Source organism: Acinetobacter sp. YH12152, from assembly GCF_013418285.1.
GTDB classification, from domain to species: Bacteria; Pseudomonadota; Gammaproteobacteria; order Pseudomonadales; family Moraxellaceae; genus Acinetobacter; species Acinetobacter amyesii.
In genome coordinates, this window is record NZ_VPCH01000010.1 from 1 (window position 1) to 57,671 (window position 57,671).

The window sequence follows — 57,671 nt, forward strand, 5'->3', positions numbered from 1 at the left end:
GAATAATTCAAGTGAATTTGTTTGAAAGAAGAACTTTAAAAGCTTTATTTTCACCCGATAAAATACCCATAAAACAAGAGGAAGCTCAAATGAGCTTCCTCTTGTGAAAAATTGTGGGACAGCAGTGGACGTTCAGGTCTCCTTTTTTATGAGCAAAATTTATTTTTCTAATGCTGTAAGTACTGCATGACGTGTAGCGCTGTCTGTTTCGGCTGCTCAAGTGGAAACATGTGCCCACCTTCAACTACACTATAATCTATACCATAGGTTTTCTTCATTCCGTCAGGCAAACCTTGTTTATAAAAATGGCTGTTATCTGCCGTGATCAGGTGTACAGGCATTTGAGGGGCTTTTCGTGGAGTACGCCACCACCATGCAGGCACTGTACGGAAGATTTGCGCTTCCACGGCTTTTGGAATGCTGAGGGTCACGCCACCGCGTTTTTCATCAGCGCGAACACCTTGTGCAAAATAATCCTCAAAACATTGCGGATCAAAACTTTTAAATAAACGATTATTCCGTAGTGCCGTATAGGCTTCATCCAAATTTGGCCAATGGTCATTACGCTTCAATGTAATTGCCGCCGGGGTAAGTTTATCGACAGCTTTGAGCTTTAATTTTTGCATACCTTCAAAAATGGCAGACTTAGGACCGATTACGAAAGGTGGATCCATAATAATCAGTTGTGAAAACAAATCTGGACGTTTATAAGCCGCCATAAGGGTGACTAAAGAGCCAAAAGAATGCCCAAGCCCAATCACTTTTTGTTTTGGAAATTGGTGCTCGATATCTGCTATGACTTGATCGACCAAATATCGCCAATCTTTGGTGATCGGATAGCGCTCATCCATACCAATAAGCGGAATCACCTTCACATCAAATTGCGGTGCAAAGTAGGATAAAAACTTTCGATAACTTGCAGCAGGAATACCATTGGCATGGGTAAAATGGATCGCGCTTTTCATCTAAAACTCATCCAATCAACTGATGATGCCACATCATAAAGAGATCAATACGATTTAAACAGGACTCAATGAGTTTATCTAGATGACCTCAAAGTCAGTTTGCAGATTATTTTTGTGAACCGACCATTGATTGATTCGGTAAAAATGTTGCGCCACAAGTTGTTTTATCTCCAGCAACCACAACACCTCGCCCCTTTACCGTTGTACTTTGATCTGCCGCGATCGCAGCCACAGTCGAATTACATTTCGGGCAATAATGTTTCATGCCGTTTAAATGCACCGCAATACCATTAATCACAAATGAAGGTTCACATTCTGAAACCACACCACCGTGTGACGTTTTACTACCTAAAGTAATTAAGGATTTCATATTTTTATTTTCTTCTAACGAACCGCTGAAATTTGAAGCATTTTAACGGAACTGCCCTCAACTCGCCAGCATCGACGTATAAATTTAACCAAACCAAAACTTTACTTAACTAAATCATCAAAACACGACATTAAGACAGTTCGTGATCAATCATTTAAGTATGATGCTATCGCTATATGTCCGAATACATTTAATCATTTCACTTTCAGGATTCAATCGATATCAATAACGACAGTTTATGTCGCGATGCAGATTCTTTTACTAATCAAAGCATGTATATTGGGTATCGCAATGAGCATGAAGCGTAGCACCCTATTTTACAATTTCAGTATTTAACTGAGCTTCGAATCAGAAAATGGCGCTTTTCTACGCCATGATTAACTTTAGAACGTTCATAGACTGAACACATTATCCAAAACCATTTTTAGAAAATTTTAGATTCGAAACGTAGCACCATTTCATTTTATAGCGCAGATAAATAAAGCATAACCATTCTATTTTCAGGAGGTTTTATGATTTTAATAAATGACTTTGATTTAACCCAACCGCAAAAAGTCATCGTGTTAGACCATACACTAGATGAAACAACCCTATTAACAGAAATACTGGCCTTGTGTAAGACTGCAGACCCAGAGCTCATCGTGGCGGAAAGCAAAGAGGCTGATTTAGTTCTACGCTTATTACCTGAAATACATGATTATTGTGGTGCCATTGCCTTAAAACAGCCGCTATGTAATGACATCGACTTTGATTTACTTAGTGTTCATTATGTAACACGCAGCCAAGCAGAACGAAGTACGATCCAAATTCAGTTAGCAAAAAATCATCCTGACTATACAAAGCTTGATGGCATATTTTATATGTTGGATGAACATGAAGATTTTGATCAAGCTGTAGAATTGCTGAAGAATAGTTACTTTTTTTATGCCGATGTCGACAATTTAGATTAAAAATAAACAATACAAAACTTTGATTTAGCGTTAATCTGTCGTGATTAATTTTACAGTTATAATTTTAGCCATAAAAAAAGCACCCTAAGGTGCTTTTTTAAGATTCTTAACTTATGGCTTAACCACTACCATAATTTGAATCGCTTCTGGTGTAACCGCTAGACCATCAAGCAGTGTTAAACCTTCTTTTTGCAGTTTTTGTAAACGTGCAATTTCGTCTTCACGAATACTTGGGTTGAACTGCTTCAAATAAGTCAAACGGTCAATTTCATACTGCCATTTGCTACCATAGATTTCTTTGGCTTGTTGTTTAAAGCCCGGTAATGCGCCACGTGCAATTTCCAGCGCTTGCGTATAACGCTGTTCAATAACATCTCGACGCGCCTTAACTACTTGGCGGCAACTGTTACCATCAAGATGATGTAAATAAGGACGTAAAATTTCAGGTGCAATTTTTTGCGATAAATCCTGACCTTTTTCGCTCAGTAATACACGAACCAACTGTTGTGGCAAACTTGACGGCAAATTCAATGCTTTCGGTGCAACGACATCGACTTTAAACCACACTTCCATTAACACAGAACCTTGCGGTAAAGCGGCCGATTTCAATACAGCAACGTTGGTACTACCAAAGCCTTGCGTATTAATCATTTCCATCACACTTTCAGTGAATGGATGCTCAAGTGTTAGATACTGAGCATCTTCACGGATCTGTGCTTGGTCACGATAGAACGTCGCCGTCATACCTTCTTCGTCCAAAGTCAGACCTTGAACTTGCATTTGATCCGTTGGCTTGATGATCACAGTACCATTACTTTGCTCATCAAAATCAATGTTTGTAGACGCCATAAAGCGCTTCATGAACATTGGTAACGTAGTATTGTCGTCGTAGTCTTCAAGTGCAGTCACAATTTCTTGTGCCACGATTGGACGGCAAGAGTTGTACTCAAGTAAACGGTCACGACCTTCTTGAAGTTCAGCTTCAAGCGCTTCACGTTGCACACTTACGGCTTCGAGCAGATCTTCAAACTCTTGGCCTTTATCTGCCAACAAACAATCTTTCAGATTGACGATGAAGTTTTCTTGGAGAGTTTGCGCTGTCGGGGAGATATTACAGAAAATATTTAATGCTTCGTTATACCAACGGAACATACGCTCTTGAGCAGTACCAACCAGATAAGGCACATGAATTTGAATACGATTTTCTTGACCAATACGGTCTAAACGACCAATACGTTGTTCAAGTACGTCTGGGTTGGCAGGTAAGTCAAATAACACAAGGTCCGATGCAAACTGGAAGTTACGACCTTCAGAACCAATTTCTGAACAAAGTAAAATTTGCGCACCGTATGACTCTTCCGCAAAGTAAGCCGCTGCTTGGTCACGTTCTAATAAACTCATGCCTTCATGGAACATCGCTGTGCGAATACCCGCATGCAAACGAAGTACATTTTCTAAAGACTCAACCACTGGACCACTGCGTGCAATCAATAACACTTTTTTGTGTTTCAGGTCTGTACGCAGACGTTCCATCAACCACATCACACGTGGGTCAGTTTCCATCCACGAGCCATCAAGCTGCGCTTCTTCAGGCCACATTTGTTCACGTAGCTTGCCATCTTTAGACCAGTTTTCAGGTGCAGGTAATGGCGCAGGCTGACAGTCACGACCTGGGAAGCCTTGAATCGCTTCACGGGTATTACGGAATAAAATACGACCTGTACCATGACGGTCTAATAACTCATGAATAGCACGGAATCGTTGTTCTGGCTCGTCAGTAATTCGATGACCTAATAGGCTTTCAATCGCTGCCAAATGCCCTTCTTCGAGTGGCAGATCAGACATCAGCACTTCAGCAATTTTAGCTGTTTGGTGATACTGCTCTTCTTCATCTAAGAAACGATCAAGCGAACTAAAACGTTGTGGATCAAGTAGACGTAAACGAGCAAAGTGACTTTCCACACCTAATTGTTCAGGTGTTGCGGTTAATAACAAGACACCCGGAGTTTTTTCAGCAAGTTCTTCAACAAGGTCATAACGGTCATTGCCGCCTTCTTCTTCTGACCACATTAAATGATGGGCTTCATCGACCACGAGCAAATCAAAACCAGCTTCAAGCGCTTGTTCACGCAAGTCATCATGGTCGATCATCAAATCAACACTAGCAATAATGCATTGTTCAGTTAAGAATGGGTTGAGGTCTGGATCGTGTTCTTTAATCGAAGCTGTACGCGTCAAGTCAAATAATGAGAACTCAAGATTGAAACGACGACGCATTTCAATCATCCATTGATATTGCAATGAATCAGGTACTAAGACCAAGATACGTTCTGAACGACCCGTTTTGAGTTGCTGATGAATGATCAGACCGGCTTCGATGGTTTTACCTAAACCGACTTCGTCAGCAAGTAATACACGTGGGGCAAAACGCTTACCCACTTCATGCGCAATATACAGTTGGTGTGGAATGAGACCCACACGTGAACCCACTAGGCCACGTAAAGGGCTAGACTTCATATTGGCTTGAAGAAGCAATGCTTCGATACGCAGGTCATACCATTCTTTATAGTCTACTTGGCTTGCAAGTAAACGGTCTAATGGTTTTGCTAACTGAATACTTGCACCAATACGTGTTTCATTCAGTGCTTTACGTTCTTCTGTACCGTCGGCCAGTTTACGTACCGCGTTATAACGAACCACACCACCACGGTCTTCAAGAGATTCGACAATCCAAATTTGACCTTCTTGGTCTTGGACTTCGTCATTTACATTGAAAACAATACGAGATAAAGGTGCATTGTGACGGGCATAGACACGAGTTTCATCACTTTTTGGGAATAAAATGCTGACCGATCGCTCATCAACATCAATAAGAACACCTAAACCCAGTTCCGTTTCTGTATCTGATAACCAACGTTGACCAATAGCAAACTGCTGCAATTTTTCCACCTTTTTCTCAAGTTCGGTCTGAAAATATTATGCTCAAACTGTGAACGTTATTTGAGCAAAAATCTAGACCATAAAGCAATATATTTTGACATAAAGCCCACTAAATAGTGAGCAGAATTCTTAGGGATTTAAATGATTTTCCTAAAATGGTACAGGACAGTGAAATTCAACTGTTTGCTCAGTTTCAGGATGGTTAAAACTCAAGCGCTCAGCATGTAAACATAAGCGCGGCATCAGCTGCTGTTGCTCAGTTGTTGCATACAAAGTATCACCTACAATAGGATGACCTAAATATTGCATATGAACACGAAGCTGATGTGATCGACCGGTAATAGGCGTTAACACTACACGTGTTACGGCTTCCCCCTGAATCTCAAAATGTTCAGTGGCTTTCCAATGCGTAAGCGCAGGCTTATTGTGTGCAGGATCGGCAATATGCAGTGGCGGATGTTCTGGGTCATATATGACCGGTACATCGACAGTACCTTCACCTTCGAGCGTACCCGCAACCAATGCCTGATATGTTTTTGAAGTTTGACGTTCTTGGAACTGGCGTGAAATTCGATTTTGCCCTTGACGGGTTAATGCAAAAACCAAAATACCTGAGGTATCACGATCCAAACGATGGATGAGCAAGGTATTCGGTTCAATTTTTAATAATCGATTGATAACACAGTCTTGTAAATCTGCTGTTTTTCCCGGAACTGTGAGTAAACCTGCTGGTTTATGGATCACCATAAAGTCAGTGTCACGATGTATCAGGTGTTCGGTTAGAAAATTACTCAAAGTTCAATCCAGTTCTGATCTCGAAAAACAAGGCGGCAATAATAAAAAGCTTAGCCAACAATTACAATGCACAAAGGCATATTTCCCGACGTATTTTCCGATTTAGAACAAAAATAATTCCAATTGGCTTTGTTTAGTCTGTACTGAGCAATTTTTCTAGCAATGCTTTTAGACTTGCATCATCTAAAAAGTCTTCATAACGGATGTTAGCACCATTGGCACACCACAACCCAATTAAGCTGACCATGGCAACGGAATCTAGTCCATAACTGCGTAAATCCAATAAGGGATCTATTTCCAATGCCTCCATATCTAGCTGTTCTGCGATAGCCAATAATATGCCTTTGGCTGACAAGACGAATTCAGTTGGTGCTGACAGATTCCAAAGCCGCATCAAATTATAACTACTCATGTGATGAATCCCTTGGCCTGACATGGAGTCCACCCACTGAATATGCTGCTCCTGATTATTCATCGCAATCGCATCATCAACGATACAGATTTGCTCTGTTACGCTATATAGATGCGGCAAGATCTGTTTCAGCATAGGCGTGATTTGCCCTGCAAAGATGAGCTGCGGGTGTGTTGTTGCATATTCACCGAGCTGCGGCATGCCTTGAAGTAAATCATCACCATATAAATCGACAATAGGAATCTCTAAGGCTTTGGCTTTATTGGTCAGCTGGATAATATTTTCCATCAGCTGCGTATCCTGTATACCCTGCTGCATGCGTAGATTTTGCAGTCCTGCTAATACCAATACTGACTGTGTTGAAGACAGCTGCCATTTTGCTTGAGATGGTGAAAATTGGATTTTTTTAGGCATGGGATAAAGCATGGGAGGCTCTAAAAAATATTTAACGATTCTATGGATAGGCTTTGTTGCATAAATATGTAAGCATCTGATTTAAATAAATTTAATTTTGGATCAAAAAATAATCAAAACCTTTAAAATCATATAGTTATGAAATCTTTGTGCAACAAAGCCGATAAATTGCTAAAATTCAATTTAGTTAAACTAAAACAATCATCCTGCTTGCATCAAAAACTTCTCAATCGCCTGCTGTGCAATTTCTGCATCCTGAAATGACTTTACCCCAGACACGCCCATTGCACCCACCAATTGCCCTTCGTACATAATCGGCTCACCGCCTTCCAGCATGCCTGAAAAGGTATCCATGGTCAGAAAACCCATCTGACCACTTTTGATGATGTCTTCAAATAACTTTGAAGGACGACGGCTAATGGCTGAACATTTGGCTTTTTCTAAGCATAGATTTGCTGTCATTGGCGATGCACCATCCATTCGTTTCATCGCTAATAAATTGCCTGTATCATCCATTACCGCAATGCTGACATTAAAACCATTTTCTACTGCATAAGTATGTGCTGTGTTTAGTAAAAATTCTGCATCTGCTAAAGTTAAATAATGCTTGGTTTTCATTTAAAAATCCTTTTCTTAAAAAACTGAACTTATAACAACAAAAAAGCCCACAGCAGGCTGCGGGCTTTATTCTAAAGCAGAATTTACCGATTTAAATGAAAATTACTTCATTTCAGCAAAAACTTCTTTCGCCATTTCAATGGTAAATGCAATATCTTCATCGCTATGTGCGCTTGAGAAGAAACCGGCTTCAAATGCAGACGGTGCAAGATTAACACCACGTGTCAGCATGCCATGGAAGAAAGTGCGAAACGCATCTACATCACATTTCAAAATTGAATCAAAACCAGTGATTTCAGTTTGATCTGTAAAGTAAATACCAAACATTCCACCTACTTGCTGCGTAAAGAACGGAATGCCCGCCTCGTCTGCAGCAGCTTGTAAACCAGCAAGTAAGCCTGCCAATTTTTCAGTTAAGGTTTCATAAAAGCCTGGTTTACGCAAATGTTTAAACATCTCAATACCCGCACGCATTGCAAGTGGGTTGCCTGATAGTGTGCCTGCTTGATAAACCTTGCCAAGAGGTGCAATGCATTCCATCACTTCACGCTTGCCGCCAAATGCACCCACAGGCAGGCCAGCACCAATAATCTTGCCTAAAGTGGTCAAGTCAGGCGTTACACCGTAATGCGCTTGCGCACCGCCAAGACCGACACGGAAACCTGTCATTACTTCGTCAATGATGAAGACAGAACCATGTTCATCACATACATCGCGAATGGCTTGTAAGAAACCGTCAATTGGTTTCACCAAATTCATGTTGCCTGCAACTGGCTCGACAATTACACCAGCAATTTCTGAACCGAACTTAGCAAAGCATTCTTTCAGCATGGGAATATCGTTATATGGCAGGGTTAAAGTGTGTTTGGCAAAATCAGCAGGTACACCGGCCGAAGTTGCTTCGCCTTCACCTTTAGTTAAAAGACCAGAACCTGCTTTCACTAAAAGTGAGTCTGAGTGACCATGGTAGCAGCCTTCAAATTTTACAATCTTGTCACGCCCCGTATAACCACGAGCTAAACGGATAGCAGTCATCGTTGCTTCTGTCCCTGAGTTGGTCATACGCACCAGCTCAATAGACGGCATAATTTCGCAAATAATATCCGCCAATGTCGTTTCATGCACAGTTGGCGCACCAAAACTTAAACCATCAACAGCCGCTTCTTGAACTGCTTTGATAATGTCGGGCTGCGCATGACCTAAAATCATTGGGCCCCAAGAGCCGACATAGTCGACATAGCGTTTTCCGTCTACGTCATAGAGATATGCGCCTTGCGCTTTTTCGATAAATACCGGTGTACCGCCTACACCATTAAATGCGCGTACAGGAGAGTTTACGCCGCCAGGAATATGCTTGCTGGCTTGTTTAAATAATTGTTCTTGCTTAGCAGATAAGCTCATAAAAATTCTCTACTTATTCAATCTAAAAAATAAAATTAAGCTTGTTCAGCAAAAAGCTCAGACCATTCATAAACACGACTGCTTACAGCAGACATTGAACGACCTAATACATCACTAATCACAGCACAAAGATCAGCACCTGCTTCAATGACTTCTGCTGAATTTTCTACAGTTAAACCACCAATGGCACAAATAGGTACATTTAGTTTTGCTTTTGCTTGTTTTAGCGTTTCTAAGCCAATATTGCCTGCTTCAGGCTTAGTTTCAGTCGCAAAAATGGCGCCAAAAGCCACATAGTTTGCACCGTCTGCAATCGCCTGCTCAGCTAGTTCTAAAGAGTTATTACAGCTTCGACCGATCAAAACATTTTTAGGTAAGCGTGTTACAGCTTCAGCAATTGAACCGTCATCTTGCCCTAAATGTACACCCACACCATATTGAACTGCAGCTTCTAGATCGTCATTAATGACAAAAGGCACTTTGTATTGATTACACATATTTTTCATGTATTCAATTTCATAAGCCTGATCTTCCTTTGCCACTTTTTTACGGCGATATTGCAAAACAGCAACTTCATAAGTTGCCATCGCGCCTTCGAGTTTGGCTAAAAGCAATTCGATAGGATCATCATTGGTAATGAGGTATAAACCACGCATAGTTCAATCACAACTTAAAACTTTTGAATATTATAGCGATTAGGTCTATGAAATGTTGCTTGGGGCATAAAATTTTAATATTTTCCCGCTGTGAAAGTTATATTCCTTTTCACAAGACTGCTTATATAAATGTTTAATTGAATTGTCTGTAAAAAAATGGCAAAAAATACCTATTTTCAGGTATAGAACAAAACTGATACAAATTATCTAATAGCGAAACAGAAGAATACAAAAAACAGCGCATAAAAACAAAACACTTGATAAGAATAAAATATGCAACCTATTAGACTTTTTGGTGCTTGGTAAGAAACGTTTTGGGGAGCGTTCAGAGCATCAAAAAGTCTAGCCTATTTTTTTTTGTGAACATTTTTGTGGTTAAATCTTTCAAACAATAGACCTTTTCTAAGGCCATAAAAAAAGCCTAGAGAAGGTCACTCTAGGCTCGGAAAACTGGGGTTTATCGACTTTTCATCTTATAGACAGGAAGTAAATAAACAATATGAACATTATTAGACTAATCACTCTAATTTTGCAAGTCATTTACTCAAAAAAATCACACCTAGATCCATAAAAATTAAACGTTTGATTAATAAATAATTAACTATCAATCTTATCTAAATTACGGTCTTTTAAGCTTAAGTTCCCCTTCACAATATCAGACAGCATGCGCCAATCGGAAATAAAACTGTACAAAGGTTGCTTGAAACTTGCTGGCTTGTTTTTTTCAAAGAAAAAATGTCCGACCCATGCACAGGCATAGCCTGAAACCAGGCCATAAGCAAAATACTTCGGTTGTTTTTTTAAAATTGCTTTTGCGAAGAAATAGAGTCCTATACTGCTGCCTGTGGCATGTAAACGTCGACTCATGATATTTCGATGTTCAGTCAAATAAAATCGATAAAATTGCGAATAGTCACGAATAGGCAACTGAAATTCGGGCTTTAAATCTCGATTAAACTCGGGTTGTACTTGTGAATTCATTTTGTGCTCATCCTGAACTTATTTTAATCAACATAGCTTAAAACTCTCCCACTTTAAAGGCGTAAAATTTTATTTTGATACCATGAAAGTCGAACCATTGTGAATTATACAATTGATGGAATATCCATCTTTTAAAACTTTTCTTAGTCCAAAAGCAGAGTTTTCAAATCCGTCAAGTCTTACTTCTCAACTGTTTTTCGCTACAATCGATACGCGTTTAGCTCATAGAAAATGTACGCACATTTTAGTTTTTCATTTTTATAAAAATTTAAAGATCGCTTCATGCCAGATCATGAAGTTGTGACATCAGGACAGAAAACCATGGTTGAAGTTGAATTAAAGTTCCAGATTCCAGAAGCACGTCGAACTGCATTATTAAAAGCACTCGATCCAAAAAAATCGGAACAAATTCAACTTAAAGCTAAATATTTTGATACCCCAGATCGAAAAATGGCACAGCAGCATGCAGCCTTGCGTCAGCGTTTAGAAGGAACCCGCTGGATTCAAACCCTGAAAGCTGCAGGTAAAAGCCACATTGAACGGTTTGAACATAACTTAGATTTGGGTGAAGTTGAACAAGCTCCTGCTTTAGATTTATCGGTCTATGCCAATAAAGCTGAAGTTCAATCGGTTTTAAAAACCACTTTAGGCGATCAGCAAGATACGCTACAACTTCAGTTTGAAACAGACATTCTCAGAACTTATCGCGTCATAGAGTTTGAAGATGCCGAGATCGAAGTTAGCTTAGATGTCGGCTGTATCCGTAGCAACAATACAGAAACAGAGGTTCATGAAGTAGAATTTGAACTGAAAAGCGGCTCTATTCAATCGCTCCTTGCCTTTGGTTTTGAATGGGTTAAAAAGTACCATTTGTGGTTGGATGTTCGCAGTAAAGCCGAAATTGGCAACTTGTTGGCATTGAGTCAAACTGTGAGTCCAGCAGTTGAGGCTAAAGAATTTCAACTCAGTAAAAAAGATACTGCCGCAAAAAACTTACGACTTTTAATTGCTCAGGAAATGCAGCACCTTCTGCCTAATATTGCCGCAATTTCTGCAGGTGTTGCTCAGGCTGAGCACATTACACAAGCTCAGAAAGCACTCCATCATCTACAATTAACCATTTCACTGTTTAAAGATTGGAACAGTGATATCATTGAAAAATGGGCTGTGCAATTGGGCGCATTTAAACAGCAGTTTGAACAATTACACCATTTTGAGCATATGCAAAATACCTTGGGTGGCTTTTTACAAAACCCAACGACTTCAGAAAATTTAACCAAAGATATTTTGTATGCCAAAGAGAAGTTAGGCAATTTAGTCAAATCGACTCAAAATGTGCATCATTATCTTGAGCTTTTAATGTTTAGTTTGAAAGTCGATGAAGCGCCGCAGCAACATGATTTTAAATGGCATGCTCAAACCACCCTGCAAAACCAATATAAAGCCCTCCAAGACGCTTTAAATGATGCCGACATTAACAATTTTGAAAGCTTAGATGTACTTTCGCAGCGCATACAAGAGCTTAAATTTAGCTTCCCAATTTTGACGTCTATTTATGATGTAAAAAACTTGCAGAAATACAGTAAAGCGCTCAATGATGCACAAGTCTCAGCTCAGGAATACCAAGTCCTTTCCTCTTCTGCACAATATATTCAGCAAACAGAGCTGGAAGCTAGTGATTGGTTTGTACTCGGCTGGTTGACTGCTAAACAAGAGGTCTATGCAGATAAACTTTTAGAGGCGACCGAGCAATTCCTTGTGAGTCGAAAACTCATTAAATAAAACCTAAGGGAGATTCAATGCGTCTCCCTTTTTTATTTGCATCTCACATTGTCATATAGTTATTCATTTGTTGAACATTCATATTCAAAGTTAGCTATTTTCAATTCATCATTTCCTTAGTTTGACTCAGTTACATTGAAATATTTTGAGAACCTATTATTTTTGTTTTCTGGATAAAAACTTTTAAAATAAGCTATCTGAAAACTTAGATTCAGGGTGGTTTTATGTTGAATAGTCACATACCTGTAATTTATCCCCTATTTTCATTTTCACTTATTTTTATATTTTTCCCAATACTGAGTGCTTGTAGTGAACAACATAAGCCTGTGCAAAGCACCGAATTAAGGCGCACGGCATCCTTACAAGTCGAAAAGCCGCTTTCTCCAACTCAAAACTTTGATCAGACACGACGAACCTTTAAAGTCCTGCGCAATAATAATGAGGACTATGGTGATGAGTCTTACCAAATCAAAACCGATGCTGGCACACTGAGTATTTACAGCATGAACTTGAATCCGCAACAAGGTCAGCTACTATCTAGCGTCAAGTCTGGAGAATGTCTCACCCTATCGAGTCAAAGCGACAATTTAATTGCGGTTGACGGTTATATCAGTGTGATGGAATTGGGCGACATTAAAATTCATCCCTGCAAATAAACTTCAATATAGTATTTGCATATCAGTCATTCAAAAAAACTAAGAAAATTGCCTTAAGGCTACACTGCTATTGGGGGTTTAATTCATAATCCATACTGATTTAACCTTGTGCTAATAACCCCCATGATTTCATAGCATTACTCACCATGCGTTGTAATTGTGTCAAGGCCATACCATCACGTGCTTGTATCGTCATCCCTTGCAATAAGGTCATATAAAAATCAGTCAATTGCTCTGCATGAGCCAAACTTTCAATTTCCGAATTTTGCACGCCTATAGCGAGCCGATCCATAATTTTTGTTTTGGTATAGGCACGACGTTGTTTAAGTTGTTCCTGTACGGTTTGGTTCTGCTGTGAACAATTCATCGTTGCCACCACCACCATACAGCCTTTAGGTTTATTGGCTTGTACCAAGTGCTGAATACTGTCGTACAGGTAGAGCTCCATCGCAATTTTAGCAGTTTGACCTGCTTGTAGAATTTTTTCGGCAGGTTGAACTTCGTGTTCACTGTAGTATTCAATACATTTTTCAAAGAGCGCGGCTTTATCGCCAAACGTGCCATATAGGCTAGGTGCGGTGATATTCAAAGCTTGAGTCAAATCACTGATGGACGTTCCTTCATAGCCAAATTGCCAAAACAACATCATGGCTTTTTCCAAAGCTTGCTGTTCATTAAAACATTTAGGACGTCCACGCTTCTTGACCAAATAGGCTGAATTAGCGTGTAGATTTTCCTGCTTTGAATCATTCATCATAAGCTAACATTTATATTTTATAACGTTCACTAATAAAATAATTGACGCTCACAATTTAATCAAATAGTTTATTTTTATAACAGTCACTATTAAATTAAATAATTAAGGTGTAACGCTATGAATACGCATGCTACAGCTTTAAAACCAGATGAACCGTTGACGCAGCAGCCTGAAGAATCTCCCCCCAATCAAGGGAATTGGTTTGCAATCCTCACGGTTGCCATTACAGCTTTCGCACTAGTCACCAGTGAGTTTTTACCTATTGGTGTGTTAAATGCCATTGCTCATGATTTAAATATTAGTGTAGGTACCGCAGGTTGGGTGATTACCCTCCCTGGCATTATGGGTGCGATTGCAGCGCCCCTGCTTTCTGTTGCTGTGAAGCAACTTGACCGTCGTATCTTACTGATTGCTTTAACCGTGATTATGGTCATTTCTAATTTTATAACTGGCTTCGCAGAAAGCTTTGCGCTGTTGCTGTTTAGCCGTTTTCTACTGGGTATCGCTATCGGTGGATTTTGGGCAACAGCCATAGCCTTGAGTGGACGTGTCGCACCAAGTCATTTTGCCATAGCCAAAGCCACTGCGATCGTCATGGCAGGAGTTACCTTAGCGACGGTATTAGGTGTTCCATTAGGCACATGGCTAAGTGACTGGTTAGGTTGGCGTAGTGCGTTTCAAATCATTGCAGCGATTGGCATCGTCATTTTAGTTTTAGAAATCAAATTTCTCCCAAAACTTCCACCCACTTCGGCTATTCGATTTAGTGATTTACCTGCACTGATTCAACATGATAAAGCACGTAAAGGCCTGATTATTATTTTATTAATTGGTTTTGCTCATTTTTCTTCTTATAGCTATCTCGCCCCATTTTTTAAGAATCATGCAGGCTTTGATGCGACCACCATCAGTTCATTATTATTGATCTACGGTATAGCCGGTTTCTTTGGTAATTTATTTGCGGGTTATAGCAGTAACATCAATGTCCGCTATACCCTTGCTTTTGTTGCCTTCAGTTTTATCGTGGTATTTTTTAGCTTTCCACACTTTGCAGTTCATTTATTCGGTGCATATCTTTTAACCGCATTATGGGGTTTCGCCTTTGGGGCATTTCCTACAACGGCCAATATCTGGATGTTAGTACATGCCCCTGAAGCTGCTGAAAAAGGCATGCCACTGTTTATTGGTATTTTCCAACTCATGATCGCGTGTGGCTCACTGTTTGGCGGCTATATTGTTGATCATTTTAATGCCAATACCTTATTGTATTCAGTGATGATCTTTGTCGCATTTGCCATAGTGGCTATATTCACATTAGGGCGTGGATTAAATAACCCGAAGCTTCCTTGTACAGCAAACTAAGTACACGCTCTAACTGATATCGTCAAAACATTTGATTAACGATATTTCCCAAAGATTTTCCACGTATTGTTATCTGCTAAAGGGTCACTATAGCTATCGCTACGGGCTTTACGTGGTTTGTCACGGGCATCCACCAATTTAAACTCGTTTTCGACACTAAGTACAATGCCATTCACATAAAAACGAGTACGGGTATAATCACTTTGCCCATGTTGAAATACATAGGTTCTGAGGTCAATAAACTCACGGTGTCCGACCAAGGCTGCAGTGTCATCGCTGTCTAGCCAATGTCGCATCGCTTGAATTTGATCTGCTTCAAACTGCCCACATTTTTCAACCAAACTTGCAATACCACGAAAGGTTTTAGATTCTTTCGCACGTGTTTTGTTGATTCGAATACGATCCACATGAAAATAAAAAAGCGGCAGATTCAAATGACTCGGCAAATGGACTGCATCGAGGACTTCATCTTCCATAAAGGGCTGAAATAAGTCCTGAGCACGTTCAATTAAGCCAGTCCACTGCGCATAATATTCGGCTACTTCAGACGCTGTACCATAATAAATGGGCAGCCCTTCTACATTGGCTAAGGTTGAGGGCGGCCAAACATTTTGTCGAAGTAATCCAATATCACTTTTCAGACTTTGCACTGCGATTGCATCTTGCATGAAGCATTCCATTTTACTTAGGCTATTTTTTAGATTAAGTCAAAGGTTTAGTTTCTGCAAGGCTTTGCCTATAATACTGCATTAGATTTTTATGCTAGGACACATTCATGGTTCAAAAGATTGAAGCTACTGATGTAACCGAAGAAGAAGCGTTGAATGCAGCTTTCTTTGAACGTGCGGATGAATTTATTAAACAAGCCAATGAATTTTGTCGTGTTGAAAAGGGTTCTCAAGTCAAACCGGCAGAAATGCGCGGTCAAGTGAGCGCTGCCATGTTATTTGGTACCGCTCGTTTTAATACTTGGGTTGCTGCAAATGGCTTCAAAGATGGCAAAGAAATGCGTGATGCCAAAGATCAAGTGATGTCTTATATTCTTCAACAATTTCAAATGATGCTTGAAGATAATTATGATGAATATTGCGAACAGTTTGAAAACTATCTTCGCTTCCGTCATAACGAAGAATTCCATGCAAATAAGCATGATCACGACCACGATCATCAGCATTAATCAAAAGCCCTTCGGGGCTTTTTTTATACAACTTCTCTTTCACAAAGCTTTGATTTAATATTCAGTCATAACGTTGTATTTTCATCATTCAAACTATTTTCAGTACCTTGCGTATACGAAAATACAATGAAATATGCAAGAAATGGACATGGTTTTAAGGACAAGAATAGCAATGCAGACGCTCGATTTTGCCATCGTGGATTCACATATACATCAATGGGATCCGTACAATACCCCACATGCCGCTTCACTTGCCGTGAAATTATTGGGCAAACATCCCTACTTGCTCGACAAAATGATGCGCTTGGTTAAGCCGCAAGAGTTAATTGACACGGTTGGTTTGACCAAACATGTGACGACACCGTATTTGCCTGAAAATTATAAGCAAGATGCAGGACATTATCAGGTCGATCAAATCGTACATGTAGAAGCGAGCTGGCATGATCATAAAGGCAAAGGGGTGGTTGGTGAAACCAAGTTTATTGAATCCTTAGACTTTAATGCTCAAAAAATTAAACTTGGCGCCATAGTCGGCACTGCAGACCCATGTGACAGCAGTTTTAAGAAAATTCTTAAGATGCATAAACAAGCGTCCCCGCATTTTCGTGGCATACGAAAAATGGCAGCTGTACATGAAGACCCCAAAGTTCATGCATGGACCAATGAGCCGCATCTTTATACCAATAAAAAATTTATGAAAGGTTTTGAAGCCCTTGCTCAAATGAACTTAAGTTTTGATGCATGGGTTTATTCAGACCAGATTCGTGATTTAACCGCTTTAGCACGTGCTTTCCCTGAAACATCTATCGTGCTGGATCATTTTGGGACACCTGTCGGTGCCTTTGGCGCTGTTGGCTCACATACAGGCTTAACCCAAACTTCACGTGACAATATCTTGTTTCGTTGGAAAGATGATTTAGCTGAACTGGCAAGTTGCCCAAATGTTTATACCAAAATGTCTGGTTTATTCATGCCTGTGCTGGGTCATCAGTTTCATAAAGAACAACGCCTTGCATCCAAACAAGAGATTTTCGATTGCGCCTTCCCGCTTATTTCGCATGCTCTACAATGCTTTGGGAAATACCGTGTGATGTTTGGCTCTAACTTCCCGATGGATAGTGTGAGTGCATCCTTGGTGAATATTATTGACGCCTTTTCAGATGCGGTCGCGAGTTATGATCCTGATGCGCTGACTTTAGTCTTCCAACAAAATGCGCGTCAGTTCTACCGCCTATAAGTGCGTTAAGAAAATCTTGCTATCAAGCTATCCATTGCGGCTCAAAAAAAATCCTCCATCTGGAGGATTTTTTTATTCGGTTTATTTTTGAGTAGATTTTACAGCTTGACCATATTGGTCAGCCATCACCTCAACCAAACGCTCAGGTTGAATATATTTTGTGATGACAGCATCAACATCCGCTTTGGTCAAACTAGCAATGCGTTGATCACGCTTTTCACGATAGTTTAAATCACGACCTTTTTCTAACTGTGGAATCAACATACTATGAATGCGACGGTCATCTTCAAGTGCAGTTAAACGCTTTTTCAAAATACTGGCTTTGGCTGCTTCTACTTCCTGTTCCGTCACGCCATTTTTCAATAAGTTTTGCAAAACTTTATGAACAGACTGAGAAACTTGTGCTGATTTACCCGCAGTGTAGTTTGCATCAATACTCAGTACACCTGAATTCACCCATTCATCAAAATTAATGTCTGCACTAAAACCATAAACCAGTGCATTCTTTTCACGTAACTCTTGAGCTAAACGTGAAGACAACTGTGAATCACCAAGTATGTGGCGTAATACTTGTAGCGCAGGAGAATCGGTATGCTCTACACCTACAGGTAGAGTCATAATGGCTTGGTAACTACCAAACTCACGCTGTTCAGACAATGCATGCACTTTCTGTGCAGGATACGCTGTAAATGTAGACTCTAAGCGTTGATATGGCTCGCTGGTTTTCCAATCTGCAAATTCTTTTTTCAGAATTTTTTCTATTTGCTTGGTATCAAAATCACCTGTTACCGCAATTTGTGCATGCTGTGTTTTAAAGAATTTTTGATGTAACTGCTGCACTTGATCACGTGTAGCCGACTCAATTTGTTTTTTCGTAAGTTCCGGTTCGAAGTGATAACGAATATCCCCCGGTTGATAGATCTCGACAATACGCGACAGCGTCATTGCAGCAACGGTATCCGGCTCTGTATAAGGTCGATCTAAACTCGATAAACTTTGCGCTTTGATTAAATCAAATTGTGACTCTTCAAATGCTGGAGCTTTAATAACATCAATGACATATTGCAAAAATTCAGCAAACTTTTCTTTACGTGCAACCACTTGAATCATGAAGCCATTATCATTTGCACTGACCGTTGCACCACCACCGACATCAATAATTTTATCGGCAATTTGCTGCAAGCTTTGATCTTTAGATGCACGGAACATGAGATAAGCTGTCAAACCTAGCAACTCACCTTTATTCATTAAGCTTTGCGCTGTACCAAAATCCAATGCAATCGTAGCATAGGTCTTGTCGTCACGTGTTTTAGTTGGAAACAATGCATACTGAATGCCGTTTTTAAATTTAGCTCGCAGAATCTGTTTTTCTTTCTGATTTAAATATTGCTTAGACTCTGCAACATATTGCTTCACTTCAGCACGATAAACACTCGCATCTTTCAATGGCTCTTCTGCAGGCGCTTGCTGATCTAAAGTTTCAGCAGGTTTTGACGCAGCCTGTTGCTGTGCTTTCTTCTGGTCTTCAGGTGTTGGTAGAATATTTCCTGTGACACGGTATTCAGGCTTTAGAAAATCCTTATACACTTGATTCACGTCGCTTACACTCAGCTTTTGTACTTTATCTAAGTCTCTGAAATATTGAGACCAGTCCCCGTTATAAGCCACAGTATAAGAACTAAGACGCTCGCCAAGTGCTGTTGCGCTATTTTTGACATTGTCAGCCATATTTCGAGTCAGGCTTTTAACACGGTTTAGCTCGACGTCATTAAAGGCTTTATTCTGCTCTACACCTTGTGCCAGACTGGTTGCCACTTTGTTAGCATCATGACTTGGGCCATATATCGCCCCCATAAACACCAAATTAAAATCTTTATCTAACCATGTGGTGGATTGAACTGCAGTTGCTGTCCCTGTTTCCACCATGCTTTGATACAAATGCCCACTTGGCTGTAAGGTATACAAGGTTGGAGATACAGCCAAAGCAGTTTTAATCGGTTCGACTGCACCATTTAAATAAATATTAAATTTACCAAAGTCACTGCCCTTATGAACTGTAAATTCGCGTTGCTTTAATTTCGTTCCATCTAATTTAGGGACTTTGGCCTGTTCAGGAATTTGACGTGCGGCAATTGGGCTAAATTGTTGATCAATTTGTTTTAATACAGCCGCTTTATCAAACTTACCAGAAATCACCATCACTGCATTATTTGGCACATACCAACGGCGATAGAACTGGTTTAATTCGTTCATATTGATCGATTGAAGTTCTTTCAAATCACCAATCGGTAAACGACCTAAAGATTGATTACCATAGGCTTCTTTTAAAACTTGGTCGATTAAGACGGAAAATGGCTGATCTAAACGAATTTCACGTTCACGCTTAACGATATCAATTTCTGTTGGTACAAATTTTTCCTGAAGTACCAATTTGTCCATCCGTTCTGCTTCTAAATGCAAAACTTGATCGATTGAACTTTGTTCAGGACGAATCACATTGGTGTATTTCGTTGAATAATAATCCGTACTGGCATTGGTCATCAGCGTGAATTGGTCTAAGCGACGCTGAAATTCATCACCTTTGACATTTTCAGTGCCTTTAAAGGCCAAATGTTCGAGCAAATGTGCCAAACCACCTTTGCCCGCAGGGTCATTTAAAGAACCCGTGAAATACACCGTATTCATAAACACTTTGCTTTCTTTATCGTTTTGCGCCAAAACCACACGAAAACCGTTATCTAATTTATATTCTTCAATGGCTTGTTCAGTTTTAACCAATACAGGTTGAGCAAAAAGGCTTGTACTTAAACCTGCAAAAAAAAGTGAAAGCGTTAAATGTTTAATACGCATGTAATTCAAGTGTCCTTTATATTTAGCATCGATCAGCGTAGTGCTGTCGATCAGATTAGTTTTGATTTTATGCTGAGCTTTTCAGGATTAATAGTTACTTTTTATTAAATACATGCCGCAGAATGAGACAGCATGTATTTGATTTATGTTCAGATATAAATGTCAGACTGCATATACAAACACGCATAGCCTGAGATTTCTATACGGTCATTTTCAAGCATTTGACAGTGTAACTCACCACCACGACTCGATGCTTGATACGCCAAGATTTGAAGTTTTTCTAGACGTTCTGCCCAAATAGGCACGATTCCGGTATGAATAGAACCCGTAACAGGATCTTCATTGATGCCATTGCCCGGTGCAAAATAGCGTGAAATGCAGTCATATTGCTGGGCTGCCGCAGTGATTGCAACATCGGTAATCGTACCCGGTGCTGTAATTGCGGTTCGGATTTTGCCCAGTCGTTTTAAAATTTCAAAATTCGGTCGTTCGTCCAAAACTTGTTGAGCCGTTTCGTATTCCACGATATACGCCTGCGCATTCTGATAAACCTGCTTAAAAGGTTGACTCAACCCTAGACGTAGCTCTTCAGGATAATCGCTCACGACCTGTGCCCGACGCACAGGGAAATTCATCAGAATTTTTCCATCTTCAGCTTTATTTACGCTAAAAATACCGAGATTTTTGACATGAAATTGGATATTTTTTTCAGCCGTATAAAACTCAAAAAGTACATAACTACTGGCCAATGTCGCATGTCCACAAAAGTCCACTTCAGTGGTCGGTGTAAACCAACGAATTTCATAATTACTGCTGTCAATTTTTTTCACAAATGCAGTTTCAGACAGATTATTTTCCAAAGCAATCTGTTGCATCAAGTGTTCATCTAACCATTCATCCAACACCAAAACCGCCGCTGGGTTGCCTTTAAACAACACTTTGGTAAATGCGTCCACTTGATACATTTTCATTGATAGAACTCCTGATTTAGTGATTTATATTAAAGGCTTTTGAAAATATTTCATGCGTAATATGCTATGTGGCAACACTTTTTAATAAAACATCTAAGTTTTAGATGAACTTAAATATAGGCACAATTTTGAAAACGCATATTCACCCTGTTCCTTTAGAAAAATCATACCGACTTTTAAATCATGGGCCGACTGTGCTCGTCTCTGCTAAAGACCAAACCCATACTGGTGTCATGACTGCAGCATGGGCATGCGCCTTAGAGTTCAATCCTGCAAAAGTGACAGTAGTACTGGATAAATCAACTAAAACACGTGAAATTATTGAAAATTCAGGTTATTTCGCCTTACAAGTGCCAACACTGAAACAACTCAAACTGGTCTATGCACTTGGCATGATGAGCCAACGTGATGCGCCAGAAAAATTACGCCAATGTGGCGTGGAATTATTTCAATTTAATAACTCAGATATTCCTGTGGTTGAAGGTTGTGCTGCCTGGCTACTGTGCAAACTTATTCCTGAGCCGCACAATCAACAAGCGCACGATCTGTTTATTGGCGAAGTCATTGCTGCCTATGCAGACGACCGCGTCTTCCGTAACGGACATTGGTATTATCATGAAGTAGAAGATGAATGGAAAAGTCTGCACCATGTTGCTGGTGGGCATTTTTATACCATTGGTAATCCTGTATCTGTAGACGAGACACCAGACTAAAATAGTGCTATGAACTCTGTCGTTTATCTAGGGCTGAAAATCAATAATCATCCGTTTTGAGCATTTTCATGCTAACTTTAACTTAATTTTAAATATTGAATGAATGGATATGGCGTTTAAAATACATACATTGGATGTCAAAAATTCACTGCAAAATTATATTTGGCTGCTTGAACACACCGAAAGCCATGATGTCATTGCAGTAGATCCTACTGAAGCTGCCTTGGTCGAGCGCTATTGTCAGGAACATCAACTCAATCTTACGCAAATTTGGCTAACGCATTGGCATAAAGATCACGTCGGTGGCGTACCAGAACTTATTCAGGATAAAAACATTGCTGTTTACGGTCCCCGTGCAGAATTGAGCCGTATTCCATGGGTGAATTATCCTCTCGATCATAATGACCGTTTTGAATTTCATGGTCTTGAAGTTGAAATAACAGCAACGCCCGGCCACACCCTCGGTCATATCGTATATTTTATCGATGACATTCATACACTTTTCTGTGGCGACGTATTATTTGCTATGGGCTGTGGACGTGTATTTGAAGGTACTTTTCAACAAATGTACGATTCATTGAACCGTATTGCCGCATTCCCTGCAGAAACTCAAGTGTATTGTACTCACGAATACACCCTGTCGAATGCGCAGTTTGCGCGGCATGTTGAACCCGACAACCTTGCCATACAACAGCGTTTTGATGAGGTTGAATCCCTACGCATGCTTGGACAATGTACTTTGCCAAGCAGCATTGAATTAGAACTAGAAACCAATCCATTTTTACGCGCAGAAAGTGTTGAAGCGTTTCAGCGCTTAAGAGAACTCAAAGACAATTTTTAATTGGATTGCGAGTTATAAGCATTTTAGATTTCATCACAAATAAACTGTTTTATTTGTGATGAATGTTTCGGGTCGATTTATCATTTTATATTTATAAAATTTGATTGCTTGCAGCAAATTCGTCCAATTCAGCTTGAGTCACAACTCGAACCGCTTGCATTTCATCGATACGCACCATCAATAAGCCACCTAATGCAGGCTGATAACGTCGCGCACTGCCAAAAGGCGTATATGCCACTTTGGATTGCTCCGAAAAGACCAACCAATCTTCATGTCCAAGCATCACCGCAATAGGCGTCTGCCCCGCTTGTTGCATCTGTTCAATTTTTGCTTTGACATCGTGCTCAATGTTTTGCATGCATTCAATCTATTTATATCGATGGGACATAGTATAAAAGCATTTCGACAAATCTTGATGTGAAATAGCTTTGCGTGCTCACCTATCCAGTTAATTTGGCTGTGAACAAGTCTTTATTTGCAATCAATACTGCACACCTAATCCACTATACTTTCTAAGTTAAGTCATCGCTTATTTTGCACACAGCTTCTCTATAGGCATAGGATAGATTTTAAGCCAGCAGTTAAAACCCAAATTTTCAAAATACGTTATATTTACTTACATTAAGTTTAGATTGTTATAAAACAGCGAGTTAAATGAATTTATACAATTTATAAGCCGATAATCTGTTTATTTATCCATCAAAATTTCATATTTTAAATAAAAGTTTTCCATTTCCCCTTTAAAAAATATTTTGACACCCCTATTTAATATTTTAATGATTGATAAGGAGTTCGCTCGTGAAAAAAGTGGTTAAAGCAAAAAATTTAGTTGCCTTCCGTCTTTGGTTAGAAAAGTTAGGATATTCTGTTCGTACACTGGCAGATAATCGTGGATTTACATTCAGTTTTAAAAAAGAATATGGTCTAGTGACTGTAGATTTGTCTGGTAATGCTTTGGCCATGCAGCTCGGTGAAGAGTTTGAAGATCATCTAAAGGCGTAATCTTCTCTATAATTTATTCGAACGATTTGAAATAAATGATTTAATTCGAATCCGCATTTCTAAATTTGCCCGTATATGCGGGCTTTTTTTCACCTTTGTTTTACTGACTCATTTTTAACGAGATAAATTTCAGACAATAAAAAAGCAAGATTAGACATCTTGCTGTATCTCTTGGTTCATCATCTTTCATTAGATTTATTTCATTAGATTATGTTTTCAAAAAAACCACGTTTGAGACACTGATTTTTTCGAATTTCAAAAACAAAAAAGCAAGGTATAAAACCTTGCTTAATCTAATGGTGGGGACGGAGAGACTCGAACTCTCACACCTCGCGGCGCTGGAACCTAAATCCAGTGCGTCTACCAATTTCGCCACGTCCCCAACTCGGGTGCTGACAATGTCAGACTTTAATTTGTTTTAAAAACCTGTTTATTTGGCAACTTAATAAATTAAGTGGTGGGGACGGAGAGACTCGAACTCTCACACCTCGCGGCGCTGGAACCTAAATCCAGTGCGTCTACCAATTTCGCCACGTCCCCAACAGGGTTGCTGACAATGTCAGACTTTTTAAAACTTGGCAGAGGATCAAGGATTCGAACCTTGACGAACGGTTTTGGAGACCGTCATGCTACCATTACACCAATCCTCTGTGACCTTCATTACCAAACTCATGTTTAGTAATTCAGTGGTGGGGACGGAGAGACTCGAACTCTCACACCTCGCGGCGCTGGAACCTAAATCCAGTGCGTCTACCAATTTCGCCACGTCCCCGATGGCTGTGTATATTATAGAGATCACCCCTACATGACAAGCCTTTTTTATAAAAAAGCATCTTGTTTGTTTAAATAAAAAACAATAGTGCTTTTTTTGTATTTTTCTTAAGCAAATTCAGCAACTAAGTCGCTTTTTAAGCGATAAAAATCCACCAATCTGTCATTTTTTTGCTTCATCAACATGTGTTGCAATAGCTGAGTAAACCCTTGATATTGCATTGGCAGATCAAGCTTTAAGCGTTGGCAATGTAAATAGGCCCAATCTTCATAGTTTTTCGCCTCTAAACGCTGTGATGTCAGCCATTCCAAGAAAATAATCCCCAAAGCATAGATATCACTGTGCAAAGATTTCGCTTGTCCATGGAAAAGTTCTGGAGCCATATAACGTGGTGTCGCAGTTAAGGCATTTTGCTGATCAAAATCTAATGGTAGCGCTTGCTCAAAGTCGATGAGTCTGCACTGCCCTTGCCAATTCACAAAATGCTCTTGTTTTAAATCTGCATGTATCCAACCGTGCAAGCTTAATCGTTCAACCACATCGAGAGCTTGCCATAGCACCTGCCTCACCTGTTCGATGCTCAAACTCGATGCAGGCTGTAAGAACCAAGGCTCAGCATTGGGCAGTATTAATAGGCGATCAATAGGCTCTTGCTGAATACTGAGATGCGTCTCTTTTATCACTTGAAAAGGTAGCGTGATACTGTTTTGTGTAGACGCTTGATTGAATAGCTGGTACAGCTCAATTTCTCGACCAAAACTAGCTACATGTTCAGGGCTGCTGTCACTGACTTGCGCCTTGAGCCAATGACGTTGTTGGTTGAATTGAAATTGATATAGACGACGGCCAAAAACCAAACTTTTGGTTTTGGTTTTTGGCTCGCAAATGGTTTGCGCTAAATCTGTAGATTTAAACCGCAATAAATTCTGCATGTCGTTGACTGGGTTCATTTTGATAATTTAATAATTCCAAACAATGCTGAATGGTCTTACCGATACGGGCTTGCGTTTCGATTAATGAAATCTTCGGCCATGTGGCTCTTTCACCTTCACGTTGCAATACCTTAAACAGATAAGGTCGAGGATTTTGCAACATATAACTATAGTGTCTTAAGCCATATTTCCCCACAATATTGACATCACCATAGTAACGCTGATCCATCACGCCATAACCATGATCAAGCAAACGTCTAACAGGTGGAATACTTCCTGCGCGCTCACGGGCAAAATCCATAACCCCTTTACTAATCACCTTACCTTGACGACGAACGATCCGCTCAGGCCAACTCAACATGCTTTTACGAAAGCGTGCAGCATCATCCTGCATAAACGGCACAATATGCGGATTGACCTGACTGGCGATACTATAATTAATATTATACAAACGCGCCATTTTCTCCTGTGGGAAATCACTGCGCACACTACCATCTACCCAACGTGTTGCCGACATATATGGCGTAAATTGCCCGTCATAACGCTTACTGGTCAGTCGTACCGGTGGAAATAGAATGGGCACTGCACATGATGCCAGCACTGCACTCCATACCAACAAATCGGGTGAGGTATAGGCATTCATAATTCTTGCATCTTGTGATGCATCATAAGGCGCAACTGCCACATTGATATGCAGACCAGATTGCTTATAGGCTTCGAAAAAAGTTAAGTCACCTAAGTTTTCAACCAAAAACTTTTTCAGATATTTTACATCCGCCAAGCCGCCATTACCCTGCACTAACTCAGTCAATTTCCGAAAGTGAAATGCCTCACTAAAGAAGTTTTGTCCGTTTAATAAATTGGTAAATTCTGACGGTTTAGATACACCCAACATCCCTGTCATAATGGCGCCAGCACTGGAACCTGACAAAACTTTTGGCATGAGGTCTTGTTCCATCAGCGCTTTACACACACCGGTATGAAACAAGCCTAAAGTTGAACCGCCGGAAAACATCAATACAGGTTGTCCATAGGCTTTTTGGCTTTGTTCAAAGAATTCAATTTTTTGTGCAGCATTGAGACAAACGCATTCTTCGGATGCAATAAAGGCCAAACTTTGACTCACCTCATCAACATAGTCTTCAATAATTTTTTTGGTGCCGACGTAGGCTTCTGTAAACAGCAAGGGATGGGCAATATTGCCCACATCATAAGTTAAACCTTCACTTAAAATGTACATCAAATCTCGAGTACGTTTCTGAGCACGATATCGTCTCAGTAACCCTAAACGATGAGTAATAATTTCTGCATCAAAATACGGTGAACTATTATCGAATTTCCATTCTTGCGCACCCGATTCTTCATCTATTTTAAGTGCGATATCTTTCCATTCTTCATAACATTCAGCACGGTCGAGCTGACGCTTTAATTTTTTTATCCGATATGCCTGATGTGGATTAATACTTTTTGAAAACCCTGTAAACAACATGACTATCCCTCAGCACACTTTAAACTGTTCACTCAGCTAGATTTATAACAACTTTTTGGTTATTCGAATAGCGCTGATCTGCCAGAACAATCATTTAACTTTGACATATTTCAGCAATTATAACTGCATTATTGATGTACACTGCTGTCATATACTAACCAACAACAAGACACGACAAGCTGACTTATCATGGCTACAATTGATTTACCTGACAACATCCTTCAATCGCTATCTACTGTACTCTTACAACTACAGCACAGTTTGCCTGAGCTTAAACAAGCACCCGATTTTTCGAGTATCGCGTTTAAATGGCAAGATAAACAGCTTAAAGCCATTCAACAGCCCAAAGTCATGTATTTAGAAGATTTAAAAGGAATTGAACGTCAAAAAGAAAAAGTGATTCAAAACACTTTACAGTTTTTAAAAGGCTTACCTGCCAATGATGTTTTACTCACTGGCTCTCGTGGTACAGGTAAATCATCCATCGTCCGTGCTCTGCTCACCCATTATGCAGACCAAGGTTTACGTTTAATTGAAATTGAGCGTGATGATCTATCTGATTTACCAGAAATCCAAAATTTAATTAAAAATCGCCCTGAAAAATTTATCGTATATTGTGATGATTTGGCATTCAATGCTGAAGATGAAAACTATCGCAGTTTAAAAAGTGTTTTGGATGGTTCATTACAATCAGGTTCAAGTAATTTTATTATTTATGCTACCAGTAACCGTCGTCATTTATTGCCTGAATTCATGCATGAAAACACACCTGTAACCAAGGTAGATGTGCCTCAATATACTGAGCTCCATCCACAAGAAGCGATTGAAGAAAAAATATCTCTTTCTGACCGCTTTGGGATGTGGCTGTCTTTTTATCCAATGGATCAAAATTTATATTTAGAAATTGTTGAACATTATTTGGCTAAAGCCGAGATGCCATGGACAGATGAAGCGCGTGCTGAGGCACTACGTTGGTGTCAAGGTCGTGGGCAACGTTCAGGGCGTGCTGCTTATCAGTTTTCAAAGCATTGGATTGGCTCGCAGCGGCTGCAGCACCTATAAGGGTACGCTTTTGACACTTATATGACGCGCAAGATGCGGTACAAGAATCAATCTGCGTTTAAAAAATCAATATTTTTATCTGTAAAGCCCTGACATCATTTCAGGGCTTTACTTTTACGCTTAAACTTCAGGAGGCTGAAATCCCCCTGACAGTTCTGCCAGCAATGATGCGAATTGAATAGTGACTTTATCTGCATACGGCTTAGAAATAATCTGAATATTTACAGGAAGATTATCTTCAGATAGGCCAATTGGGGCACAAGTTGTTGGTAATCCCGAAACCGTCGCAGGCGCGATCCATTTAAATAAATCCAAATAAAACCGTTTTTGCCCATCCACATTCAAGCTGCGCATCACCATCGGTTCCTGATGATTGTGTTCAAAGGCTAAAGTAAAAATCGGCGGGCACAGAATCAAATCATAATCCGCAAAGATTTTTAAACATTCCTGTTTGAGATGCAGCGCCCGTTCATGTTCCGCAGCCCATTCGGCATGCGATAAATTGGCGCCGCGGGCATATGCATATAATTGCGCAGGCATTTTTACTTTCCCTTGCAGCAATTTGGTCCAAGGCGACAGCCATGACAAAGACATTTTCTGCAATTTTGAATCAGCGATCATCATCTGACTGACCAGCTTAGAGCTGTAACTTGCATATATCTCATCAAAATCCCAGCCCTGAGGACGGCCTGTATCGACCTGAATATTGGCTTGTTTTAACTTTAACAGCAGTTCTTCATACTTTTTCTTCATCCTTGAGTCAATTGGACAGGCGTCATCGTCTAGCCAAAACAGAACTTTAAATTCCTCAAGGCTTTGTTTCTCGCACTCTTTTAACTGAAAATCCCGGAACTCTCGAGCATCCGGCTGAACCAAAATATCCAGCATTAATTTTAAATCCCGCGCTGAACGCGCCATCGGCCCGATCACAGCCAAATCCGGCTCACTCAGCTCATCTGTTGTATTTAGAATATGCCCATTAAAACTGACCAAGCCGTATGTAGTTTTATGTCCATATACACCGCAAAAATGCGCAGGGGTTCGAATCGATCCACCTATATCACTGCCCAACTCCAATGCGCTAAAGCCCATCGCCAGTGAAGCCGCCGCTCCGCCCGATGAACCGCCGGCAGTTAAACTGACATTCCAGGGATTATTGCATGTCCCATAAATCTGGTTATAGGTTTGAATATCCGCGCACTTCAAGGGCACATTGGTTTTTGCAAATGCGATCGCGCCGGCATTTAATAATTTTTGCACCGCCGCAGCATGCTCTGAAGGCATATAGTCTCGAAATAGCGGATTGCCGTCTGTACATGGCATACCCCGGACCTTAAATGCATCTTTAATGGTCATTGGCAGCCCATGCAGCGCACCTAAGGGATGCTGTTCTCTAACCTCCAAATCCGCCTGATCTGCAGATTTTCGCGCCTGCTCAAAATCAAATGCCACACAGCTATTGATATTAGGGTTATATTGCTCAATGCGCTGAATTTGCGCCTCCAGCAAATCACGGCTGCTGCACTCTCCTTGCGCAATCGCCTGAACCAATGCCGTAGCATCTTGATAAATCCATTTATTCTGCATGATGTTCTCCTTGAATGGGCTGTGTTGATTTTGTGCGAAGTCAGTGCCATAGTGAAGATCAGCAATAGACAGATCATCTGTCATTTTCGGACATAAAAATAAAAAGGACGGTGTATGTTTTTACCATCTGTATTGGTTGAAACTTACTTAGATTATGCGCAGCAACATGGCGTGCATCTTGATGATTCAAGCATTGGCTTTCACCCTTTTGAGAATGTCAGCCGGATCGATTTAATTCAGTATCTCAAGTTAATCGACACCATTCGGACACAATTGCCCGAGCATGATATTGGTGCGGATATTGGCTGGCGCTTCAGCCCGCAATTATTTGACCCCTTGGGCACAGCCATTGTTTCAGCGCCAAATATACAGAGCGCTTTAGATACAGCCCACAGGTTTTGGGATCTGTTTGGCTTGGGCCTAGCGCTCAGCGTGCATGAACATTCAGATAATATTGAACTAGAAATTCAGTCGGTTTTTTGCATTGACCAAGCTTTGCAGCGCATCATTTTAAAATCCGCTGTCATTTGCCTATATAAAATACTGGTTCAATTGCTGCCGTATCATCAGGCAGATTTTATATTGTCTTTTAAAGATTCCCTGCAAACCGCGGATTTTTTAAACCGCAGAATCCAAATTCAGATGAATGCTGAGCGATGGCAAATTTCATTTCCGAAAGACCTAATGCATGAAGTGAATTTCTGCGCCAATGCGCTGCGCTTTGATCAAGCGATTGCGGAATGCGAATCCAGTTTAAAGCTTTCTCAAGCCGCTGATCTGCATTATTCACTGCATGAAACACTGAGCACTCTTGCTTCACAGCAGATGGTCTCAACTAAAACCATTTACCGCCGGATGCAGCAGAAAGGGCAAAATTTTCAGCAATTAAAACAGCGTAAGAAATATGCGGCTGCATTAAATCTGCTGAATAATCCTGAGATATCTATTGAGCAGATTGCAGAACAGCTAGGCTATACCAACCCCTCAAATTTCAGCCGCGCTTTCAATCGCTGGGCCAATATGTCACCTAGTCAATTCAGAGAAAAAAGCTTTAAGCCGGAAGAGTCTTAATCCGGCTGATTGCCGCATTAGGCTACGCATATAAAAAACGTATTTAAAATAAGCTTTGCAGGATCAGATAAAAAAAATCCGGCCTAAAGCCGGGATTTTTTAACAGTTCAGCTGAACACGATTTTTACGCTTCGTTTGGATTAGTCAACTCAGTCATCGGCCAACGCGGTGTAGTCGTAACAGACAAACCATCACGTTGACCCGCTTTAAGACGCTGATAACCAGCAAATGCAATCATTGCGCCATTATCTGTACACAGTGCAGGTTCTGCATAAAACACATTTGCACGGATTTTTGCCAAGTCAGCTTCTAAGCGCTCACGTAAACGCTTGTTTGCACTTACACCGCCGGCAATAACTAAACGTTTTAAACCAGTTTGTTTTAAGGCTTTAACTGATTTTTTCACCAATGTATCAACCAACGCTTCTTGGAAAGATGCAGCGATATCCGCCTCACGACCTTCGCCTTCAACTTTTTTCAATTGAACTGAAACGGCAGTTTTTAGCCCACTAAATGAAAAATCTAAACCTTGGTGTAGCATTGGGCGTGGAAATTCAAAGGCATTGATGTCGCCATTCATCGCCAATTTCGAAATATTTGGACCACCTGGGTATGGTAGCCCCATCATTTTAGCGACTTTATCGAATGCCTCACCTGCTGCATCATCAATCGACTCACCCAATAATTCATATTGACCAATTCCATAAGCAGCCATCAATTGAGTATGTCCGCCAGAGACTAAAAGTGCCACAAATGGAAATTCTGGTGGAGTTTTAGACAACAAAGGCGCCAACATATGACCTTCCATATGATGTACACCAATTGCAGGTTTATTCAGTGCAAATGCCAACGTACGACCAAACAATGCACCTGTCATTAATGCACCCATCAAGCCCGGCCCGCGAGTATATGCAATGGCATCAATTTCTGATTTATCAACTTTACTTTCTTCAAGCAGTTGTTTTAATAACGGAATTAACTTACGCACATGGTCACGTGAAGCTAATTCAGGTACCACACCACCATATTCTGCATGCAGTTTGATTTGGCTATACAATACTTGTCCGCGTAATCCTTGCTCACTATCGTAGAGTGCGAGCCCTGTTTCATCACACGAAGTTTCCAAGCCTAAAACGATCATTAAACTGCCTTTTGCCCATTTCAAAATATTGCGAAACCTATTATAGACTTGTGATATGAGATGTAAATGAGTAAAATACTGACCTTCACTTGTGATCAAGGGTAATTCGACCCGAGATCTTATCCATAACTTAATGAGGATTCTTCATGCCACAAGTTAAATTGAAAGAAGGCGAACCAGTAGACGTAGCTATCCGTCGTTTCAAACGTTCATGCGAAAAAGCAGGTGTTCTTGCTGACGTTCGTAAACGTGAATTCTACGAAAAACCAACTCAAGAACGTAAACGTAAAAAAGCTGCTGCTGTTAAACGCTACCAAAAGAAATTGGCTCGCGAATCAGTACGTACTACTCGCCTTTACTAAGATTAATTTGTGATTGATTGACTAACCTGGACAAGATAAATGACTACTTTAAAAAACCAAATAACTGAAGTTTTAAAAGCCGCTATGCGTGCTAAAGAAATGGATAAGTTAACGGTAATACGTAGTCTACAGGCAGCAATCAAGCAAATCGAAGTCGATGAGCGCATAGAGCTTGACGATAAGCAAGTTCTTGCGGTCATTGAAAAGCAAATCAAACAACGCAAAGAATCGGTTAAAGCCTTTTTAGGTGCAAACCGAGATGATTTAGCTAGTAAGGAACAAGCCGAGATTGAGGTGTTATCTCAATTTCTACCAGAAGCTATGACTGAGGAAGAACTTGATTCCATCATTGCGCAAACAATTACTGCGCAAGAAGCTACTAGCATGAAAGATATGGGTAAGGTGATGAACTCTCTACGTCCGCTCATAGCCGGACGTGCCGATCCTGCACAAGTTTCAGCTAAAATTAAAGCGAAACTCTCTTAATCTTTCATCTATATTGTTTGATTTGGTCTATTTAAGTACGCTAATGACTTAAATAGCCAAATTATCCAAATTCAAAAATAATTCAAATTCATTAATCAATTATTTTTTTCTTTATTATCTTACGATTTCATATTTACAAATATCTCGCCAACTTCCATCTACTGGATTTTGAATTGCAGCTTGTTCGATTTCAATCAATTTAAAATTTGCTCGTTCACATAGACGTCGCGCTTGCTTGTTTTCTGCATCTACAAAAGCGTTTAATTGCTGAAACCCTAGTTTATTCAATAATTGATCCACAAATAACTGCAAAGCTTCTGTCATGAAACCCTGCCCTTTAAATTCAACATTTCCCCAAAATCCAACGGCAGCTTGATTTTCCATCCAATTGATTTGATGAATATCCATGACACCTAAAAAGTTATGCGGCTGTTGCTCACGAATCACATAAACAAAATTTTCCTGATTTAATGCAGCCAACACTCTCGAATCACAAAATACCAATGAAGCATCTAAATTAGGTTCTTGTAAGAACCAAACCAAACTTGCAGGAAACATTCGTAAGGTTTCTATACTTTGACAAATAGCCTCATAAAGTGCTTTTGCATCGTGGCGCTGAATCAACTGAAGCGTGATTCTGCCATGACTCATATCAAAATCATCGAGTTTCATTTTTATTCAGTTTCTCGTAATGATTTAAAATGCTTATAAATTTATTTTTAATTTAGGGCACATTGCACATTATATTTTTTTAATAATTGCATCTCTTTTGATGCGATCACCTGCTGAATCACATCCTGCTTATTCATATTACGGTACTCACGATCTAAAAATGCGCGATTTTCGTCTGCAGCACGATAAAGATCATTCACATAAGTCTGAACAATACCGCAGTATTTCACTTGCTGGTCTGCTTTAAATCCCTGTTGCTGCGGGTCTAACTGACTAAAAAATTGGCGTACATCGGTTTTATATTTTTCGTTAATATCATTCACAGCGATCACATATTGCTCTGCGCTCGCTGCTGCAATATTCGTTGCTAAGCCCAACAGACAGGCCGCTAAAATTATATTTTTCATTTGTAAGTTCTTAATCATAAACATTTTACATCCAGCTAGTTTACACTGATTAATCTAAACCACTAAAACTACAATTTGCACTTTATAATCGACATAGATAAGTACATCACATTTGAAATCTTTATATTTTTAATTTCCGTTCATTTTGCATTTCGTCCACACGCTGCTTGATTTTCGCAGAAAGACTTTTCGAGTCTTTGGCGATGCGCTGCGCCTGTAGCAAAGATTTAATCGCGCGTTCTTCATCCCCACCCCAATACTCTACTTCAGCTCGATATCGCAGCACATTGACCGAACGGAAGCTTGCATCTTTGTCTGCATCAGCCATTTGCAACATCAGTCGCCAACCACTCAAGTCACGTGGATTTGCTTGTAAAAATCGCTGTAGAATCAGTTGTGCCTGGGCATATTCTTTGTTTCGAATCAAAGCCTCTGCATATTTATAATTTAATGCCCGATTTTCAGGCATGATGATTGCCGAACTTTTCACAGCGTTCACAGCATCGGCTGTTTTGTTTTGACCCAACAGCACATCGGTCTGTAAAATAGTAAAAAGTGCATGCGATGCATTTTGTTTTGCTGCTTCATTTAATAACTTTTGGGCAGCACTAAAGTCACCTTGTTTAATATGCAAGCTCACCAAAGCCAACTCAGCTGCATAATTCTTTTGCGCCACCATCGCATTTAATTGCAATTCGGTTGCCTGACCCGACAGTACTCGACTATACCAACGCAGAATTTCAAAATCTTGATCAACCAAACTGGTTTTAACTTGAGGCAACTGATTGGCGCGTAAGCGCGCTTCGCTCATACGCTCCGTGGTTAATGGATGCGTCAACCAAAAATCAGGCAGAAAGCTCACTCGACTCGTAGAACGATGCATCACTTCAAAGAAATCAGCCATGCTCTGCGGATTGTATCCAGCACGATACATATACTGCATCCCGATACGGTCTGCTTCACGTTCTTGGTTGCGGCTATAGGTTAATTGCTTATCCATCAAAGCGGCTTGTGAGCCCATCATTACAGCCGCACCGACATCACCATCTGCCTGTGAGGCCACTAAGGCTCCGACCAAAATACCGGCTAGTGACAATAAACCTTGCCCTTTAAAGGCTTCTTGTGAACGACTGTAATGACGTTGTGATACATGTGCAATTTCATGCGCCATCACCCCTGCCACTTCATCCATGTTGCGTGCTGAATTAATTAATCCCGCATTTAATGCAAATAAACCACCCGGTACAGCAAAAGCATTAATTTGTGGATCATTAATTAATAACAATCCGACCGGTTGATTAAGTTGAGTTTGGCTCAAAATATGCGTAAAGACAGATAAAAGACGATCTTCCATCCACGGATTTTCAGTCACAGGAAGTTGACGATGCACCTCACGATACACCTTCTCGCCAATGGCACGCTCTTTTTGTTGATCCAACAAGCCGACGCCACTACCTATTTCAGGCACAGAAAATTGTGGGGATGAACTAAAATCTACGGACTGCGTCTGCGCCAATGTCGAACAAAGCCCGAGACCACATGCCAGTAAAATCTTTTTCAAAGTCTATTCTCTAAATTTCATATTCGTACTTCATCGAATATAGCATTGAATTTTGGTGAATTATGGAGAAAACTGTTGTGATTGTTTATTCAAATTTTGGATTGACCACATAGCGTGGCGCGCACTCATGTACCAAAACATCCACTAGATTTTGATAAGCCAATTCCGCCATACGTTTACGAGTTGCCGCTGTTGCTGAACCCACATGGGGTAATGTCACGACATTGGCTAATGTAAATAATGGCGATTCTTGAAGTGGCTCTTGCTCATAAACATCTAAGCCTGCTGCAAAAATTTGACCACGACTTAATGCATCGATTAAAGCGGCTTCATCAATCACTGAACCGCGTGAAATATTGACCAATACCGCATGCGATTGCATCAAGGCCAACTCACGTTCACCAATTAAAGCTTTCGATTCTGCATTTAAATCCACTGCAACGACCACAAAGTCAGCACGTTGCAACAAATCATCCAAATCACAATATTGCGCTGATAACGATTCAGCCAATTCAATTTTTTCTCGGCGATTATGATAGAGTACATTCATATTAAAGCCGTAGCGAGCACGACGCCCAATCGCTGCGCCAATATGTCCTAAGCCAATAATACCAATAGTTTTAGCAAAGACATCCATACCAAATTGCTCAGGACCCACTGTACGCTTCCACTGCCCTTGTTTGGTCCATTGATCCAATACAGGCACTTTACGTGCTGCACTCATCAACAAAGTAAATGCTAAATCTGCTGTAGTTTCCGTCAATACATGCGGAGTATGGCTCAACCAAATATTTTTTTGATTTAAAAATGCTAAATCATAGTTGTCATAACCGACACTTACACTTGAGATGACTTTTAATTGTGACGTATGCGCTAAATTCGAAGCATTCAACAAACGTCCCGCACCGATCATGGCATCAGCATCTTTTGAATGCTCAAGAATTTGCTGATTCACATCGCCCAATTTAGGTCTAATTTGGAAAACTTTAAATTGCTGTTCTAAACGTTGAATTATTTCTTGATCTATTTGACTAAAAACCACTACTTTTTTTTGCATAAATTTTCCATTTACGTAATTTAAGTATTTTGTCCTGCCTTATTTTGCATAAATTGCCATAGGCGTTTTTTCAATAAAGGCTGTTCAATCATTTGCTGTAAAGATGCCAATGGATACACCTTCGCATGCTCTAAATGCGGAATATCGCCTAAGCAAATGACATTTTTATCCAAGCTCATCGCATCGATAAAACCCTGTACATAAGATGCTGCACCACGACCATCTTGCAAATTCACCCAACCAAAAGGCCACTGTAAGGCAAAAAAATCGGCACTGACTGCGCGCTGAATATTGCTCCACAAAACTTGCTGCTCTGCCGTTAATTCTGTGGCATCAATGACAATGACACAGTGCATTAAACAGATGGCTTCTAAGTTAAACGAAGGGATTTGAACAATTGGACGAACTTCAACAGGCTCAACAACCTTTAGTTCATCTTTAGGTGCTTCTACAGATTGATTTACAACAATATCAACGTTCTTTTTAAGCTCAGTCTGTGATGAAACAGGCGTTGGCTGAGGCTCATTTTTGAGTAGAATTTCAGAGACTATTTCAGGAGCCGCCTGATCTCGCCAAATATTTGAGCTAAATTGCTGACACGGAGCCGCCTGAGGAATCCATATATCAATTCCCATTGCCGCCATTATGCTTCGCTGATGCCCAATCATGCTTTCATTTTCACCTATTCAAGGCTTGTTATTCTAACGGGATTCATTGGTTTTTGCTGAACTTTTATAAAGCAATTAGACCACTCTATTTCTTTAAAGATTCTGTAGACTTGCTCAGACTACTTTTGACTTAAAATTAAACAATTTATTCATAAATCAAGCCGCTATAAACAATTATACAATCATCAAACTATTTTTCTTTTGCATTAGTTCAACTATCTCAGCTGATTCAAAGCCTATACGCCAATATAGTAGCTGCAAAACATCTAACTCATCTTGCGTGATAATTCGATCATTCCATAAACATATTTCTGCAACACCAAGGATGCTTAACCGCTCACGCAGCAATAATCCAGAAATATCATTTAGGATTTCAGCCAAGTCTATTGGCTCATCAGAAATATCGCGATAAAACTCTAGTTCTTCTTTCGTTAAGATTCGATTGAGGATTTTTTCACGCACTTCGAGTTGGTTATCACTGTTAATTTGTTGCACATGCAACAAGGCATCAATCAAACGCACAATACTCGGTTTTACATCTTCTAAAGATGTAGGTGTATGTGCAGGCAACAGATTTAACTCATATTTCACTGTTTCAAGTAGTAAGGCATCGAGCAAACCAATTTCACCATCTTCTTGAATAATTTTGGCCAGCTTGGTTAAGAACTGCCGTGAAATCGTCGCAGGCATAGTGCCAATATTTTTACATGCCTCATGAAAAATGGAGATATGCACACGACCATCAAGATTCAATAAGGCATCCACAATCGCACGACTCACTTCAGCTTCAGTCGGAATAAACTCTCGATACTGACGAATCATTAAAATAGCAACCATCACCTCACGCGAACCTGTTGCTGTTTGCAAGGCACGTTGGATTAATTCAGGTCTTTGCCAATTTTCACGAATCTCGGGGTTCAACGGTTTAATTGCATCTCGTATCGCAAAACTAATCGGTGACAAGCGCAGTAAAGGTAATGGTTGTGGCGAGTTCCATGGTGTTGCAACATCTGGACTAGCTTCTTCTAGTGAACGGAATAAATAAAATAGCGGCTGGTTTCGCAGTTTTTTTAAATTTTCCAGTTGCAGGTCATGAATGAGCGCCGGATTTAATTCAAAAATACGCTGTTCAATACTTGGGTGAATATTCATCCAGTTTTGCGGACTGAGTGAGTTTGCAAAACACATATGAGAAATCGATTCCGCATATTCACTATGAATTTGCGAACCTGAATGATGCACATAAATCCTTAATAAGGTTTGAATATTGGCATCATTTTGAATCAGACGTTTAGTTTTCTGGTCATTACGATAGGTTCGAGAACCCAAAGAGATATATTTAATAAAGCGGGAAATCAAAACACCCAAGCTTCCGATCAACCAAATGACCGCGCCAATCGCTACAAAGAGGGTTTCAAACTTATTGTCCCGTGCTTGTCCATTTTTATAGAAACCACGTTTTGCAATTTTACTGCCCCACTGACTAAAGGTCGTCAAACCGCTATATAAGATTTTCAAACGGGTATTTTCAGCAGCTTCCCCCGACAAGATCTTATTAAATTCATGGCTCAGCAAACCATACATTTCCATCTCATCTAGGGTTTGTAAGGCACCCCAGGTTAAAATGATCGATGTATCTCGAGGGCTAAAACCAGCGGTGAGCGCATTCACACCCACTTCATCAGGTAAGACATAAAGTGCGGGAGTATCGATTAGAAAGGTATCTGCCAGCTGCTCAGTCATACGCAGTGCAACACTTTCTTCAGGAATACTTTCAATGAGACTCAGACGTCGCGCACCTAACTGTTTTGCAAGTGAATAGCCGCCTAAGCGAAAGGTGTAAAAATCATAGAGAACTGAAACCAACATAATCAGCAGTACAGTAGCCACTAAAAATGGGCTAAGGACATGCCAATAGATAGACTGAGTGGAATCATAATAATCCACAATTAAACCGACAATTACATTAATAATTGCGACGGTCAAAAACACTGCCGCCATACACATGGTGACAGGCCAAAACATATTTTTGTTTTTTATAAAATCATAACCCACACGTCTCAATGTAATACCCTTAAGCTACATTGTCTTTTGTTTGCTCATCATAAATGAAAAAAGCGGGAAATTCCCGCTTTTTCAGTGTGTTTTCAGCAGATTATTCTTCGCGAACACCTGTTAAATCCACAGAAGCTGCATCAATGTTAACATCGATATAAGCTGGCTTTTCATTTTTTGCAGAGTCATTACGCTTACGCTCTAATGCTGCCAAATATTCAGCATCAATACCGCCTGCCACATATTTACCATCAAATACCGAGCAATCAAAGTCTTGTAACTCAGGGACTTTCTTGGTGCGTACTGCAGATTTCAGATCTTCCAAGTCTTGGAAAATCAAGCGATCAGCACCAATAATTTCACGGATTTCTTCAACGCTACGTTCTGACGCAATCAGTTCAGATTTGGCTGGCATATCGATACCGTACACGTTTGGATATTTCACCATCGGTGCAGCAGACGCAAAGAATACTTTTTTCGCACCCGCGTCACGCGCCATTTGAATGATTTCGTTACAAGTCGTACCACGTACAATCGAGTCATCGACCAATAGTACGTTTTTGCCTTGGAACTCTAGCTCTACAGGGTTTAGCTTTTGACGCACAGATTTCTTACGAAGTTGCTGACCCGGCATAATGAAGGTACGACCGATATAACGGTTCTTCATGAAGCCTTCACGGAATTTCACACCTAAGGTATTTGCAAGCTCGAGCGCAGAAGTACGTGAAGTATCAGGAATTGGGATCACGACATCGATATCGTGCTCATCACCCCATTCACGTAGAATTTTCTGAGCAAGTTTTTCGCCCATTTTCAAACGTGCTTTGTAAACTGAAATACCGTCAATGGTTGCGTCTGGACGCGCAAAATATACGTATTCAAAGATACAAGGACGATATTCAGGGGCTACTGCACACTGCTTGGTCGACATCACGCCATCAGCAGTAATATAAATTGCTTCACCCGGTGCAATATCACGCTCAACCTTAAAGCCGAGCGCTGTAATTGCGACAGATTCAGACGCAATGATATATTCCATACCATTTTCAGTCTCACGCGAACCGTAGATCAATGGGCGAATACCATTTGGATCACGGAAACCAACAAGGCCCTGACCGGTGATCATAGCAACAACCGCATAACCACCTTTGCAACGTTCATGCACACGTGAAACCACGTGGAATACATCTTCAGCGCTTGGTGTAAGTTTTGCGCGTTTTTGCAATTCGTGAGCAAATACGTTTAATAATACTTCTGAGTCTGAATCGGTGTTCATATGACGTAAGTCAGTCTTGAACAAGTCATCATGAATTTCAGCAGCATTGGTTAAGTTACCGTTATGTGCAAGCGTAATGCCATAAGGTGAGTTTACATAGAATGGCTGAGCTTCAGCACTGCTAGAAGAACCCGCAGTTGGGTAACGAACATGGCCAATACCATAATTACCCTGTAATGCACGCATATGACGTGTGTGGAACACATCACGTACCATACCCGTATCTTTACGCAGGAATAAACGACCATCCTGACAAGTTACGATCCCGGCTGCATCCTGTCCACGATGTTGTAACATCGTTAACGCATCAAACAACATTTGGTTAACAGGTGATTTACCAGCTATACCAACTACTCCACACATAGCAACCTCGCAGACAAGCTAGGGTTAATAAAAAGGATTATTTGTTGACTCACCCGATCCAGAACGTCCGTGCTTGTTCTGCGACTCAGATGGGAGGTCTGAAGATTTCTGAGCATCTTCAGACTGAATATGATGAAGTGCTTGATTTGCAGCATCTTTGGACAATTCGGTTGCCCAAGGCGCATATGGCAATAATGACTGAACCATTTTAGATTGTTTCCAATGTGGTGAACTTTCTACCCAAGGACCTAGCCCCTGCATAGTGATCAGCACCACCAACAATCCTTTTAAGCTTCCAAAAACACCACCTGCCAGTCGATTTAACGGACCGAGCTTTAATGTTTTCAAAATACTGTTCAATAACCATGTCGCGACCCAAGTCATGACTACAATCAACAATACAATAAATGCGAACGCGGCAATCTTCTGTACCACTGGATCTGTACTTAAAGATGTCATCGAAGGTGCAAGGACGGTTGCATACTTTGCCGCAATGACAAGTGCAAGAATCCATCCAATGAAGTTCGCAAAGGCTTTTACAAATCCTTGACGCAAACCGTTAAGCCCTCCAATGAGCAAAATAATCAGTATAAAGATATCAATGGTATTCATGATATTTACAATGCGTCTACGCAGTCTTTTACAAGTGTCGGACCTGTATATATGAGGCCACTATACACTTGTACAAGGCTTGCTCCTGCTTTTTGTTTCGCAACAGCATCCGCGCCCGACAAAATACCACCTACACCGATCAATGGAATTTGACCGTTTAATACTTTAGCAAAAGCCGCCAAACATGCCGTACTTTTTTCAAAGACTGGTGCACCGGATAGACCACCAGCTTCATCACCAAATGGAAGGCCTTCAACACCTTCACGTGACAAAGTCGTATTGGTGACAATCAGACCATCAATTTTAAATTTTAACAATTGTTGTGCAATAAAATTAATGTCTTCAGGTTCTAGATCTGGTGCAACTTTAAGTACTAAGGGTACATAATGTTGATTTTCATCCGCCAACTCGAGTTGACGTTTCTTGAGTGTCTCTAACAGTTCAGTCAAAGCATCACCGCTTTGTAAGCTGCGAAGATTTTTTGTGTTAGGAGATGAAATATTAACGGTAATATAAGAAGCGTAGTTATAAACTTTTTCTAGACAAATCAGATAATCGTCAACTGCTTTTTCAACAGGTGTGACTGCATTTTTACCGATATTGATCCCAAGTACACCCTTAAATTTTGCAGCTTTGACATTTTCGATCAGCTGATCCACGCCATCATTATTAAAGCCCATACGGTTAATAATGGCTTTTGCTTTCGGTAAACGAAATAAACGAGGTTCAGGGTTCCCTGATTGTGGAAGTGGTGTAATTGTACCAATTTCAATAAAGCCGAAGCCCTGGCTCGCCAGCGCATCGATATAAGCACCGTTTTTATCAAGACCGGCTGCTAAACCAACAGGATTCGGAAATTCGATTCCCATACATGTTACTGGTTTAGACGCCACGTTTTGACGCATCATTCCCATCTTGTGAGAAGATTTCAACAGCGATAATGTCAGCTCATGTGCACGCTCTGGTGCTAAAGTAAACAACAAAGGGCGGGCTAGAGAATACAACATATCTATAAAAGTCTACTGCTTTTTAAGTCGGCATATTATAGGCACAGCACAGATAAAACACCATGCTTAGCAGATCTTTATTTTTACCGATTATTGTACACTCGCTGTTAATTTGACCTGTCCCGCTTCAGAACTTAACTCCATCTTTTCAATACTTAAGCCCATTTGAACCAATTGAGTCAAAAAATTGGCCAGAATTGCATAATTTTCATGCATCACTGCAATCTGTATTTGCTCACCGACTTGTTGAGATGCCACGGATAAACCCTGTTGTTGCGATACCCGCTGAACTTTTTCCAACGCGCTCAGTTGTGTATCACCTGCTGGTTTCATCGTGACGGCATTACTTTGCATCCAAACAACAGTATCCTTAAGTTCATTCACGCGCTTTTGTTGAAAATTTGCAGCTTTGTTCATATAAAACAGTGCCGAACCAATCGCTGCCACTACAACAAAAATCGTGGTAAAGATCACCATGACTCGTTCACGTGTTGACAGTTGGTCTAAATAATCAGTGATGCGCTCAATTTGCCCATCTATACGTTGCTGTAGGTTTTCCATTTTTGTCATTATTGTATTTTCACCAATCCAATCGCGCCGTTGGCACCTGGTTGAATATTCCCTAATTCAACTTTAAAACCTTGTTGTTTTAATTGATTGGTTAGGGTTTGTAGTACTTCTGCCGAATTGGCTTTTAGCTCCATATTTAACATCGAGGCTTCATAGCTCACACGATTTGCAGAAATTTGGTTTTGCATTAGAACAGGACCAACACGGCTCAGTAAAGACAAAGCCTGTGCATTGCCCGTTTGACTCTGACGCAATTGTGATTCGAACTGGCTTTTCAGCGTTTGTTCAGTGACAGGATAGCTTTGACCAAACCAATATTTAAACTGATCAATCGCTTGTGCCGCAGTGATATTGGCCACTTTTTTGTATTGATACCAGCGAACTGCATCATAACTAAACTGAGTAATTAGAGCCGCAACCAAAACAGCTGCACATGCTTTCCAATAGCCACTCACACCCGTATTGGCTTTGGCTTTCGGCAAAACATTGAGTGGGTGTTGTTTCGGTTTTTTTATATTGGGTAATTCATAATGAAAAGATTCAATGTAATCATGCGTTACAGCAGCTTCAAGACTATGCGTCTGATCTGAACTTAGATTTGAAATCTTATAGTTCGGCTGACCAATTTGATAATCTAAATACAATGCCAAATCATCAACAGACTGACCGACATATTCATTATTTCGGACCAATAAATGACCGCTGACATTTGCCAAAACATGTTGCCCTGATTCTGGACTTGGTAAGACCAAAAAGTCTGGTAATAATGAAATAACTTTTACAGGAATTAGCGTCAAAGCATGCTGCATCGTTTCGACTGCACTATGTGCAATCCCCATGACCGTTAATTCATCTGGACTTTGAAAATGATGCAATACTTTCATTGCATCCAAAGGCAAAATGACATATTCCTCAAGTAAATATTTTACGCCGTCTGGGCCAAGTTTTTTATATTGGTTTTTTGGAAAATTTTGCTGAATGATTTGTACATCACGACTCGGAAAGAAAACAACCGCTTCCTTTCCCGCATGTGGCTGAATTTCCTGAATCAACTGTTCAAGTGTCGATGACTGCTTCCAGAAATCCCCTTCTGACCATTGCCAAACCCCATTGGCTTCGGGCATCCATAAATACAACATTAATTTTTCTGCCGTTTTAATTGGTTTTTATGTTGATGGTATAAACATTTTAATTTGTGTCGACAATCCTGGAGCAATGACCGCTTGTTCATAAATGCGCGCTTCTGCCAAAGCATAGGGATTAAAATATTCTGAGACCAAAACACTGGCCATATGTGCCACAACGTTCATATGGCACACCACCACAATAGACTCATACGGTAAATGTGACAACCATTCCACTGCAACTTTGGCATCATCTTCCGGTTTGATGGCATTACAAATAACCACAGGCACATGTGGAAAATGTTTTTGCAAAGATGAAAGTGTTTGCTGCGCACGCAGTAGCGGACTCACCACAAAAACGTCTGGTTGAATTATATCTTTCAAATATGCTGCAGTTTCTGCCGCTTGAGTTTGTCCGCGCGCTGTTAAAGGACGCTTTTCATCATTCCCCATTACTGGCGGAGCAGCTTCGCCATGCCTAACCAATGTCAGTTGCATAAAATTCCCTATTCTATTCCGCACATTATATACAGCCAGTATGACAAAGCTATGTGTATTGCATATTAATCAGCAAACTTAAACTTGCTGATGTGGCAAGACAAATTCAACATCACTACGATGGCCATTTTTCATCAATGACAATGCAATGTTCAGTGCCGGCGCACCTTCAAAAATCACTTCGTACAAGGCACTGGTAATTGGCATATACACACCGAGCTCGTCAGAGCGTGCGCGTACTTGCACAATCGTATTAATCCCTTCCGCAGTTTGTCCCAGTTCTTTGGTCGCTTGCTCTAAGCTTTTACCACTACCGAGTGCAAAGCCGACTTGGTAATTACGGCTGAGCGGACTACTACAAGTTGCAAATAAATCACCGACACCAGATAAACCTAGGAATGTTAATGGGTTTGCCCCTAATTTCACAGCAAAGCGGCTCATTTCGGCCAAAGCACGTGTCAAAATCATGCTCTTAGTATTTTCACCGACACCATAAGCCGCAGCCAGACCCATCGCGACTGCATAGATATTTTTCAGAGCACCGCCCAATTCCACGCCATGCACATCGTCACTTGCAAATACACGGAATAAAGCACTGTGTAGCGCTTGTTGAACTGCATAACGAACCAGCTCAGATTGGCTTGCGATCACTGTTCCCGCAGGCTGTCCCGCAACAATTTCCTTCGCCAAGTTTGGCCCTGAAAGTACACCATAAGGGACTTCAGGAAGTTCTTCACGAATAATATCGCTCATAAAACTAAAGGTATTGGCTTCAATACCTTTGGTTAAAGACACCACTGCTTGTGAGGTGATAAAAGGTTTGATCTGCTGTAAAACACTACGGAAAGAATGGCTCGGAATAGCCACTAAAATAATGTCACGATTACATACTGCTTGTTCTAAATCTGAAACAGCGAGCAAACCTGCTTCTAATTGAAAATCTGGCAAGTAACGTTTATTGATATGTGTTGCATTGATATCCGCAGCCACCGCCTCATCACGAATCCATATCATGGTGTCACAGCCATTACGTACTGCAGTATTGGCCATCGCAGTACCAAAACTCCCACCACCCAAAACCGTAACACGTAGTGCAGTTTTTTGGTCTACTGACACAGGGCTAACAAGACTTGCAAAATCAAGTTCTGACATTGTTCTTTTATCCTAATTTCTTTACTGATCGATCTTGATCAATCGACCTATTTTTCACTTTTATTGGTTTGCTTTATGCCAATGGCTTACAAAGTCAGCAGACTGTATTTCAGCACGCGGTGGAATGGCTTTCACTGCTGTACCGATATAAATAATGCCTGAAATCAAATCATTTTCCGTTAAGCCTAAGGCTTGTTTAAACAATTTAGATTCAACCACCGCCCCACTACGCCACATGGTTGAAAAGCCCTGTGCTTGTAGAGAGAGCAAAAAGTTTTGTACTGCTGCGCCTGAACTTAAAATTTGTTCGAAATGCGGAACTTTGGGATGATCTTGTAATTGAGTTAAAGCCAAAACCAATAGTGGCGCACGAAATGGATGGTGTTTCACACGTTCCAACTGCGCTTCTTCTGTTTGTCCAGTATCGGCTAAAGCATGTGAAAGCAACTCACCAAATGCTTCACGTTCAGTTTCAGGAATAATCACGAAACGCGTAGGCTTAAGACGATGATGATCTGGCGCCGTTAAAGCGGCTTGAAACGCATTTTCCAATTGCTCAGCATTCGGCGCAGGTTCAATTAAATGACCAATCGACTGACGCTGATGAATATTTTGATGAACTGTATCAACTGCTGATTTTAGAATTGACATCTATACACTGTACTTTAAAACGTTTGCTCAAGATTAGCATATTCTCAATAACTTACTCTAGAATGTTTACATCAGACTCGGTGCTTATTTGTTAAGTCAGCTTTATTCACAGATTTACTATAAAAAAACCGCATAACTTGTACAGCAGTTCCCTGTTCTATAAGAAATTTTATGTTCAAATAAATCAAATTGTTTCTAACTCGGGGCACCGCATGAAAAAATTCAACAAAACTGTTGCCATTGTTAGCACGCTAAGCGCAACTGTGCTTTTAGCTGCATGTACATCTACGCCAACAAAATCTTTAGCGATTCAAAAACCGAATAATCAATATGAAGTGACTGCCGTAGGTAAAACCAGTTTAGCGGCAAAAAATAATGCAATTGCAGCAGCAAATAGTACCTGTGGTAAAAATGCGACCCCTGTCGTCGTGGATGAAAAGCAAGAATACAACGGTGTTTTAAAAGGCGTGGTCGATGAAAAGACAGGTCAAATGATTCAGGCTGCGGCTGGCGTACTTGGCACCATTACAGGAAATAGCGGCAGTATCAGCAAAGATGATGATTACCAAACTGTACTGACCTTTAGTTGCCGTGCCAACTAAAACGTTAGTCTGTGATGTCGTTTTGTCATTAACTCAAAATGAAATTGTCGTTATGAAATAGTCGACATGAAATAAAAAAGCCTGCAAATCTGCAGGCTTTTTTTGAAGCAAAAATTAGCAATAACCGTCTAAACGGGTTAAAGGTAATTTTTGACCAATGGCTTTTTCAATTTCAGGTAGTGAAAAAGCATCATCTTCAGACAAGAAACTAATACTGACACCACGTGTTCCTGCACGACCTGTACGACCGATACGGTGTACATAATCATCAGACTGTTCAGGAAGTGTGAAGTTCACGACATGAGACACGCCATCCACATGGATACCACGACCCGCAACGTCTGTTGCAATCATGATGTTATGTTGACCATTTTTAAACTGATCAAGCATTTTCAAACGCTTATCTTGAGCGATTTCACCTGACAACATCACCACTTTATAACCGTCTTTTTTGAGATGATCATAAAGTTTACGCACTTGATCACGACGATTGGCAAAGATCATAACTTTTTCAATTGGTTCATCACGTAAGATGTCTTCCAGCAATTTATATTTATCAGACTTCGCCACCATGTAGACACGTTGCTCTACATCTGCATTAGTTTTTTTCTCAGGTTCAATTTCAACAGTTACTGGTTCAAACAACCATTGCTGTGCCAAATTTAAAACGTCATAACTAAATGTTGCAGAGAACATCAAAGTTTGTCGTTGTTCTTTACGTGGTGAAAAGCGCACGATACGTTTTACAGATGGAATAAAGCCCATATCTAATAAACGGTCAGCTTCATCAATCACTAAAAATTCTATTTGATCGAGCCAAACTTCTTTTTGTTCAACAAAGTCAATTAAGCGACCCGGTGTCGCCACCATAATGTCGACAAAATTACGATTTAATAGATTTTTTTGCTTATCAAAATCTACCCCACCGAGCAAAGTCATGACATTAAGATCAGTGTATTTCACTAATTCTTTTGCATCACTTTCAATTTGCAAAGCAAGTTCGCGCGTTGGTGCAAGAATCAATGCACGCGGTTCACCACGATAACGCTGTTCCTTAATTGGATTATTCAACAAGTCATTGATCACACTGACCAGGAAAGCCGCAGTCTTCCCAGTACCAGTTTGAGCACGACCAATAGCGTCATGTCCAGCCAATGTAAATTTTAAAACCTTTTGCTGAATAGGCGTCATATCCTTAAAACCCAAAGCATCAATGGCTTTTTTAAGGTTCGGATGTAAATTTAAGGTTTCAAAACCTGATGACATATAGATGTGCCCTAAATGAATAATCACAAAATTGCTGAAGCATTATAAACAAAAAACGCCCCAATTTACATTGGAGCGTTTTTGAGTACATTCAGACGATTAGTCTAAAGGTTGTACTTCTTCAGCTTGGAAGCCTTTTTGACCTTTAACAACGCTGAATTCTACGCGTTGGCCGTCACGAAGTGAACGGTGGCCTTCGCCCATAATTGCGCGGAAATGAACGAATACGTCGTCGCCGCCGTTACGTTGAATAAAGCCAAAGCCTTTAGTGTCGTTGAACCATTTAACAACGCCTTGTTCACGAGCTGTCATAAGTTAATCCTTATCGTATTTAAAAAAGAAGGACCACCCGGTGTTGCAAACAGCAGACCAAACAAGGTTAAAAAAAATATTTTTATTTCTAAGCTTGTAATCATTCTGTAAAACTATCAACAAAATCCCGGTTACATCCAAATATATCAAGAGTTAAGAGGCTTCACAGCCAACAAAAATCTTAACAACGCAACGAGCTTAACACGGGTTTACCGCAATTAATAGATTTTTTTGATCTATTTTCCTTTTGAATATTCTTATTTTTTCACATCGTTTGAGTTATAAATTACAGAGGATTTTTACCTATTTTAGGTTGGGATTTGGCACTGTATTTGCTAATATTTCCATTGAAATGTAAACATGTTGGATCTGCTTCGTGAGTGACAGCCAAAATTCGCTTTTAACTGTAGATGCAATGGGTAAACCCTGCCCGATGCCACTATTGATGCTCAAAAAAGCTTTAAAGAAAAGTCCAGACCAATCTTTATTGTTAATGTCATCGGATCCGCACAGCCAACAAGATGTATCACGATACTGTCAAATACATCAGTTAAACTGTGAAATGCGCAAAATTTCAGATTCTGAGTTTCATTACTTAATTGAATCTTAAAAAGATTCAGTTAAACTAAATTGCTTCATAATTGAATAAAAGTTTACATTTCTATACCCAATTTTCCATAATTTACGGAAATATTGGATTAAGATGAATCTTAGTTATTGGGCTTACCCATTTTTAGTTCTCAAGGAGAAAACATGAGTGACAGCAGCAATCAATTGATGCCCCTGTCATTATCGGCACCTGGGGTGAATCTTGGTGCTTATATTAGTACTGTTAATCAGATTCCAATTTTATCGGCCGAACAAGAAAAAGAGCTGGCCGAGCGTTATTATTACGACCAAGATTTAGACGCAGCTAAAATGCTGGTGATGTCGCATCTTCGTTTTGTTGTGCATATCGCACGTAGCTATGCAGGCTACGGCTTGCCACAAGGTGACCTGATTCAAGAAGGTAACTTGGGCTTAATGAAAGCGGTAAAACGTTTTGACCCAAATATGGGCGTACGTCTCGTATCTTTTGCTGTGCATTGGATTAAAGCAGAAATTCATGAATATGTGATTCGTAACTGGCGTATTGTCAAAATTGCGACCACTAAAGCACAGCGTAAATTATTCTTTAATTTACGTAGCTTAAAAAAGTCGTCTAAAAAATTAACTTTGGCTGAAGCACAGTCAATTGCCAATGACTTAAATGTGACACCCGAACAAGTCTTGGAAATGGAAGGCCGTTTAACCGCTTATGATGCTGCGTTTGAAGCTCAAGGTGATGATGACGATGAAGGTTCGACCCATGTCGCTCCTGCCCTTTATCTCGAAGATAACCGTTACGACCCTGCGCGTTTAGCGGAAGATGAAGACTACGAAGAACAAAGTACTTCAGCTTTACATGAAGCCATGGATCAGCTGGATGATCGTTCACGTAACATCTTACAACGTCGTTGGTTAGATGACGAAAAGTCGACGCTACATGAATTGGCGGCGGAATATAATGTATCTGCTGAACGTATTCGTCAGTTGGAAAAAAATGCGATGGAAAAAATTAAAGTCGCAATGTCTTCAAACTAAGTTGAAGGCTTTTCCCAGTCATACTAAAAAAGAGCATTTCGATGCTCTTTTTTTTATGCCTGAATATTGTCGAATGACAAACTGCAACACAAAAACTTTGGGCATTTTTGCTTTAACCCAAGGTACTAAATATGCTATGGTTATGCGCAAATTTTGTTAAGGTGAATGCACATGTGGATTGCCATTTCCGCACTTAACTTAGCTTTTGCTGTGATGCTTGGTGCCTTTGGTGCACACGGATTAAAAGCGCGCGCGACTGAAGCCCAATTGGCTTGGTGGCAAACTGCAACGGACTATTTCTTTTATCATGCACTGGGCTTACTTGCCCTCGCGATCTTATCCAAAGTCATTCCCCAACTTCCAATAAAAGCCAGTTTCCTGCTTATACAAATTGGTATTTTCTTCTTCTGTGGTTCTTTATATGTGATGGCTCTAGGCTTACCACGCGGTCTCGGTGCAATTACCCCGATTGGTGGAGCGCTGATGATTGCTGGATGGCTCATATTGGCATGGAATGCGTTTAAATACGCAAAATAATCAACAGCAGATATTGGCCTTACTCAATAGGCAAGGCAGCAAGAACGGAATCCACAAATGCAAATCTATTTAAATGGCGAAGCTACACAAACCGAATGTGTCAACCTCTTGCAATTGGTTCAACAATTACAACTGGAAGGCAAACGCTTTGCTGTTGAAAAAAATGAAATGATCATCTCGAAAAGTAAATTGGAACAAACCCCAATTGCAGAGCAAGATCATATTGAAATTATTCATGCCGTAGGTGGCGGCTAAAATGGAGCTCCCATGGAAGATACACCCCTAATCATTGGTTCACGTACATTTAATTCACGACTTTTAGTTGGTACAGGTAAGTACAAGGACTTAACGGAAACTGACCAGGCCATTCAAGCCAGTGGTGCTGAAATTGTGACCGTTGCCATTCGCCGTGTGAATATTGGTCAGCATCCAGACCAGCCGAACTTGCTTTCAGTGGTTCCACCTGAGAAATATACGATTTTGCCAAATACAGCAGGTTGTTTCGATGCGAACAGTGCGGTCCGTACTTGCATGTTGGCACGAGAACTCTTAGATGGTCACAATTTGGTTAAACTTGAGGTTTTAGGGGATGAGAAAACCCTATATCCAAATATTACCGAGACTTTAAAAGCTGCACGTACGTTGATTGACGATGGCTTTGAAATCATGGTTTATACCTCAGATGACCCAATAGTGGCACAAGAACTCGAAAGCATGGGCTGTGTAGCCATTATGCCTTTAGGTAGCCTTATTGGCTCAGGTTTAGGCATTCTCAACCCACATACTATTTCGATCATTAAAGACAACGCCAAAGTGCCTGTCTTGGTCGATGCCGGTGTAGGTACCGCAAGTGATGCAGCGATAGCGATGGAATTGGGCTGTGATGGCGTATTAATGAATACGGCAATTGCAGCAGCTCAAAACCCTGTTCTAATGGCTTCAGCGATGAAAAAAGCAGTCGAAGCCGGTCGTGAAGCATTCCTAGCAGGACGTATGCCGCGTAAACGCATGGCAAATGCCAGTTCACCTGAAACCGGATACTTCTTTAAATAAGAACTCATTCACGGTATAAAAGAGGACTCTATTGAGTCCTCTTTTTGATTTTGAAAACCTGATAACAATGAAAAAATCCCATATATTGTGTACTTTGAGTCTTTGTGCCGCATCTAGTTGGCTGTCTGCCCAAGTGCCTAGCACAGCCAAATCACTTGCGCCTCAAGGTTGGGAGATTTTGATGGCTACGACTGGCGACCTAAACAAAGATCAAATGCCAGATATTGCGATGATCGTGGAAAAACAAAAAGTCGATGTGGTGACCTATGATGACGATGGCAAAGTCGTTCATAACCATCCACGACAACTCATCGTATTTTTTAAAACCGCAAAGGGATATCAACGTATCGTTGAAAATAACAGTATCCCAGTCGCTCAGCAGCCCAATTCATGCTTACTTGATCCACTTGCTGAAGCAGAAGACATCCAAATCAGTAAAGGCAATTTACTCGTTCATTTTAGTTATTTTATGGCTTGTGGTGGCTGGGAATGGCCCCGACATAGTTATACCTTCCGTTGGCAAAATCAACGCTTTGACCTGATTGGTTTTGACTACAATAGCTTTCACCGAGCTTCTGGTGAAGAAACATCGAAAAGCTATAATTTTTCGACCTTAAAACGTAAGGAAATTGTAGGCGGCAATATGTTTGAAGATGCCAAAACTCAGACCAAATGGTCAACCTTCAAAGCACCACAGCAACTGACGCTTAAAAATATTAACTTTGATGATTTCTATACACAGTTCGAGTATTAAGCTAAACCTGAGCAATAAAAAACCGCCAATTTCGGCGGTTTTTTTAATTCAATTTGAATACACAACTTAAGGAATCAATCCTTCATCACGCATCGCAATTTGAACTGATTGGCGCTCTGCAACTTTGTTTCGTAATGCAATGATATTTTTATATGGCGTTAAATCATGTCCGATGCCATTTGACCAATTTGTCAGTACAAAGAGATAGGCATCCGCTGGGCCGAAGTTATCATCGACTAAATAATCGTTATCCGATTCACCAATCGCTTTATCGATATATGTCAATAAACGATCAATTTCTGCATAGGCTTTTTCTTTAGCGTCTGCATCTAGTGGAGCACCAAAGAATACGGCATAAGCATCATGTAATTCTGAGTTCAAATAGCCAAGCCATTCTAAAACTTTGGCACGACCTAAACCTGATGGCGGAATTAAGTCTTGTTTTGGATCATGCTGTGCAAGAAACGGTAAAATTGCCACGTTCTCGGTCAGGATCAAACCTGGGTTAATTTCTAATGCAGGCACATAACCTTTTGGGTTGATCTCGTAATAATCCACCCCTTTTTCTGTTTTATGGTTTTTTAGGTCAACACGGACCAAATCAAAATCGACATTAATTTCATTTAAAATTATATGTGATGCTAATGAACATGCACCTGGAGAATAATAAAGCTTCATATCTGATCCTTGTTATGTACTATTCAATGTTTTAAATCTCTTCTGTCAAACTTTCAAGTGATCAAACCTGTAAATTGCAAAAAAGCGTAAATGCTGAAACACATATACTCATTGACTATTGTCCATAATCAAGAAGATTTCAAGTCAATCTGTTATGCATTTTTATACTCAGTTGTTTTAACATAGCCGCGTTTAAGATTTGATGAAAAGTTACCGTGTTACAACTTAAAAAAGAACAATGGTTTTCCAATATTCGGACCGATGTGCTCGCTGGCTTGGTGGTTGGACTGGCGCTGATTCCAGAATCGATCGCTTTTTCAGCTATTGCTGGAGTTGACCCTCAGGTTGGTTTGTACGCTTCGTTTTGTATCGCTGTCACCATTGCCTTTTTTGGTGGTCGTACAGCAATGATTTCAGCTGCTACGGGTGCGATGGCCTTACTTATGATCACTTTGGTCAAAGATCATGGTTTGCAATACCTTTTGGCTGCCACGGTTTTAACTGGTGTGATTCAGATCATTGCTGGCTATTTTAAAGTCGCAAAACTTATGCGCTTCGTCTCGCAGTCAGTGGTGTATGGTTTTTTAAATGCTCTCGCGATTTTAATTTTTGTCGCACAGCTACCTGAAATGTCAAAGATGGATAGTTTGGGCTATGTGTTTATGCTTTTAGGGCTTGCGATTATTTATCTGTTTCCATATCTACCAAAAATTGGCAAAGCTATTCCATCACCGCTGATTTGCATTATTGTCCTCAGTGGCTTGGCATTATTTTTAGGTGCAGACCTGCGTACTGTGAGTGATTTGGGTAAGTTTCCAGAGACTCTACCTATTTTCTTGATTCCTGAAATTCCTTTCAATCTTGAAACCTTCACGATTATTTTCCCTTATTCCATCACCCTAGCAACAGTTGGCCTATTAGAAACCATGATGACCACGACAGTGATCAATGAAGTCACTGGAACCGAAGGAGATCGTCATCAGGAATGTCGTGGTCAAGGGATTGCCAATATTGTCAGTGGCTTTATGGGCGGCATGGCAGGTTGCGCCATGATTGGGCAGTCGATTATTAATGTCAGCTCTGGTGCGCGAACTCGCCTCTCCACTTTAGTTGCAGGTGTATTTTTGTTGTGCTTAGTGGTGTTCTTAAAAGACTGGTTGGCCTATGTCCCAATGGCGGCCTTAGTCGCGATTATGGTCATGGTATCGTTCACCACTTTCCAATGGAATTCAGTCAAGCAATTTTCAAAGCATCCGATCTCTTTTAATGTCGTGATGATTGCTGTGGTGATCGTGGTGCTTGCAACACATAATTTAGCCCTTGGCGTATTGGTTGGCGTGCTCCTCTCTGCGTTGTTTATTATCAATCAACTGGAAAGCTCGGTAAAAGTCACATCTGAACTTAAAGACAATATTCGTAGTTACACGGTCTATGGGCAAATTTTCTTTAGTAGCTCTGAGAGTTTTTATCAATTTTTTAATTTTCAGGAGAGGGTTAGTCATGTGCGAATTGATCTGAGTCATGCCCATATTTGGGATATTACCTCAGTCAATATTTTAAAAAATGTCGTGCAAAAATTTGAGTCAAGACAGATTCAAGTAGAGGTTTTTGGCTTAAATGAAGCAAGTAGCACTTTACTTGACCGTGTCAGTGACTAATGGATTTTTGAATATTCACTTTGAATCAAATCAATTTTCAATAAAGTGTGACCTATTGAAACCCTATGCAGGATGTATATAGCAAAGGGTTTCAAAGATCGAAGCTCTGATGTGTAATGACATTACATATAATACTAAGCCTATAAAAAAGAGAAAAATTCACCATTCATTCGATTTAACTGTATAATTCATCTCATAAAATTATAACTATTAAAAATAAAACAAAGATTTGATGTGACTTTCTATATATTTTTTTAAATTGTGGATACACAAAATTGGGGGAATTTTGATGGTTTGGTTTTGGTCACGACACTGCATTCAAGCAAATCGGCTGCTGGTCTTAGCGAGTCTATTTTGCCTGCTATGTTGTATCGCTATACCCAGTTTTGCCAATGCCACCCCACAGATCTCAAGCAGTCATTGTCCTGTTGAAATTACCCATATTGCCACAGCTAAAAGCGCTGTCGAGCAAGAGCGCCCACGTACAGGTTGGCAAAATCTGCAAAAGCTTCCAGACACTTGGAATAAACGTTGGCCGGATTATCATGGTATCGCTTGGTACAAAATCCAATTTAAGTTGAACTGTGACCTCCATCAGTTAAATCAACCCATTGCTATCGCTATACAAGGCATCACCCAAAGTGGACGGGTTTATATAAACGATGCCCTACTTTGGCAAGATTATATTTCAGCAGAACATTTTTCGCGAAGCCAACATCAACCTAGACTGTTGAACTTACCTAGCTCAAGTTTAAAGCAAGGTGTAAATACCATTTGGGTGCAAGTGTATGGTTCGGTGACCCAAAAATCAGGACTCAGTTCAGTTCAAATTGGGGAATACCCGCAAGTCTATGACACCTTTAAAATTTGGTTACTCGAACAACGACAATTAGTCGAACTCAATACGATGATTAATTTCGTCGTGGCTGTGTTCTTTTTTTTAGCATGGCTCGCCAATCGTAATGAAAGAGCTTACTTATGGTTAACCATCACTGGTATGTGTTGGGTGTTTTATAGCCTGTGTATTATTTTTAATGGGCCAATTGCATTTCTAACCACCGTACAGATCGACCGTATGCAAAATATCATTTTCTGCTTTTATACGGTTTTTGGCTGTATTGGTGCATGGTATTTTGCAAACCACCCATTTCCAAAAATTCAGAAACTATTATTAAGTCTTGCCACCATCGCCGCTCTCTGTATAGGTTTTGCGCCAGAGGCTTATTTAAAGACCGTCATCCAAATTTGTTTTAGCTTCTTTGTTTTGGTCTTTGTGGCCAAATGTATTAGCTACCCCTATTTAGCCTATAAAGCCAAAATGGCTGAAACCTATTTGCTTGCAACGCTGTATCTGATTTATTTACCGATTGCGGTACATGATGCTCACTTTATGATGACCATGGAAGGTCATGCGCTCTCACCATATACTGGCCCACTAACCACCCTCGTTTTGGGCGGCGTACTGGCTTTGCGTTTAGCTCGACACACCCGTCAAATTGAACGTTTTAATAAGACCTTAACTGAAAATGTACAACGAGCTGAACTGAAACTCGCCACTTCACTTGGTCAACAACATCAACTCGCACTTGAAAATGCACGACTTCAAGAACGAATTCATTTATCTCATGACTTACATGATGGTTTAGGCGGATCAATTGTCCGTTCAATTTTACTGTTAGAACAAAATGACAAAATTGAAAAACCACAAATCATGTCGATGCTTAAACTGTTCCGTAATGATTTAAGACAAGTCATCGATTCAGGTTCGAGTATAGGGACGAAAGTTCCGGACACCCCGATCGAATGGGCGGCGCCGATTCGCCATCGCTTTGTACAGCTCTTTGAAGAATTAGACATGAGCTCAAGCTGGAAATTTGCTGCCGAATGGATTCACTCACCCTCTGCGACTCAATGTCTCAATTTGACTCGTGTCGCAGAAGAAACCCTGACCAATATTCTAAAGCATAGTCAGGCTAGCAAAGTTCAAGTCAGTTTGTGCGAAACAGAGACTCAACTGATATTACGTATTGAAGATAACGGTATCGGCTTCAACCCTGACGAAGTTGAGCAAGGCCTACATGTTGGCCTCCATAGTATGCAAACACGAATACATCGTATCGGTGGTGAATTTAAAATACAGTCACAGCCGGGTTGTACCGTGCTTGAGGCCATTTTGCCGTTTAAGCTTGACGGTGCTGATAATGAAGATCTTGACGATAAAAACGCCTAGCTTAATGTTATTTCATCACTTTTGAGCTGAGCATTTGACTGCTCATTGCAAATGCTCAGCACGGCTTCAGTCGGTGAGATTGAGCAAAAAGCGGATTTATTCACGGTAAAAAATTTGACTTGTGCATCTCAGGACTTAAAATACCGCATTCGAATTTTTTACATTTGCCAAAGTTATGTCGAACGATCAATTAGACCAGCACGCAGTAGATCTGGATAACCTAAACGAACACCGTGAAATCGTGACGTTTATGCGCCGCTCTGCGCCACTTAATACTTCGCAACGTACTGCGCTGGAACAATATGGTCATCTAATTTTGGAATACCCTGTTGGTGATTTGCGTCAGCATTTTGAACACCCTGAACGCCCACTAACTGTAGAAATCGGTTTTGGTATGGGCCGCTCTTTGGTACTAATGGCAAAAGCAAATCCAGAACGCAACTTTGTCGGCATTGAAGTGCATGTTCCGGGTATCGCTCAATGTGTGTATGAAGCCGGTCTTGCAGGTTTAACTAACCTACGAGTATTGGATG

The 57,671-nt window shown here is 40.4% G+C and carries 58 protein-coding genes and 4 tRNA genes (1 of these 62 running past the window's edge); 23 read left to right on the top strand and 39 right to left on the bottom strand.

Annotated features, from left to right (window positions below; genetic code table 11):
* Positions 1–167 precede the first annotated feature (167 nt).
* Positions 168–965: an alpha/beta fold hydrolase gene (locus tag FTU83_RS05060; RefSeq protein WP_180048880.1), complete on the bottom strand. Its 798-nt coding sequence runs from the start codon at positions 963–965 to the stop codon at positions 168–170.
* A 106-nt stretch (positions 966–1,071) separates the two neighbouring features.
* Complete coding sequence (locus tag FTU83_RS05065; protein ID WP_078193592.1) at positions 1,072–1,335, bottom strand: PAAR domain-containing protein; 264 nt, start codon at positions 1,333–1,335, stop codon at positions 1,072–1,074.
* A gap of 512 nt (positions 1,336–1,847) precedes the next feature.
* On the opposite strand from FTU83_RS05065, the gene FTU83_RS05070 reads away from it, so the two are divergent.
* A complete protein-coding gene (locus FTU83_RS05070) occupies positions 1,848–2,285 on the top strand; it encodes a hypothetical protein (RefSeq protein ID WP_180105821.1) in 438 nt (145 codons plus the stop codon).
* A gap of 111 nt (positions 2,286–2,396) precedes the next feature.
* Here FTU83_RS05070 and rapA read toward each other — a convergent pair whose 3' ends face one another.
* The 7 genes from rapA to FTU83_RS05105 form a co-directional block, all read right to left on the bottom strand.
* Positions 2,397–5,234, bottom strand: a complete 2,838-nt coding sequence (rapA, locus tag FTU83_RS05075; RefSeq protein ID WP_180023849.1) for an RNA polymerase-associated protein RapA — start codon at positions 5,232–5,234, stop codon at positions 2,397–2,399.
* Between the two features lie 141 nt (positions 5,235–5,375).
* Positions 5,376–6,020: an RluA family pseudouridine synthase gene (locus FTU83_RS05080; protein ID WP_180105822.1), complete on the bottom strand. Its 645-nt coding sequence runs from the start codon at positions 6,018–6,020 to the stop codon at positions 5,376–5,378.
* Positions 6,021–6,153: 133 nt separating this feature from the next.
* Positions 6,154–6,858 carry a phosphopantetheine-binding protein gene (locus tag FTU83_RS05085; protein WP_180105823.1) on the bottom strand — a complete coding sequence of 235 codons (705 nt, stop codon included), beginning with the start codon at positions 6,856–6,858 and terminating at the stop codon, positions 6,154–6,156.
* 189 nt (positions 6,859–7,047) lie between these two features.
* Complete coding sequence (locus FTU83_RS05090) at positions 7,048–7,464, bottom strand: heme-binding protein (RefSeq protein WP_180003797.1); 417 nt, start codon at positions 7,462–7,464, stop codon at positions 7,048–7,050.
* 102 nt (positions 7,465–7,566) lie between these two features.
* A complete protein-coding gene (hemL, locus tag FTU83_RS05095) occupies positions 7,567–8,865 on the bottom strand; it encodes a glutamate-1-semialdehyde 2,1-aminomutase (RefSeq protein WP_180105824.1) in 1,299 nt (432 codons plus the stop codon).
* A gap of 35 nt (positions 8,866–8,900) precedes the next feature.
* Complete coding sequence (gene thiE, locus FTU83_RS05100) at positions 8,901–9,521, bottom strand: thiamine phosphate synthase (RefSeq protein WP_180077723.1); 621 nt, start codon at positions 9,519–9,521, stop codon at positions 8,901–8,903.
* Between the two features lie 597 nt (positions 9,522–10,118).
* Positions 10,119–10,502 (bottom strand): DUF962 domain-containing protein, encoded by a 384-nt coding sequence (locus FTU83_RS05105; protein ID WP_180059055.1) that lies wholly within the window; start codon positions 10,500–10,502, stop codon positions 10,119–10,121.
* A gap of 321 nt (positions 10,503–10,823) precedes the next feature.
* Between FTU83_RS05105 and FTU83_RS05110 the strand changes: the two genes are divergently transcribed.
* A complete protein-coding gene (locus FTU83_RS05110) occupies positions 10,824–12,284 on the top strand; it encodes an inorganic triphosphatase (RefSeq protein ID WP_180105858.1) in 1,461 nt (486 codons plus the stop codon).
* A 224-nt stretch (positions 12,285–12,508) separates the two neighbouring features.
* Positions 12,509–12,940 carry a hypothetical protein gene (locus FTU83_RS05115; protein WP_180026836.1) on the top strand — a complete coding sequence of 144 codons (432 nt, stop codon included), beginning with the start codon at positions 12,509–12,511 and terminating at the stop codon, positions 12,938–12,940.
* A 100-nt stretch (positions 12,941–13,040) separates the two neighbouring features.
* Here FTU83_RS05115 and FTU83_RS05120 read toward each other — a convergent pair whose 3' ends face one another.
* Positions 13,041–13,694, bottom strand: a complete 654-nt coding sequence (locus FTU83_RS05120; protein ID WP_180105859.1) for a TetR/AcrR family transcriptional regulator — start codon at positions 13,692–13,694, stop codon at positions 13,041–13,043.
* Between the two features lie 120 nt (positions 13,695–13,814).
* On the opposite strand from FTU83_RS05120, the gene FTU83_RS05125 reads away from it, so the two are divergent.
* Positions 13,815–15,059, top strand: coding sequence for an MFS transporter (locus FTU83_RS05125; RefSeq protein ID WP_180105825.1), 1,245 nt, complete (start codon positions 13,815–13,817; stop codon positions 15,057–15,059).
* A gap of 35 nt (positions 15,060–15,094) precedes the next feature.
* On the opposite strand, the gene FTU83_RS05130 is transcribed toward FTU83_RS05125, so the two are convergent.
* Entirely contained in the window at positions 15,095–15,727 is a 633-nt protein-coding gene (locus FTU83_RS05130) for a hypothetical protein (protein ID WP_180002981.1), read from the bottom strand.
* Between the two features lie 107 nt (positions 15,728–15,834).
* Here FTU83_RS05130 and FTU83_RS05135 point away from each other — a divergent pair, with 107 nt between their 5' ends.
* Entirely contained in the window at positions 15,835–16,236 is a 402-nt protein-coding gene (locus FTU83_RS05135; RefSeq protein ID WP_078188837.1) for a DUF3144 domain-containing protein, read from the top strand.
* 172 nt (positions 16,237–16,408) lie between these two features.
* Entirely contained in the window at positions 16,409–17,473 is a 1,065-nt protein-coding gene (locus FTU83_RS05140) for an amidohydrolase (RefSeq protein ID WP_180105826.1), read from the top strand.
* A gap of 81 nt (positions 17,474–17,554) precedes the next feature.
* On the opposite strand, the gene FTU83_RS05145 is transcribed toward FTU83_RS05140, so the two are convergent.
* A complete protein-coding gene (locus FTU83_RS05145; protein WP_180105827.1) occupies positions 17,555–20,323 on the bottom strand; it encodes a pitrilysin family protein in 2,769 nt (922 codons plus the stop codon).
* 149 nt (positions 20,324–20,472) lie between these two features.
* On the bottom strand, positions 20,473–21,294 hold the full coding sequence (locus FTU83_RS05150; protein ID WP_180105828.1) for a PhzF family phenazine biosynthesis protein: 822 nt from the start codon (positions 21,292–21,294) through the stop codon (positions 20,473–20,475).
* 104 nt (positions 21,295–21,398) lie between these two features.
* Between FTU83_RS05150 and FTU83_RS05155 the strand changes: the two genes are divergently transcribed.
* Together FTU83_RS05155 and gloB are read left to right on the top strand one after the other, a co-directional pair.
* Positions 21,399–22,007, top strand: coding sequence for a flavin reductase family protein (locus FTU83_RS05155; protein ID WP_180105829.1), 609 nt, complete (start codon positions 21,399–21,401; stop codon positions 22,005–22,007).
* A gap of 109 nt (positions 22,008–22,116) precedes the next feature.
* Positions 22,117–22,848, top strand: a complete 732-nt coding sequence (gene gloB, locus FTU83_RS05160) for a hydroxyacylglutathione hydrolase (RefSeq protein ID WP_180054508.1) — start codon at positions 22,117–22,119, stop codon at positions 22,846–22,848.
* Between the two features lie 91 nt (positions 22,849–22,939).
* Here the strand turns inward: gloB and FTU83_RS05165 are convergent, their stop codons facing one another.
* A complete protein-coding gene (locus FTU83_RS05165) occupies positions 22,940–23,164 on the bottom strand; it encodes a hypothetical protein (protein ID WP_171525918.1) in 225 nt (74 codons plus the stop codon).
* Positions 23,165–23,646: 482 nt separating this feature from the next.
* Here FTU83_RS05165 and FTU83_RS05170 point away from each other — a divergent pair, with 482 nt between their 5' ends.
* On the top strand, positions 23,647–23,850 hold the full coding sequence (locus FTU83_RS05170) for a hypothetical protein (RefSeq protein ID WP_078188846.1): 204 nt from the start codon (positions 23,647–23,649) through the stop codon (positions 23,848–23,850).
* A 297-nt stretch (positions 23,851–24,147) separates the two neighbouring features.
* Here FTU83_RS05170 and FTU83_RS05175 read toward each other — a convergent pair.
* The 6 genes from FTU83_RS05175 to FTU83_RS05200 form a co-directional block, all read right to left on the bottom strand.
* Positions 24,148–24,232 (bottom strand) — tRNA-Leu (locus FTU83_RS05175).
* Between the two features lie 73 nt (positions 24,233–24,305).
* A tRNA-Leu gene (locus FTU83_RS05180) sits at positions 24,306–24,390 on the bottom strand.
* A gap of 36 nt (positions 24,391–24,426) precedes the next feature.
* Positions 24,427–24,500: transfer RNA gene (locus tag FTU83_RS05185), tRNA-Trp, on the bottom strand.
* A gap of 37 nt (positions 24,501–24,537) precedes the next feature.
* Positions 24,538–24,622: transfer RNA gene (locus FTU83_RS05190), tRNA-Leu, on the bottom strand.
* Between the two features lie 107 nt (positions 24,623–24,729).
* Entirely contained in the window at positions 24,730–25,554 is an 825-nt protein-coding gene (locus FTU83_RS05195) for a protein kinase (protein WP_180105830.1), read from the bottom strand.
* Positions 25,532–27,043 (bottom strand): DUF3336 domain-containing protein, encoded by a 1,512-nt coding sequence (locus FTU83_RS05200; RefSeq protein ID WP_180041334.1) that lies wholly within the window; start codon positions 27,041–27,043, stop codon positions 25,532–25,534. The genes FTU83_RS05195 and FTU83_RS05200 overlap by 23 nt, the downstream gene beginning before the upstream one ends.
* Positions 27,044–27,232: 189 nt before the next feature.
* Here FTU83_RS05200 and FTU83_RS05205 point away from each other — a divergent pair, with 189 nt between their 5' ends.
* A complete protein-coding gene (locus FTU83_RS05205) occupies positions 27,233–28,105 on the top strand; it encodes an ATP-binding protein (RefSeq protein WP_180105831.1) in 873 nt (290 codons plus the stop codon).
* Positions 28,106–28,225: 120 nt separating this feature from the next.
* On the opposite strand, the gene FTU83_RS05210 is transcribed toward FTU83_RS05205, so the two are convergent.
* Positions 28,226–29,692: an amidase family protein gene (locus FTU83_RS05210; protein WP_180105832.1), complete on the bottom strand. Its 1,467-nt coding sequence runs from the start codon at positions 29,690–29,692 to the stop codon at positions 28,226–28,228.
* A gap of 114 nt (positions 29,693–29,806) precedes the next feature.
* On the opposite strand from FTU83_RS05210, the gene FTU83_RS05215 reads away from it, so the two are divergent.
* Positions 29,807–30,763, top strand: a complete 957-nt coding sequence (locus FTU83_RS05215) for an AraC family transcriptional regulator (RefSeq protein WP_180105833.1) — start codon at positions 29,807–29,809, stop codon at positions 30,761–30,763.
* Between the two features lie 124 nt (positions 30,764–30,887).
* Here FTU83_RS05215 and tsaD read toward each other — a convergent pair whose 3' ends face one another.
* Complete coding sequence (gene tsaD, locus FTU83_RS05220) at positions 30,888–31,904, bottom strand: tRNA (adenosine(37)-N6)-threonylcarbamoyltransferase complex transferase subunit TsaD (RefSeq protein WP_180105834.1); 1,017 nt, start codon at positions 31,902–31,904, stop codon at positions 30,888–30,890.
* A 146-nt stretch (positions 31,905–32,050) separates the two neighbouring features.
* Here tsaD and rpsU point away from each other — a divergent pair, with 146 nt between their 5' ends.
* Positions 32,051–32,266, top strand: coding sequence for a 30S ribosomal protein S21 (gene rpsU / locus FTU83_RS05225; RefSeq protein WP_001136722.1), 216 nt, complete (start codon positions 32,051–32,053; stop codon positions 32,264–32,266).
* A gap of 39 nt (positions 32,267–32,305) precedes the next feature.
* A complete protein-coding gene (locus FTU83_RS05230; RefSeq protein WP_078193617.1) occupies positions 32,306–32,752 on the top strand; it encodes a GatB/YqeY domain-containing protein in 447 nt (148 codons plus the stop codon).
* A 114-nt stretch (positions 32,753–32,866) separates the two neighbouring features.
* Here the strand turns inward: FTU83_RS05230 and FTU83_RS05235 are convergent, their stop codons facing one another.
* The 14 genes from FTU83_RS05235 to FTU83_RS05300 form a co-directional block, all read right to left on the bottom strand.
* Positions 32,867–33,424, bottom strand: coding sequence for a GNAT family N-acetyltransferase (locus FTU83_RS05235; protein WP_180105835.1), 558 nt, complete (start codon positions 33,422–33,424; stop codon positions 32,867–32,869).
* 47 nt (positions 33,425–33,471) lie between these two features.
* On the bottom strand, positions 33,472–33,831 hold the full coding sequence (locus FTU83_RS05240; RefSeq protein WP_168378953.1) for a hypothetical protein: 360 nt from the start codon (positions 33,829–33,831) through the stop codon (positions 33,472–33,474).
* A gap of 121 nt (positions 33,832–33,952) precedes the next feature.
* A complete protein-coding gene (locus FTU83_RS05245; RefSeq protein WP_078188859.1) occupies positions 33,953–35,392 on the bottom strand; it encodes a M48 family metalloprotease in 1,440 nt (479 codons plus the stop codon).
* A gap of 85 nt (positions 35,393–35,477) precedes the next feature.
* Positions 35,478–36,449 (bottom strand): D-glycerate dehydrogenase, encoded by a 972-nt coding sequence (locus FTU83_RS05250; protein ID WP_180105836.1) that lies wholly within the window; start codon positions 36,447–36,449, stop codon positions 35,478–35,480.
* A 20-nt stretch (positions 36,450–36,469) separates the two neighbouring features.
* Complete coding sequence (locus tag FTU83_RS05255; protein ID WP_180105837.1) at positions 36,470–37,117, bottom strand: hypothetical protein; 648 nt, start codon at positions 37,115–37,117, stop codon at positions 36,470–36,472.
* A gap of 174 nt (positions 37,118–37,291) precedes the next feature.
* Positions 37,292–39,181: a M48 family metalloprotease gene (locus FTU83_RS05260; protein ID WP_180023879.1), complete on the bottom strand. Its 1,890-nt coding sequence runs from the start codon at positions 39,179–39,181 to the stop codon at positions 37,292–37,294.
* Between the two features lie 91 nt (positions 39,182–39,272).
* The gene (gene purF / locus FTU83_RS05265; RefSeq protein WP_078193623.1) at positions 39,273–40,811 is read right to left on the bottom strand and encodes an amidophosphoribosyltransferase; all 1,539 of its coding nucleotides are present in this window, start codon (positions 40,809–40,811) and stop codon (positions 39,273–39,275) included.
* 24 nt (positions 40,812–40,835) lie between these two features.
* Complete coding sequence (locus FTU83_RS05270) at positions 40,836–41,423, bottom strand: CvpA family protein (RefSeq protein WP_078188866.1); 588 nt, start codon at positions 41,421–41,423, stop codon at positions 40,836–40,838.
* Between the two features lie 5 nt (positions 41,424–41,428).
* Positions 41,429–42,430 (bottom strand): quinone-dependent dihydroorotate dehydrogenase, encoded by a 1,002-nt coding sequence (locus FTU83_RS05275; RefSeq protein WP_078188867.1) that lies wholly within the window; start codon positions 42,428–42,430, stop codon positions 41,429–41,431.
* Positions 42,431–42,520: 90 nt separating this feature from the next.
* Positions 42,521–43,000 carry a type II secretion system protein GspM gene (gene gspM, locus FTU83_RS05280; protein ID WP_078188869.1) on the bottom strand — a complete coding sequence of 160 codons (480 nt, stop codon included), beginning with the start codon at positions 42,998–43,000 and terminating at the stop codon, positions 42,521–42,523.
* On the bottom strand, positions 43,000–44,139 hold the full coding sequence (gspL, locus tag FTU83_RS05285; RefSeq protein ID WP_180105838.1) for a type II secretion system protein GspL: 1,140 nt from the start codon (positions 44,137–44,139) through the stop codon (positions 43,000–43,002). The genes gspM and gspL overlap by 1 nt, the downstream gene beginning before the upstream one ends.
* A gap of 27 nt (positions 44,140–44,166) precedes the next feature.
* Positions 44,167–44,622 (bottom strand): histidine phosphatase family protein, encoded by a 456-nt coding sequence (locus FTU83_RS05290; RefSeq protein WP_180094213.1) that lies wholly within the window; start codon positions 44,620–44,622, stop codon positions 44,167–44,169.
* 78 nt (positions 44,623–44,700) lie between these two features.
* Positions 44,701–45,774 carry an NAD(P)H-dependent glycerol-3-phosphate dehydrogenase gene (locus tag FTU83_RS05295; RefSeq protein ID WP_180105839.1) on the bottom strand — a complete coding sequence of 358 codons (1,074 nt, stop codon included), beginning with the start codon at positions 45,772–45,774 and terminating at the stop codon, positions 44,701–44,703.
* 60 nt (positions 45,775–45,834) lie between these two features.
* A complete protein-coding gene (locus FTU83_RS05300; protein ID WP_171525909.1) occupies positions 45,835–46,425 on the bottom strand; it encodes a nitroreductase family protein in 591 nt (196 codons plus the stop codon).
* A 212-nt stretch (positions 46,426–46,637) separates the two neighbouring features.
* On the opposite strand from FTU83_RS05300, the gene FTU83_RS05305 reads away from it, so the two are divergent.
* On the top strand, positions 46,638–47,027 hold the full coding sequence (locus FTU83_RS05305) for a hypothetical protein (RefSeq protein WP_078188876.1): 390 nt from the start codon (positions 46,638–46,640) through the stop codon (positions 47,025–47,027).
* Between the two features lie 114 nt (positions 47,028–47,141).
* Here the strand turns inward: FTU83_RS05305 and rhlB are convergent, their stop codons facing one another.
* Together rhlB and FTU83_RS05315 are read right to left on the bottom strand one after the other, a co-directional pair.
* The gene (gene rhlB / locus FTU83_RS05310) at positions 47,142–48,293 is read right to left on the bottom strand and encodes an ATP-dependent RNA helicase RhlB (protein WP_180003018.1); all 1,152 of its coding nucleotides are present in this window, start codon (positions 48,291–48,293) and stop codon (positions 47,142–47,144) included.
* A gap of 99 nt (positions 48,294–48,392) precedes the next feature.
* Complete coding sequence (locus FTU83_RS05315) at positions 48,393–48,605, bottom strand: cold-shock protein (protein WP_005014923.1); 213 nt, start codon at positions 48,603–48,605, stop codon at positions 48,393–48,395.
* 415 nt (positions 48,606–49,020) lie between these two features.
* On the opposite strand from FTU83_RS05315, the gene FTU83_RS05320 reads away from it, so the two are divergent.
* The 6 genes from FTU83_RS05320 (at position 49,021) to FTU83_RS05345 (ending at position 52,572) form a co-directional block, all read left to right on the top strand.
* Positions 49,021–49,215, top strand: a complete 195-nt coding sequence (locus tag FTU83_RS05320) for a sulfurtransferase TusA family protein (protein ID WP_168378952.1) — start codon at positions 49,021–49,023, stop codon at positions 49,213–49,215.
* A gap of 143 nt (positions 49,216–49,358) precedes the next feature.
* Positions 49,359–50,228, top strand: coding sequence for an RNA polymerase sigma factor RpoH (gene rpoH, locus FTU83_RS05325; protein WP_078188879.1), 870 nt, complete (start codon positions 49,359–49,361; stop codon positions 50,226–50,228).
* 171 nt (positions 50,229–50,399) lie between these two features.
* The gene (locus tag FTU83_RS05330) at positions 50,400–50,765 is read left to right on the top strand and encodes a DUF423 domain-containing protein (RefSeq protein ID WP_078188880.1); all 366 of its coding nucleotides are present in this window, start codon (positions 50,400–50,402) and stop codon (positions 50,763–50,765) included.
* A 57-nt stretch (positions 50,766–50,822) separates the two neighbouring features.
* Complete coding sequence (thiS, locus tag FTU83_RS05335; RefSeq protein WP_111885686.1) at positions 50,823–51,020, top strand: sulfur carrier protein ThiS; 198 nt, start codon at positions 50,823–50,825, stop codon at positions 51,018–51,020.
* A gap of 12 nt (positions 51,021–51,032) precedes the next feature.
* On the top strand, positions 51,033–51,818 hold the full coding sequence (locus tag FTU83_RS05340; protein ID WP_111885685.1) for a thiazole synthase: 786 nt from the start codon (positions 51,033–51,035) through the stop codon (positions 51,816–51,818).
* A gap of 181 nt (positions 51,819–51,999) precedes the next feature.
* Positions 52,000–52,572 (top strand): hypothetical protein, encoded by a 573-nt coding sequence (locus FTU83_RS05345; protein ID WP_180041314.1) that lies wholly within the window; start codon positions 52,000–52,002, stop codon positions 52,570–52,572.
* Positions 52,573–52,638: 66 nt separating this feature from the next.
* On the opposite strand, the gene FTU83_RS05350 is transcribed toward FTU83_RS05345, so the two are convergent.
* Positions 52,639–53,250 (bottom strand): glutathione binding-like protein, encoded by a 612-nt coding sequence (locus FTU83_RS05350; RefSeq protein WP_078188886.1) that lies wholly within the window; start codon positions 53,248–53,250, stop codon positions 52,639–52,641.
* Between the two features lie 215 nt (positions 53,251–53,465).
* Here FTU83_RS05350 and FTU83_RS05355 point away from each other — a divergent pair, with 215 nt between their 5' ends.
* From FTU83_RS05355 to trmB, 3 genes are all read left to right on the top strand, one after another.
* Positions 53,466–54,908, top strand: coding sequence for a SulP family inorganic anion transporter (locus tag FTU83_RS05355; RefSeq protein ID WP_180105840.1), 1,443 nt, complete (start codon positions 53,466–53,468; stop codon positions 54,906–54,908).
* Positions 54,909–55,197: 289 nt separating this feature from the next.
* Positions 55,198–57,138, top strand: coding sequence for an ATP-binding protein (locus FTU83_RS05360; protein WP_180105841.1), 1,941 nt, complete (start codon positions 55,198–55,200; stop codon positions 57,136–57,138).
* A 175-nt stretch (positions 57,139–57,313) separates the two neighbouring features.
* On the top strand, positions 57,314–57,671 hold the start of the coding sequence (gene trmB / locus FTU83_RS05365) for a tRNA (guanosine(46)-N7)-methyltransferase TrmB (protein WP_078188891.1). 359 nt of this gene lie beyond the right edge of the window; 358 of the gene's 717 nt are visible here — the first part of the coding sequence; its start codon is at positions 57,314–57,316; its stop codon lies beyond the right edge, outside the window.

Bases quoted from the DNA above. Each gene is read 5' to 3' on its own strand.
- FTU83_RS05060 (WP_180048880.1), bottom strand. From the start codon at position 965: ATGAAAAGCGCGATCCATTTTACCCATGCCAATGGTATTCCTGCTGCA.
- FTU83_RS05065 (WP_078193592.1), bottom strand. From the start codon at position 1,335: ATGAAATCCTTAATTACTTTAGGTAGTAAAACGTCACACGGTGGTGTG.
- FTU83_RS05070 (WP_180105821.1), top strand. From the start codon at position 1,848: ATGATTTTAATAAATGACTTTGATTTAACCCAACCGCAAAAAGTCATC.
- FTU83_RS05085 (WP_180105823.1), bottom strand. From the start codon at position 6,858: ATGCTTTATCCCATGCCTAAAAAAATCCAATTTTCACCATCTCAAGCA.
- FTU83_RS05090 (WP_180003797.1), bottom strand. From the start codon at position 7,464: ATGAAAACCAAGCATTATTTAACTTTAGCAGATGCAGAATTTTTACTA.
- hemL (WP_180105824.1), bottom strand. From the start codon at position 8,865: ATGAGCTTATCTGCTAAGCAAGAACAATTATTTAAACAAGCCAGCAAG.
- thiE (WP_180077723.1), bottom strand. From the start codon at position 9,521: ATGCGTGGTTTATACCTCATTACCAATGATGATCCTATCGAATTGCTT.
- FTU83_RS05105 (WP_180059055.1), bottom strand. From the start codon at position 10,502: ATGAATTCACAAGTACAACCCGAGTTTAATCGAGATTTAAAGCCCGAA.
- FTU83_RS05110 (WP_180105858.1), top strand. From the start codon at position 10,824: ATGGTTGAAGTTGAATTAAAGTTCCAGATTCCAGAAGCACGTCGAACT.
- FTU83_RS05115 (WP_180026836.1), top strand. From the start codon at position 12,509: ATGTTGAATAGTCACATACCTGTAATTTATCCCCTATTTTCATTTTCA.
- FTU83_RS05120 (WP_180105859.1), bottom strand. From the start codon at position 13,694: ATGAATGATTCAAAGCAGGAAAATCTACACGCTAATTCAGCCTATTTG.
- FTU83_RS05125 (WP_180105825.1), top strand. From the start codon at position 13,815: ATGAATACGCATGCTACAGCTTTAAAACCAGATGAACCGTTGACGCAG.
- FTU83_RS05130 (WP_180002981.1), bottom strand. From the start codon at position 15,727: ATGCAAGATGCAATCGCAGTGCAAAGTCTGAAAAGTGATATTGGATTA.
- FTU83_RS05135 (WP_078188837.1), top strand. From the start codon at position 15,835: ATGGTTCAAAAGATTGAAGCTACTGATGTAACCGAAGAAGAAGCGTTG.
- FTU83_RS05140 (WP_180105826.1), top strand. From the start codon at position 16,409: ATGCAGACGCTCGATTTTGCCATCGTGGATTCACATATACATCAATGG.
- FTU83_RS05145 (WP_180105827.1), bottom strand. From the start codon at position 20,323: ATGCGTATTAAACATTTAACGCTTTCACTTTTTTTTGCAGGTTTAAGT.
- FTU83_RS05150 (WP_180105828.1), bottom strand. From the start codon at position 21,294: ATGAAAATGTATCAAGTGGACGCATTTACCAAAGTGTTGTTTAAAGGC.
- FTU83_RS05155 (WP_180105829.1), top strand. From the start codon at position 21,399: ATGAACTTAAATATAGGCACAATTTTGAAAACGCATATTCACCCTGTT.
- gloB (WP_180054508.1), top strand. From the start codon at position 22,117: ATGGCGTTTAAAATACATACATTGGATGTCAAAAATTCACTGCAAAAT.
- FTU83_RS05165 (WP_171525918.1), bottom strand. From the start codon at position 23,164: ATGCAACAAGCGGGGCAGACGCCTATTGCGGTGATGCTTGGACATGAA.
- FTU83_RS05195 (WP_180105830.1), bottom strand. From the start codon at position 25,554: ATGCAGAATTTATTGCGGTTTAAATCTACAGATTTAGCGCAAACCATT.
- FTU83_RS05200 (WP_180041334.1), bottom strand. From the start codon at position 27,043: ATGTTGTTTACAGGGTTTTCAAAAAGTATTAATCCACATCAGGCATAT.
- FTU83_RS05205 (WP_180105831.1), top strand. From the start codon at position 27,233: ATGGCTACAATTGATTTACCTGACAACATCCTTCAATCGCTATCTACT.
- FTU83_RS05210 (WP_180105832.1), bottom strand. From the start codon at position 29,692: ATGCAGAATAAATGGATTTATCAAGATGCTACGGCATTGGTTCAGGCG.
- FTU83_RS05215 (WP_180105833.1), top strand. From the start codon at position 29,807: ATGTTTTTACCATCTGTATTGGTTGAAACTTACTTAGATTATGCGCAG.
- tsaD (WP_180105834.1), bottom strand. From the start codon at position 31,904: ATGATCGTTTTAGGCTTGGAAACTTCGTGTGATGAAACAGGGCTCGCA.
- rpsU (WP_001136722.1), top strand. From the start codon at position 32,051: ATGCCACAAGTTAAATTGAAAGAAGGCGAACCAGTAGACGTAGCTATC.
- FTU83_RS05230 (WP_078193617.1), top strand. From the start codon at position 32,306: ATGACTACTTTAAAAAACCAAATAACTGAAGTTTTAAAAGCCGCTATG.
- FTU83_RS05235 (WP_180105835.1), bottom strand. From the start codon at position 33,424: ATGAAACTCGATGATTTTGATATGAGTCATGGCAGAATCACGCTTCAG.
- FTU83_RS05240 (WP_168378953.1), bottom strand. From the start codon at position 33,831: ATGAAAAATATAATTTTAGCGGCCTGTCTGTTGGGCTTAGCAACGAAT.
- FTU83_RS05250 (WP_180105836.1), bottom strand. From the start codon at position 36,449: ATGCAAAAAAAAGTAGTGGTTTTTAGTCAAATAGATCAAGAAATAATT.
- FTU83_RS05255 (WP_180105837.1), bottom strand. From the start codon at position 37,117: ATGATTGGGCATCAGCGAAGCATAATGGCGGCAATGGGAATTGATATA.
- purF (WP_078193623.1), bottom strand. From the start codon at position 40,811: ATGTGTGGAGTAGTTGGTATAGCTGGTAAATCACCTGTTAACCAAATG.
- FTU83_RS05270 (WP_078188866.1), bottom strand. From the start codon at position 41,423: ATGAATACCATTGATATCTTTATACTGATTATTTTGCTCATTGGAGGG.
- FTU83_RS05275 (WP_078188867.1), bottom strand. From the start codon at position 42,430: ATGTTGTATTCTCTAGCCCGCCCTTTGTTGTTTACTTTAGCACCAGAG.
- gspM (WP_078188869.1), bottom strand. From the start codon at position 43,000: ATGACAAAAATGGAAAACCTACAGCAACGTATAGATGGGCAAATTGAG.
- gspL (WP_180105838.1), bottom strand. From the start codon at position 44,139: ATGTTGTATTTATGGATGCCCGAAGCCAATGGGGTTTGGCAATGGTCA.
- FTU83_RS05290 (WP_180094213.1), bottom strand. From the start codon at position 44,622: ATGCAACTGACATTGGTTAGGCATGGCGAAGCTGCTCCGCCAGTAATG.
- FTU83_RS05295 (WP_180105839.1), bottom strand. From the start codon at position 45,774: ATGTCAGAACTTGATTTTGCAAGTCTTGTTAGCCCTGTGTCAGTAGAC.
- FTU83_RS05300 (WP_171525909.1), bottom strand. From the start codon at position 46,425: ATGTCAATTCTAAAATCAGCAGTTGATACAGTTCATCAAAATATTCAT.
- FTU83_RS05305 (WP_078188876.1), top strand. From the start codon at position 46,638: ATGAAAAAATTCAACAAAACTGTTGCCATTGTTAGCACGCTAAGCGCA.
- rhlB (WP_180003018.1), bottom strand. From the start codon at position 48,293: ATGTCATCAGGTTTTGAAACCTTAAATTTACATCCGAACCTTAAAAAA.
- FTU83_RS05315 (WP_005014923.1), bottom strand. From the start codon at position 48,605: ATGACAGCTCGTGAACAAGGCGTTGTTAAATGGTTCAACGACACTAAA.
- FTU83_RS05320 (WP_168378952.1), top strand. From the start codon at position 49,021: ATGGGTAAACCCTGCCCGATGCCACTATTGATGCTCAAAAAAGCTTTA.
- rpoH (WP_078188879.1), top strand. From the start codon at position 49,359: ATGAGTGACAGCAGCAATCAATTGATGCCCCTGTCATTATCGGCACCT.
- FTU83_RS05330 (WP_078188880.1), top strand. From the start codon at position 50,400: ATGTGGATTGCCATTTCCGCACTTAACTTAGCTTTTGCTGTGATGCTT.
- thiS (WP_111885686.1), top strand. From the start codon at position 50,823: ATGCAAATCTATTTAAATGGCGAAGCTACACAAACCGAATGTGTCAAC.
- FTU83_RS05340 (WP_111885685.1), top strand. From the start codon at position 51,033: ATGGAAGATACACCCCTAATCATTGGTTCACGTACATTTAATTCACGA.
- FTU83_RS05345 (WP_180041314.1), top strand. From the start codon at position 52,000: ATGGCTACGACTGGCGACCTAAACAAAGATCAAATGCCAGATATTGCG.
- FTU83_RS05350 (WP_078188886.1), bottom strand. From the start codon at position 53,250: ATGAAGCTTTATTATTCTCCAGGTGCATGTTCATTAGCATCACATATA.
- FTU83_RS05360 (WP_180105841.1), top strand. From the start codon at position 55,198: ATGGTTTGGTTTTGGTCACGACACTGCATTCAAGCAAATCGGCTGCTG.